The organism is Streptomyces sp. CB02959, assembly GCF_002803155.1.
In the GTDB taxonomy this organism is placed as follows: Bacteria; Actinomycetota; Actinomycetes; order Streptomycetales; family Streptomycetaceae; genus Streptomyces.
The window spans coordinates 167,731-225,401 of record NZ_NNBP01000016.1 but is presented as its reverse complement, the minus strand read 5'-3'; the positions used below and the strand labels follow the sequence as shown (position 1 = coordinate 225,401).

Here is a 57,671-nt window from a genome sequence, read left to right as displayed (position 1 = left end):
GTAGGCGCGGAGCGGGCCGGTGGTGTCGGGGAGGGTGCAGACGAGGTGGTGGGTGCCCTCCCCCAGGGCCGCGAGGAGGTGTTGGAGGGCGGTGGTGGCGCGGGTGAAGGCCGCGTGGGCGAGGTCCTGGCCGCACTCCGGGCAGCGGCCGGCGCGGGCGAGGAGGGTGGTGGCGCGGTCCCAGGAGGCGCGGCGGGCCGCTTCCTCGGTGAGGAGTGGGAGAAGCCGGTCGAGGGGGGTGCCGTCGTAGGCGAGGGTGGCGCCGGTGCAGGCGACGGCGGCGGTGTAGCGGCTGCGGCTGGCGGGGTCGTCGGGGGCCAGGCCGTGGGTGGTGCAGTAGTGCGCGTAGGCGGCCGGGTCGAAGAGGCAGAGGGTGGTGTGGACGCCCTGGGCGGCGAGGGTGCGCAGCAGGGTGTCGAGCTGCTGGAGGTAGCCGCGGTGGTCGTCGAACGGGAAGGTGCGGTAGCGGCGCATGGCGGCGAAGTCCCGGGCGTCGGCGAGGACGGCGGCGGTGCTGGGGAGGTCGCGGCGGAGCGGGTGGCCGGCGGGGTGGTGGGTGGTGGGTGTCATGGCTCCCCCTCGGTGGGTGTGCGGGTTGGTCGTCACTGGTCGGACGACCTTTGTCACCGAGAGTAATCGGGGGGTCTGACAACGGCGGCGGGGCCGGTCGGGCGTGGGACGGCCCGGCGCCGGGCAGGGTGCCGCCGGCGCCGGGGCGGGGTCACTTGGCGCGGTCGGCGGCGATCCGCTCGTAGAAGCGGAGGATTTCGAGGTTGTCGACGGAGCCGGGGTTGACGGCCTTTTCGAGGGGGGTGCCGGCCAGGAGGCGTTTGACCGGGACCTCGATGCGCTTGCCGGTGAGGGTGTGCGGGACGCCGGGGGCTTCGATGATCTCGTCGGGGACGTGGCGGGGGGAGAGTTGTGCGCGGATGGTCCGCTTGATGCGGTCGCGCAGGGCGTCGTCCAGGGTGGCGCCGGGGGCGAGGTGGACGAAGAGGGGCATCCAGTAGTCGCCGTCGGGGAGTTCGAGGCCGATGACGAGGGATTCGCGGATCTCGGGGAGGCGTTCGACGACCTCGTAGATGTCGGCGGAGCCCATCCGGACGCCCTGGCGGTTGAGGGTGGAGTCGGAGCGGCCGTGGATGACGACGCTGCCGCGGGAGGTGACGGTGATCCAGTCGCCGTGCCGCCAGACGCCGGGGTACGTGTCGAAGTAGCTGTCGTGGTAGCGGGTGCCGTCGGGGTCGTTCCAGAAGCGGGTGGGCATGGACGGCATGGGGTTGGTGACGACCAGTTCGCCGACCTCGTCGATGACGGGTTCGCCCTGGGGGTCCCATGCCTGGAGGTCGGTGCCGAGGCAGGCGGCCTGGAGTTCGCCGATGTGGACGGGGAGGGTGGGGACGGCGCCGGCGAAGCAGCTGCAGACGTCGGTGCCGCCGCTGACGGAGGCGGTCCACAGGTCGGTGCCGGTTTCGGCGAAGGTGTCGTGCAGCCAGCGGAAGCCGTCCGGGGGGAGCGGGGAGCCGGTGGTGGCGACGCAGGTGACGGTGGAGAGGTCGAGGTCGCGGGCGGGGTGCAGGTCGGCCTTGCGGCAGGCCATGACGTAGGCGGCGGAGGTGCCGAAGACGGTGGTGCGGGTGGCGGCGGCGACCTGCCACTGGGCGCTGGTGTCGGGGTGGCCGGGGCTGCCGTCGTACAGGACGAGCGTGGATCCGGCGAGGAGGCCGCCGACGAGGAAGTTCCACATCATCCAGCCGGTGGAGGTGTACCAGAAGAAGCGGTCGTCGGGGCCGAGGTCGCAGTGCAGGCCGGTCTGCTTGAGGTGTTCGAGGAGGATGCCGCCCTGGGACTGGACGATGGCCTTGGGGAGGCCGGTGGTGCCGGAGGAGTACAGGACCCACAGCGGGTGGTCGAAGGGGACCTGTTCGAAGACCGGTTCGGTGGGGTCGGAGGTCAGGTCGGACCAGTTGAGGGTGCCTTCGGGGGCGGGGGTGCCGAGCAGGGGGACGTGGACGACGGCGCGCAGGGTGGGAAGTTCGGCGCGGAGTTCGGTGACGGTGTCGCGGCGGTCGTGTTCCTTGCCGCCGTAGCGGTAGCCGTCGACGGTGAACAGGACGACGGGTTCGACCTGCTGGAAGCGGTCCAGGACGCTGCGGGCGCCGAAGTCGGGGGCGCAGGAGGTCCAGACGGCGCCGACCGCGGCGGTGGCGAGGAGGGCGACCACGGCCTGCGGGATGTTGGGGAGGTAGCCGCTGACGCGGTCGCCGGGGCGGACGCCGAGGCGGCGGAGGGCGGCGGCCAGTGATCCGACCTGGGTGCGGAGCTCGGCCCAGGTGACGGGGGTGGGTTGGTGGCGCTCGTCGACGTGGAGCAGTGCGGGGGTGTCGGCGCGGGCGGGGTCCTCGGCGGCGCGCAGGGCGTGTGCGGCGTAGTTGAGGGTGGCGCCGGGGAACCAGCGGGCGCCGGGCATGGTGCGGTCGGCCAGGACGGTGTCGTAGGGGGTGTCGAAGCGGACGTCGAACCATTCGGCGACGGCCTGCCAGAAGGTCGGGAGCTGGTCGACGGACCAGCGGTGCAGGGCGGCGTAGTCGGCCGCGGGGTCGCCGGGGGTGGGGGTGGGGGCGCCGTGGTGGGTGGCGGCCCAGGCGTGGAAGCGGGTGACCTGTGCGCCGGCGATCCGGTCCGGGCCGGGCTGCCAGAGGGGTTCCGGTGCCGGTTGGGCGGCGGAGTGCGGTGCGGTGGTCATGATGCGGCTCCTGGCAGGTACGCGTCGTGGGCGGCGGCCGCGCGTCTGGTGGGGGTCCCCCGGCGGTGCGCGTGACCGGCTTGCCTGGACGATGCCATGTGATCGACTTGTGCACCAGGGTGGATCCGCACATTCGGGGGTGGTGGCGGCCGCCATGGGTGCGGGGGTTCCGGTCGGTGGGGTGGCGGGGGCCGGGGCTCCGCAGGTGGCCGGTTGTCCCTGTGCAGGTGAACGGCAGTTGAACGGTTCCCTCCCGAGGGGCCGTCAATGGCAGGCTGACCGGCATGGACGGGCGTGATCTGGTGCGGTCGGTACGGATGGTCAAGGCGGTAGGGCCGGCGCAGGGGCTGCGGTCGGTGCGTGCGGCGTGGCGGCGGAGCAGAGCGGATGCGCGGGCGTTGCCGCGGCGCGGGGCGGAGCGGGCGCGGGTGCCGGGCGAGGCGCGCGGGGCGGAGCCGTTGCCGGGCGGCGGGGTGATCCGGTTCGCGCGGTCGTCGCTGCGGGTGCGGGTCGCGGCGGGCGGTGCGGTGTTCTGCGGTTGGGACGGGGCCGGGCCGGAGCCGTCGTACGCGTTGGCCGGGGCGTGCCCGGCGGTGGATCCGCGGGCGGTGCTGGAGCCGGACACGGAGGGTGGCTGGCGGATCGTCTCGGAGCGGGTGCTGGTGGTGGTGTCCCGATTCGGTGCGGTGGAGGTGCGGACGCCGGGTGGTGCGCTGCTGCGGCGGGAGTTGCCGCCGCGTTGGTGGCACCGGGCCGAGGACGGCGCGGTGGACGGCGCGGTCGGTGTCGCCGGGGACGGTGTGGAGGGTCTCGGGGCGGACGCCGACGGGGGCGGGCGGCCCGAGGGGGTGCCGGCGTCGCGGTGGGTTCAGCGGTCGGAGGTGGCGGCGGACGGGCGGTTCTTCGGACTGGGTGGCCGGTCGGCCGGGCCGCGGCTGCGGGACGGGGTGTACCGGCTGTGGAACACCGATCCGGGCGGCGCGTTCGGGCCCGGGGACGATCCGCTGTACGTGACGATGCCGGTGCAGTTGGTGGTGGCGGACGCGGGGACGCACCTGGTGTTCCACGACAACTCCTGGGACGGCCGGGTGACGTTGCGCGAGGGCGCGGAGGGCGCGGGTTCGGGGCACGATCGGCCGGGCACCTGTGAGCTGCGGATGGACGGCGGGCCGCTGCGCTACTGGGTGCTGGCGGGGACGCCGGCCCGGGTGCTTTCGGGGTGGGCGGCGCTGACGGGTCCGCCGGTGCTGCCGCCCCGTTGGGCGCTGGGGTACCAGCACGCCCGGTGGGGGTTCGGTGGTGCGGACGAGGTGCGGCGGGTGGTGGCGGGCTATCGGGAGCGGGGGTTGCCGCTGTCGGCGGTCCATCTGGACATCGACCACTACGAGGGGCACCGGGTGTTCACCGTGGACCGGGAGCGGTATCCGGATCTGCCGGGGTTGGCCGGGGAGTTGCGGGCCGCGGGGGTGCGGTTGGTGTCGATCGTGGATCCGGCGGTGAAGGCGGAGCCGGGGAACGCGGTGTACGACAGCGGGGTGGCGGCGGACGCGTTCGTGCGGGATGCCCGGGGGCAGGTGGTGCGGGGGGTGGTGTGGCCGGGTGAGTCGGTGTATCCGGACTTCACCGATCCGCGGGTGCGCAAGTGGTGGGGGGCGCTGTACGCGGAGCGGTTGGCGCAGGGGTTCGCGGGGGTGTGGCACGACATGAACGAGCCGGTGTCGTTCGCCGCGTTCGGGGAGTCGACGTTGCCCCGGTCGGCGCGGCACGACCTGGAGGGGTGCGGTGGTGACCACCGGGAGGCGCACAACGTCTACGGGTTGGCGATGGCGCAGGCGGCCTTCGAGGGGTTGCGTGAACTGCGGCCCGGGGAGCGGCCGTTCCTGTTCTCCCGGTCGGGTTGGGCGGGGTTGCAGCGGTACGGGGGGACGTGGTCGGGGGATGTGGCGACCGGGTGGCCGGGGTTGCGGGCGTCGTTGGCGCTGGTGCTGGGGCTGGGGTTGTGCGGGGTGCCGTACAGCGGGCCGGATGTGGGCGGGTTCTCGGGGGTGCCGTCGCCGGAGTTGTATCTGCGGTGGTTCCAGTTGGGGGCGTACCTGCCGTTGTTCCGTACGCATTCGGCGTTGTGGGCGGGGCGGCGGGAGCCGTGGGAGTACGGGGACGAGGTGCTGGAGCACGCGGGGGCGGCGCTGCGGGAGCGGGCCCGGTTGGTGCCGTATTTCGTGACGTTGGGGCAGTTGGCGCGGCTGTCGGGGGCGCCGTATGTGCGTCCGGTGTGGTGGAGTGCGCCGCGGGACCGGGCGCTGCGGGACTGTGAGGACGCGTTCCTGTTGGGGGACGCGTTGCTGGTGGCGCCGGTGCTGGAGGCGGGGGCGGTGCGGCGGGCGGTGCGGTTGCCGCGCGGCCGGTGGTACGACACCGCGACCGGCCGGGCGTACGACGGGCCGGGCCGGGTGTGGGTGGACGCGCCGCTGTCCCGTATTCCGGTGCTGGCGCGGGCCGGTGCGGTGCTGCCGGTGGTGGGTGCGGACGGCGGGACGGAGCTGGAGGCGTGGGCGCCGGCGGTCGGGCGTACGGGCGGTGGGCTGCTGGTGCCGGACTGCGGGGACGGCTGGCGCCGGCCTGAGGTGGAGCGGTTCACCACCCGGTGGGAGGGCGGTCGGGTGGTCGTGGAGCGGCGGGACGGGGGTCCGGCGGGGTATCCGGTGCGGGTGCGGGGGTTGGCCGGGGAGGAGGCGGGGCCGGTGGCCGGGTAACGGGGCGGTGGGGCACGCCTGTTGGGGGTGGGGTGCGGGGGCGCGGGGGCGCGGCGGTGTACAGGCGGCCGGTGGAGGGGTTCCCCGTGTCCGCCGCGCCTGGTAGACGAGGGGGCATGTCGAGACTTGCTGCTGTCCGGCGCGGCCTGGTCGCCGCTGCCGCCGCCCTGGTCACCGTCACCGTCGCCCCGTCGAGCGCCGTCGCGGACCCTGCCGCGGCCCCCTCGCGCCCGCGCGGCGCCGTTGGTGGTGCGCGGGCCGACGATCCCAAGGCGCCGAAGGAGTTCGTGGCGCTGCGCGACGTCGATCCCACGATCATTCAGGAGATCCGCTACGCCACTCCGCACGATTTCATGGGCGTACCGGTGACGGGCTATCGCGAGCCGATGTGCATTCTGACCCGGGACGCGGCGCGGGCGTTGCACCGGGCGCAGGTCGCTTTCCTGCGGCGCGGCTACTCCCTCAAGGTCTACGACTGCTATCGCCCGCAGCGGGCGGTGGATCATTTCGTGTCCTGGGCGAAGGATCTGTCCGATCAGCGGATGAAGGCGGAGTTCTATCCGCGGGTGGACAAGTCGGTGCTGTTCCGGGACGGGTACATCGCGGAGAAGTCGGGTCACAGCAGGGGAAGTACGGTCGATCTGACGCTGGTCCCGCTGCCGGCGGTGCCGACCCGGCCGTATGTGCCCGGGGAGCCGTTGACGTCGTGCTTCGGGCCCAGGGCGAGCCGTTTCCCGGACAATTCCCTGGACATGGGGACCGGCTTCGACTGTTTCGACACTCTCGCGCACACCCTCGATCCGCGGATCAAGGGGAAGCAGCGGGCGCATCGGCTGCTGTTGAAGGAGGGGCTGGAGCGGGCCGGGTTCGTGAATTACGCGGACGAGTGGTGGCATTACACGTTCTCGCCGGAGACGTTCCCGGACACCTATTTCGACTTCCCGATCGCGCGGAGTTCACTGACGCGGCGCTGAATGCCGGGCGGGGCCGGTGCTGATGGAGCGTCAGAGGCGCTCCTGACAGGGCGCGTTGCGAGGGCCGCGGCCGTACGCTCCGGAAGGGTGTGTGAACAGTGCGTGAACGAGGCGCCGTCGGCGCCCAGGGAGCGGCATCCTGCTGCTCGTGTCTGCCTGGACGAACCAGCTCCGCTTCGCATTCCAGCCCGTGGTGAACCTCGCGACCGGCTCGGTCGCCGCGCTGGAGCCCCTCGCCAGACCCGAGGACGGCGAGGTCGACGTGCTGACCTGCGCGCGCCGCTGCCCCGATCTGGACGCCGAGCTGGCCGCGCTCGCCGTGCGGGCCGCGGCGGAGCAGGACACCCTGCTGCCGCTGCACGTCAACGTGTTCGCGGGGACCGTCGCGCAGCTGCCGGATCTGACGTCGCTGGGCAAGGCGGTGCGGGACGCGGGCCGGCGGCCGTGGGAGATCACCCTGGACCTGGTGGGGCCGTTCACCCGGGTCCCCGAGCGGGAGTTGCTGGCGGCGGTGGCGGGGCTGCGGGACGAGGGCTACCGGATCTGCGCGGACGGCGTCGGGGACGGCGATCTTCCGCTGCGGCTGCTGGGCGAGCTGACGCCGGACCTGGTCAAGCTGGACCGTTCGCTGTGCGCGCGGCTGGAACGCGATCCGGGGCGGCAGGCGGCGGTGGCCGCGATGCGGCAGCTGTGCGAGCGGGTGGGCGGTCTGCTGGCCATCGAGGGGGTGGAGACCGAGCGGCAGTACGCGGCGGTGCGGGAGGCCGGGGTGCAGTTGGCGCAGGGGCATCTATTCGCGCCGCCGTCGCGGCGGGTGGTGACGGAGGTGTACGTGCCGGCTGCGCATCCGCCGGCGGCGAGCGGCCGGCCGGTCGCGGACCGTCCGCCGTCGGGGCCGCCGGTGGCGCAGTTCCTGCAGCCCGCGGCGCTGCTGCCGATGTCGGCGTCGGCGGGGGCGGTGCGCAGCCATCTGACCGGGTTCCCCGAGGTGTCGGGGGTGCTGCTGGTGGACGCGGACGGGGTTCCGGTGCGGGCGATCGACCGGGACCGCTTCCTGCTGTCGCTCTCCGGTCGCTACGGGCACGCGCTGTATGCGGACCGGCCGGCGCTGCGGCTGGCGGACCGGCCGCGGACGGTGGGCGCGGACGCCACCGCGTGGCAGGTGCTGGACATGATCGCCGACGGGGAGCGGGACCGTACCGGCGACGACGTGGCGGTGGTGGACGAGCGCGGCCGCTGCATCGGCGTGGTGCACCTGGCCGACATCCTGCGGGCGCTGACCGAGAGCCGGGTGGAGGAGGCGGCACGGCTCAATCCGCTGACTCGGCTGCCCGGTTCGGATGCGGTCAACGGCGAGGTGGAGCGGTGGATCGCCGAGGGCCGGGAGTTCGCCCTGAGCTGGCTGGACGTGGACGGGTTCAAGCAGGTCAACGACGGGGCCGGGTTCGCGGCGGGCGACGAGCTGATCCGGGCGGTGGGCCGGACCCTGGCGGAGGTGGCGGCGGGCGAGCCGGCCAGCCGGGTGGGGCACATCGGCGGGGACGACTTCCTGGTGCTGGCCGAGCCGGACGGGCTGGAGCCGTTCGCCAGGGCGCTGCTGGACGTGGGCTGGTCGGCGGGTGAGATGCCGGTGACGCTGTCGCTGGCGACGGTGGTCTGTCCGCCCGGCAGCGTCACCGGGCACGGTCCGGCGGCGGCCGCGCTGGCGCCGTTGAAGAAGGCCGCCAAGGAGCTGCCGGGGGCGAGCTGGGTGGTCGGGCGGCCGGGGGCGGCGCGCACGGAGGTCCGGCGGGGGGCGGCCGCGCGGGTCCCGGAACCGCCCCGGGCGGTGGCGTCGGCGGAGGGCGCGGAGGCGCCGGAAGCCGGGGGCGGCGCGCCCGCCGGGCAGGAGGGGGTGCGGGCCCGCGGCTGACCGCCGGACCCCGCCCGGAAGAACCTCCGGAACCCCAAATTCCCTTCCTGTGTACGACCTTGACGGCCTCTAAGGCACGGAGAACACTTCCGGTTGCCGGTCGCCGGATGCCCGCGGGCACCGCCGTACCCGGGCACGGCACGCACCCTGCACGGAGGACCGGGGCCCGCCCCCGGGCAAGGGCCGAGGAGCCGCCATGTATGCCAATGGGGACATCGTCGTCGGTGAGGTGATCGGTACCGCGGTGCTGATCCTGTTCGGGACCGGGGTGTGCGCCGCGGTCACCCTGCACCACTCGAAGGCCAGGGGCGCGGGCTGGGTGGTGATCGCCTTCGGCTGGGGCCTGGGCGTGCTGGCCGGCGCGTACACCGCGGCACCGCTGTCCGGCGGGCAACTGAACCCGGCGGTGACGCTGGGCTCGGCGGTGGCCGGCGGCACCCCGTGGGCGAAGGTGCCGCTGTACGTGCTGGCGCAGCTGGTCGGGGCGGTCCTCGGGGCTGTGCTGGCATGGGCGCTGTACTTCGCGCAGTTCGCCGCCAACGCCGAGCCGGGCAAGGCCCAGCCGACGCTGGGGGTCTTCGCCACCGCCCCGGAGATCCGCCGGCCGGTCGCCAACCTCGTCACCGAGGTGATCGCCACCGTCGGGCTGGTGCTGCCGCTGCTGTTCTTCGGCCGGAACCAGGGCATCGGGATCGGCCAGGTGCCGGGGGCACGGGTGGGCGTCTACGGTTCCGGGATCAACGTGCTGCTGGTGGCGCTGCTCGTGGTCGGCATCGGCCTGTCGCTCGGCGGGCCCACCGGCTACGCCATCAACCCGGCCCGCGACCTGGGCCCGCGGCTCGCGCACGCGGTGCTGCCCATCCCCAACAAGGGCTCGTCCGACTGGGGTTACGCATGGATCCCGGTGGCCGGGCCGCTGCTGGGCGCGGTGCTGTCGGGGCTGGTGTACACGGCGGTGTTCTGACGGCGGGCGGCACCCGGGCCCGGGTGCGCCGGACAGCGGGGCCGGTATCGGCCGGGACCAGCCACGACTTCGGAAGGCGGCACGGATGACCACCCAGCACACCGGAACGGCCGGGCGGAACGGGGCGGACGGGGCGTATGTCGCCGCGATCGACCAGGGCACCACGTCGAGCCGCTGCATCATCTTCGACCGCGCCGGCGCGGTGGTCGCCGTCGACCAGCGGGAGCACCGCCAGATCTTCCCCAGACCCGGCTGGGTGGAGCACGACGCCACCGAGATCTGGGCGAAGGTGCAGGACGTGGTGGCGGGGGCGCTGGCCAGGGCGGGGCTGCGGGCCGACGAGTTGAGCGCGCTGGGCATCACCAACCAGCGGGAGACCACGGTCCTGTGGGACCGGGCCACCGGCCGGCCGGTGCACCACGCGGTGGTGTGGCAGGACACCCGTACCGACCGGCTCTGCGCCGAACTGGGCGGCGCGGCCGGTCAGGACCGCTTCCGGGAGACCACCGGGCTGCCGTTGGCGAGCTACTTCTCCGGGCCGAAGGCGGCCTGGCTGCTGGACGAGGTGCCCGGGCTGCGGGCCCGCGCCGAGCGCGGCGAGATCGCGTTCGGCACCGTCGACTCCTGGCTGATCTGGAACCTGACCGGCGGCACCGACGGCGGGGTGCACGTCACGGACGTCACCAACGCCAGCCGCACCCTGCTGATGGACCTGGCCACCCTCCAGTGGGATCCGGCGATCCTGTCCGCGATGCGGGTGCCGGCGGCGATGCTGCCGGAGATCAGGTCGTCGGCCGAGGTGTACGGGACGGCGGTGGGGCAGCTGGCCGGGGTCCCGGTGGCGTCGGCGCTGGGCGATCAGCAGGCGGCGGTCTTCGGGCAGACCTGCTACGGCGTCGGCGAGGCCAAGAACACCTACGGTACCGGCTCGTTCCTGCTGCTGAACACCGGCAACCGGCCGGTGGCCTCGAAGCACGGGCTGCTGACGACCCTCGGTTACCAGCTCGGCGGGGAGGCGCCCGTCTACTGCCTGGAGGGCTCGATCGCCATCACGGGCGCGCTGGTGCAGTGGTTCCGCGACCAGCTCGGCCTGATCGGGTCGGCGGCCGAGATCGAGGAGCTGGCGGCGAGCGTCCCGGACAACGGCGGCGCGTATGTCGTACCGGCCTTCTCGGGGCTGTTCGCGCCGTACTGGCGGGCCGACGCCCGCGGGGTGATCACCGGGTTGACCGGTTACGTCACCAAGGCCCACCTGGCGCGGGCGGTGCTGGAGGCGACCAGCTGGCAGACCCGCGAGGTGGTGGACGCGATGTTCCAGGACTCGGGGGTGCGGATCACCCGGCTGAAGGCCGACGGCGGGATGACCGCCAACCATCTGCTGATGCAGCATCAGGCGGATGTGCTGGGGGTACCGGTGATCCGCCCGGTGGTCCCGGAGACGACCTGTCTGGGCGCCGCCTACGCGGCCGGGCTCGCCACCGGCGTCTGGCAGGACCTGGACGAGCTGCGGTCCCACTGGCGGGCCGACACCGAGTGGACGCCGCGGATGGACGAGGCGGCCCGGGAGCGCGAGTACGGCAACTGGCGGCGGGCGGTGCGGCGGAGCTTCGGCTGGCTGGCGGAGGACGGCGGCAGCGCGTCCTGAGCCGGCGGGCCGGCAAGGCGTACGGCCCGCACCCCGGGCGGCGGGGTACGGGCCGTACTTCCGCGCCCTGTCAGGGAAGCGCGGGTCCGGGCGGCGCAGTCGGGGGCCGCGCGGCGCCGTGCGGGCGGGTGCGGGCCGGGGCGGCGCCGGTCAGGGCAGGGCGGGCTCCCGCCGCTGGGCGCCGCGCCGCATCGCGTGCTCGACGACGGCGACCAGCACGTCCCGCGCGGAGTCCCGTTCGCGGGCGTCGCAGAGCACCACCGGGACCGCGGGGTCGAGGTCCAGGGCGTCCTTGACGCTCTCGGCGGGGTAGCGGTCGGCACCCTCGAAGCAGTTGACGGCGACGACGAAGGGCAGGCCGCGGCGCTCGAAGTAGTCGATGGCGGCGAAGCTGTCCGCCAGGCGGCGGGTGTCGGCGATCACCACCGCGCCGAGCGCACCGCGGGCCAACTCGTCCCACAGGAACCAGAAGCGGTCCTGGCCGGGGGTGCCGAAGAGGTAGAGGACCAGTTCGTCGTGGACGGTGATCCGGCCGAAGTCCATCGCGACGGTGGTGGTGGACTTGGCCTCGATCCCGTGGAGGTCGTCGACCGGGCGGCCGGCCTCGGTCAGCCGCTCCTCGGTCCGCAGCGGCCGGATCTCGCTGACCGCGCCCACCAGGGTGGTCTTGCCGACGCCGAAGCCGCCCGCGACGAGGATCTTGAGCGTCACCGGCTCGGCCGGGAGGGGCCGGCTATGGCGCTCAGAACGCCCGAAGACCATGGGTTTCCTTCTCCTGGTTGGCGAGGATGCGGGGCACACGAGGGCAGCGCGAGGTGTCCCGTGTGCGGGCGGCCACCGACGGTGGTCGCCAGTGCACCGTACAACGTGCGCCGTACGGCGCCCACTTGAGGTGCGGTCCGAGCGTGCGGGGCCCCCGGGCAGAGGCCGCCAACCGTCCCAAAAGGACCGTGCGGCGGGCCGATCAGCCCTGCCGGTGGGCGTCGAGGTGGCCGAGGATCTTCGGGGTGACCAGTGCGGGCACCTCTTCGGGCAGCCAGTGGCTGGCGCCCTCCAGGGCCTCGAAACGGTAGGGGCCGTCCACCCACTCCCCCGTCGACTCGGCCGCACCGCGCCCCAGGGCGACGTCCTCGCTGCCCCACAGGAACAGGGTGGGCACCGCGATCCGCCCGGCGGGCACGGAGACCACCGCCTCGGGGGCGCGGTACCAGTTCAGGGTCGCGGTCAGCGCGCCGGGCTCGGCGAGCCGCCGGACGTTGGCCTCGACCAGCTCGGCGGGGACCTTGCCGCCGTAGGCGGCACGCAGGCGGGCCGCGTCGTCGGCGAGCAGGGCGGACTCGGCGGCGCCGTCCGGGCGGCGGAAGAAGCGGACGTAGTCCAGCCGGTGGTGCTGTTCGGGGTCGCCGGCGGCGGCGCGGTTGAGCGCCTCGGGGTGCGGGGTGGCGAGCACGGTCAGCGACGCCAGCCGCTCGGGGTGGGCGCCGGCCAGGGCCCAGGCGACCATGCCGCCCCAGTCGTGGGCGACGACGTGGAAGCGGTCGGCGCCCTGGGCGTCGGCGAAGGCGAGGGCGTCGGCGACGAGTTCGGGGACGGCGTAGTCGGCGATCCGCGGCGGGCGGGCGTCCGGGGAGTAGCCGCGCTGGTCGACGGCGACCGCGCGGTAGCCGGCGGCGCCCAGCGCGGGCAGGACGGCGTGCCAGCAGTCGGCGAACTCGGGCCAGCCGTGCAGCAGCAGGACGACCTCACCGTCGGCCGGGCCGCCGGCCAGCGCGTCGAAGGTGTACGGGCCGGCGGCGATCCGCAGGCGTTCGAAGGGGGCGGCGGCGTCGGCCATGGTGGGGCTCCTCGGGTCGGGTGCCGGCCACGGCTCGGGGCACGGGGTGCCGGCCGGCGCCGGGTGACGGGTGATCAGCAGACACCGTAGCCGGGCGGTGCGCCCGCTCGGCGCGGTGGCAGGGGTGGGTGACGGCTGCCGCCCGCCCGGGAAGGGCGCGGGCGGCAGAGTGGCCGGCTTTGCGGCCGGCCGCGCCGTCACAGTGCGCGCAGGCCGTCGATGACCTCGCGCAGCACCTGTTCGTCCGGCAGCTCGGCCGGGGGAACCGGGCGGGTGACGTGGACCAGCCCGGCGTCCAGCAGATCGCCGATGAGGACCCGGACCACGCCCACCGGCAGGTCGAACTCGGCCGCCAGCTCGGCGACCGACTGCGGCTCCTCCCGGCACAGCTCGACGATGTCGACGTGCTCCGGGGAGAGCGTCTGGTCGGCGATCGGTTCCCCGCTCCGGCTCTCCGCGATCACCAACGCGATCAGGTCCAGCCGTCCCTCGGCGGCCGTGCGGGTGCGCCCGCGCGTCATCGCGTACGGGCGGACGACCGGGCCCGCGTCGTCGTCGAACCAACGGGCCGGATGCCGTTCCGGTGTCGGCCGGCCCTCCTCATCGGTCATGGCGTCACCGTAGTCGTACTCGGCCGGCTGGTCAGGACCGGGGCGCGGTGCCCAGGTGCGTGCCCACCCGCTTGACGAGCAGGGTCATCTCGTAGGCGACCAGCCCGACGTCGGAGTCGGCGTCGGCGAGGACCGCCAGGCAGCTGCCGTCGCCGGCCGCGCTGACGAAGAGGAACGCGTCGTCCAGCTCGACCAGGGTCTGCCGGACCTGCCCGGCGTCGAAGTGCCGGCCGACGCCCTTGGCGAGGCTGTGGAAGCCGGAGGCGACCGCGGCCAGGTGCTCGCTGTCCTCGCGGGTGAGGTCCTTGGAGGCGCCGGTGGCCAGGCCGTCGCTGGAGAGGACCAGTGCCTTGCGGATGCTGCCGACCCGCTCGACCAGCTCGTCCAGGAGCCAGTTCAGCTCCCCGGATCCGTGCGGCGAGGCTGCGGTGGAAGCGGATGCCTTCGGTGCGGTCATGGACCGTCCTCTCCCGATGTGTTTCGTGGTGCTGTTGCGCCCCCGGCGGTGCCGTCGCCGGTATCCGGGTCCGGGGGTGTGGGGGTGTGGGGGGCCTCGTCGTTCTCCCGGCGGCCGCGCTGCCAGCCGCGCTGGAGCGAGGCCATCCGGGCCCGGACCGCCTCGGCGTCCCGGTCGTCCGCGGCCGGTGCGGCCGGCCGGTCCGCCGGGGGTTCGGCGGCCTGTTCGGCCTTGAGTTGGGGGGCGATGCTGGCCTGGCGCACCCGGCGGGGCAGGCCCTTGGGGGTGGTGGCCGGGGCGGGGGTGCCGTCGGCCGGGGTGTCCTTGGGGGGCTGCGACGCGGTGGCCGGCGGCTCTGCGGGCTCGGCCGGGCGGTCCTTGCCGCGCGGGGCGTCCGGTGTGCGGGCGCCGTCCACGGTCCGGCCGTGGTCGGAGACCAGGACCGGTGTGCGGGGGCGGCGCGGCAGCGGGGCGAGCGTGCCGGTCGGCGCCTGGTCGCCGGCCTGCTGGTGCTGTTCGCCGGACGGGTCGTCGGCGCGCTGGGGGACGGCCTGGGGGCCGACGGGCGCGGCGGCCGGTGTCCGGCTCCCGCGGCCGCGGGCCCGGTCGCGGAACACGTTCTCCTCGTCGTCGGCGGGGTCCGCCGCGTCCCGTTCGGCCGGCGACAGCGGCGCCTCCAGCTCGACCGGGCCGTCGAGGACGCCCCGCCGGGTGCGCTGGGGCAGCGGCACCGGCACCTGGGCGAGCGGGTCGAGGGCCTTGGCGTCGGGGTCCGCGGGCCCGGCCGCGGTGTCGGCGGCGGCCCGGCCGGCGTCACGGGCGCCCTCGCCGGTGTCGGTGAGGAGTGCGCCGGGGACGAGGACCACGGCGGTGGTGCCGCCGTACGGGGAGGGCTGCAGGGAGACCCGGACGCCCTGCCGCTGGGCGAGCCGGCTGACGACGAAGAGGCCGAGCCGGTCGGTGTCGGACAGTTCGAACTCGGGGGTCTCGGCGAGCCGGAGGTTGGCGTCCAGCAGTTGGTCGGGGGCCATGCCCAGGCCGCGGTCGTGGATCACCAGGGTGTAGCCGTTGGAGACCCGTTCGCCCAGTACCTGCACGGCGGTGTGCGGCGGGGAGAAGACGGTGGCGTTCTCCAGGAGTTCGGCGATCAGGTGGGTCAGGTCGGAGACCGCGGGGCCGTCCACCGCGAGCCGGGGCAGCCGGCGGACCTCGATGCGCTCGTAGTCCTCGACCTCGGCGACCGCCGCGCGCACCACGTCCATCAGCTGGACCGGTTTGCGCCACTGCCGGGAGGGGGCCGCGCCGGAGAGGATGACCAGGCCCTCGGCGTGCCGGCGCATACGGGTCGTCATGTGGTCGAGTCGGAACAGGTCGGCGAGTTCGTCGGTGTCCTCGGTACGGCGCTCCATGGCGTCCAGCAGCGTCAGCTGACGGTGCAGCAGGACCTGGTTGCGGCGGGCGAGGTTGACGAACACCTCGGAGACGCCGCGGCGCATGTCGGCCTGTTTGACGGCGGCTTCGACGGCGGCCCGCTGGAGGGTGTTGAGCGCCTGCCCGACCTGGCCGGTCTCTTCCGGGCCGAACTCCAGCCGGGGCGCCTCGGTTTCCACGTCGACGTGCTCGCCGGCGGCCAGCCGGCGCATCACGCTCGGCAGCCGGACGCCGGCGACCTCGTGGGCGGTCTTGCGGAGCCGGGTCAGGTCCCGGACGTGCCGGCGGCCGATCCGCAGCGAGACGACGACCGAGACGAGCAGTGCGACGAAGCCGAGGACGCCGACGGCGACGGCCTTGAGGACGATCCGGCCGGCGATCGGCGTGACCCGCTCCTGGTAGCGGTCGCCGGCCTCCCGGCCCAGCCGGCCGAGGTCGCCGAGGACCTTCTCCGCGGCGGAGTTCCAGCGGTCGGCGTTGACCGCGTGCGCGGCGGTCGCGGGATCGGCGGCGATCACCCGGTCCTCGTAGGAGGTGAGTGCGCGGGCGCCGGCGGAGTCCCAGTAGTCCTCGAAGGCGCCACGGTCGGCGGCCGGGAGCAGCGGGAGGTTGGTGCTGTAGAGGAGGCGGCGCTCGGCGACCCGGTCGGAGAGGGCGCGCTGGTCGCTCTTGCCGATGCTGCCGGAGGTGAGGATCGCGGACATCAGGGCGTCCTCGCGGGAGAACTCCTCGCGGGCCCGGGTGAGGTTGACCAGCGCCCGGGCCTGCTTGTCCATCTCGACGTTCTCCAGGGCGTGGAGCGCGGCGAGCAGGTCGTAGCCGGGGTCGATCAGGGCGTCGTAGGACTCCATGGCCTCATCGCGGCCGAGCCGGTTGTCCTCGACCCGGGTGCGCAGGGCCTCCAGGCCGTCCAGGCCCTTGACGAGCTCGTCGAGCCGGCCGACGGCCGAACCGGCCAGGTCCGTGCGGACGTCCGGGGTGTCCACGTCGTCGTGCAGCCGGGCCACGGCGTCGTCGGTGGCCCGGGTCTGGTTGTGGAGTTCGCTGAGCGCGTTGGCGCCGCGGCGGTCGGCGAGGTAGAGCAGGCTCTGGCGGCGTTCGCGCTGGACGGCCTGCATGGTCACCTCGACCGGGTAGCCGAGGTTCCGGACGACGGTGCCGACGTCGAGGAGCTGGTTGGCCTGGCGTCCGGTGACGTACATCGCGATGCTCCACATCACCGTCAGGGACACCAGCGGCACGAGCAGCAGCGCCACGATCTTCCGGCGGACCGACCTCCCGCGAAAGCGCATGGCCTCCCCTACGTCGACCCCGCGCGTACGGGGGTGGTGTTCCGTCAACAGCGGCGTGAGCCTACTACTGTCGGGGGACCGATCCGTAGGCCCGGCGGGGCGGCGGGGGACGCGGGCGGGGCGGGATCGTCATGACTTGTCCGGCGATGCCCGGACGGTCGGCGGCCGAGTGTGGCTATGACCACCCGGGCGTGCGGCCGGTACCGGCCCCTCCCGTATACCTCTGTGTGCCCCGGTGTGTGGTGCCGGAGGGGGACGTGGAGTGGACAGCGGCCCGGTCCGTGTGGCATGTATCCGGTGAAACCCGGGCAGCCGCCGAGGAGTCGGGCAGGCCGGGACGGGGTCCGGGGAGAGTGCGGGGAGTGTGACGCGATGAACCGCGGCAGGCGTGCTTTGTGGCAGGAGGTGCCGGTGGCCCGGCGCCGGATGGCCGACCCGGTGCGCACGGCGGCGGTGCGCGCCGTGATCATCGTGGCGGTCACCCTGATCCAGGCCATGGTGGCCTTCCTGTGCACGCTCGCGAGGTCCTGGTTCGGGTTCCCCGCGGTGCTGTGCACGGTCGCCAGCACGATCGTCGCGACCTGGGCGGTGCTGGACGTATGGGTGACCCGCCAGGTCTGGGTGCAGCGGCACGGGGTCCGGTCCGAGCCGAGCAGCACCGCCCGGGAACTGCGCCGGGAGCGCCGGAAGGCCCGGCGGCAGGGGCGCCGGCGGCCGTCGGAGGAGCCGTCGCGGACGGACCGCGCGGCGGCCTGACGGGCCGGGGCCCCGGCCGGGTCCGCGGTCAGGCCACCGCCTCCTCGCGTACGGCGGGCCGGACGTGGACCATCCCGTCCAGGACGCCGACCTCGTGGGTGCGCACGGCGCGGCGGGCGGGCAGGCAGGTCGGCGCCCCGGTGCGCAGGTCGAACTGGGCAGCGTGCAGCGGGCATTCGACGAGGCAGCCCTCGACCCAGCCCTCGGAGAGGGAGGCGTCCTGGTGGCTGCAGGTGTCGTCGACGGCGTAGAGCCCGTCCTCGGTGTGGAAGACGGCGATGGCGGGTGTGGTGTCGTCGATCTCGATCCGGACGGACTCGCCGACCGGCAGGTCCTCGATGCGGCAGACGGGAAACATCTGGCCCCCCTCGCGCTGATCGGTATCATGGCGTTGTGAATCGCGCATTGCATCTCGCGATGCGCAACAGAATCCAAGCCGGGGAGCGCCCCGTCAAGGGCAACCCGGAGAGCGGCCCCAGGACGTGCCCGTCGGGGGGCAACGGGTGGTGAGGCGAAAGCCATGGCGAAGACGACAGGCGCGGCGGACGAGCGCGCCGAGGACCGACGCGGGACGAGCTCCGTCCAGTCCGTGGACCGCGCGGTGAGCGTACTGGAGAGCCTGGCCCGGCTGGGCGAGGCCGGGGTCACCGAACTCGCCGACGAGCTGGGCGTCCACAAGTCGACCGCCTTCCGGATCCTGGGCGTCCTGGAGAACCGCGGCCTGGTCGAGCAGGAGAAGGAGCGCGGGAAGTACTTCCTGGGCGCCGGGGTGCTGCGGCTGGCCGGCGCCGCGGCGATCCGGCTGGACATCTCGCAGGAGGGCCAGCCGGTGTGCCGCGCGCTGGCCGACGAGACCGGGGAGACCGCCAACATCGCGGTGCTGGACGGTGATGCCGCGGTCAACATCATGCAGGCCCGGGGCTCCGCCGCGGTGACCGCCCACAACTGGCTCGGCCGGCGCACCCCGTTGCACGCCACCGCCAGCGGCAAGGTCCTGCTGGCCCACCTGCCCCGGGAGCGCAGCGAGGCACTGCTGGGCCGCAAGCTGCCGCGGTTCACCGACGGCACCCTGACCGCCCCGGCCGCCGTGCGGGAGCAGCTGGCAGCCGCCCGTGAGGACGGATTCGCCTGCACCGCCGAGGAGTTCGAGACCGGACTGAACGCCGTCGCGGCGCCGGTCCACTCCTACGACGGGAGCGTCATCGGGGCGATCGGGGTCTCCGGACCGGCCTACCGCATGGCCCGCGCACAGCTGCCGGAGCTGGCGAAGGCGGCGGTGAAGGCCGCGGCCGAGCTCTCCCGCCGCATGGGGTACGGCGGCTGAGCCCGGCGCGGTGGCCGCCCCGGCCGGGCGGCCCGCTCAGCCGGCGGCCGGCGCGGCCCCCGCCGCCTCCTCCGGGCGGCGGTACATCCGTGTCGCCGTGATCTGCCCGTGCACCGCCTCGCCGGACGGGTCCGCCTGCGGCAGGCCCGGACGCAGGTGCTCCTCGACGCTGATGTACTTCAGGCCCGCCCGCAGGTCCGCGTCGTTCCGCAGGCGGATCACCAGCGGGAACTCCGCGAGCGCGGTGGTGTCGAACAGGCCGGTGGTGTAGAGGAGTTGGACGCCCAGGGCGTCGGCGACGGCGCGCTGGAGCTCCAGCAGATAGGTGGCGTTGGCACGGCCGATGGGGTTGTCGAGGAACAGCGTGCCGGCGTGCCGCTGCTTGTCGCGGCCCCGGTCGTTGCTGCGCAGCGCCGCCATGGTGCAGTACAGCGCGATGGCGGCGGTCAGCAGCTGGCCGCCGGAGAAGACGTCGCCCATCTGCCCCACCGGGACCCGCTCGGCGCGCAGCACCGCGTCCGGCTTGAGGATCTCCACCGCCACGCCCCGCGGCTGGAGCGCGGCCTGCACCCCGCGCAGCAGCAGGGACATCCCGTCCCGGCGCAGGTCGCTGTTCTTCTTGACCGCCGCGCGGGTCGCCTCGTCGATGACCTCGCCCAGCCGCTCGGTGAGCGTGGCCTGGTCGGGGTCCTCGAAGCGGATCCGCAGGAACTCCTGGCCGGACCACTCCCCCAGCCCCTCGGGCAGCCGGGACAGCCGCTGGGCGGAGCGCAGCGTGGTCAACGACGACTCCACCAGACCGCGGAGCCGGTCGACGATGGAGCCGCGGTTGCGCTCCAGCTGGGCGAGTTCGTCGGTGAGCACCCGCAGGCGAGGCGCGAACGCCTCCGCCCACTTGGCGGCGTGGTCCGGCAGCGCCGCGGCGGGCAGCTCCCGGATCTGCTGCCGGGCGGGGGTGCGCACCTGCTCGTAGCGGGTGGAGTTGGCGTGCCGGACGAGGACGTCGGCGGCCTCGCGGACCGCGGCCTCGGCGGCGGACAGGTCGGCGGCGCAGCCGCGCAGCGAGCGGCGGGACTCCGCGGCGGCCTGCCGGGCCTCGGTGAGACCGCCGGCGTACGGATCGATCGACGCGTCCTCGCCCCCCTCGGCGTCCTGGTGGTCCCGCAGCAGATCCCGCAGCAGCGCGGCGGTCTCGTCGAAGCCGCCGGCCGCGTCCTCGGCGCCGCGGTGGGCGCGCAGCAGCTCCTCGTGCTCGGCGCGGGCGGCCTCCAGGGCCTCGGTGGCGGTGGCCAGTTCGGCGTTGGCGGTACGCAGCAGTTCCTTGGCGCGGTCGGCGTCGGCCGGGACCAGTTCCTCCGGCAGCTCGGTGTGCTCCGCACCGTCGGTGGGCGCCAGCCGCTCCGCCTCGCCGCGCAGCCGGCCGAGCTGCTCACTGGCGGTCGAGGCGCGGGTGTCCAGCATCTGCACCAGCGATTCGGCGCGTCCGGCGGCGGCCTGGCGGGACGGGCCGTCGGCGGCGTCCGGGCTCTGCAGCAGTTGCTCGGCGCGGGTGCGGACCTTGTTGGTGAGGCGGTTCAGCTCGGCCAGGGCGGCGGATTCGTCGCCCTCGGCGCGGGCCTGTTCGGCGCGGAGGTCGGCGCCGACGCCGACCTTCTCGTAGAGCTGGGAGGCGGAGCGGTACGCCTCGCGGAGCGCGGGCAGCGAAGTGGTCGACTGCTGCGGGGCCTCCCCCAGGTCGTCGGGGACACCGGCGATCTCGGCGCGCTCGGCGCGCAGCGCTCGGGCGGTGCGGCGGGCGTCGTCGGCGGCCCGCTGGGCGGCCCGGCGGTCCTCGTCGGCGGCCCGGGCGCGGTCCACGCACTCCTCGGCGCGGCCCTCGAACTCCGCTGCCTCGTCGGCGAGTTCCCGCATCCGGGACTGCCAGCCGGCGCGCTCGCGGAGCCGGTGGGCGAGGCCCGCGAGGAGGTCGGCGGCGCGCCGGGCGCGCTGGGCGGCCTCCTGCCGCTCGTCGCGCACCCGGGTGGCCTCGGTGGCGACCTCGTCGGCCTCGGCGCGGGCCGTCCGGGCCTCGGCCAGCTCCGCGGCGGCCTCCTCGGCGGCGGTCCGGGCGGTCTCCGCGGCCGCGGCGAGCTCGGCGAGGCGGCCGGCCGGGCAGCCGGCGCGCCAGGAGCCGAGGCGGGCGGCGAGCGCCCGGTCCCCGGCGAGCCGCGCGGCCAGCGTGCGGATGTCCTCGTCGCGCTCGGTGGCGCGGGCGCGCAGTGCGCGGCGCTCCTCGTCGGCGGCGGACTCGTCGTGCATGGCCGGGTTCGGCGGTACGAGGAAGACGCCGGAGACGCCGGGGTCGTCCTCGTCGGCGGCCGGGCTGGGGGCCAGCAGCGCGGCGGCGGTGCCCACCGCGACGGCGGAGCGGGGCAGCAGCGCGGCCTGGGCGAGCACCTCGCGGGCCCGGGCGTGGGTGTCCGGGTCGGTGATGACCACACCGTCGACCAGCTCGGGGCGGGCGGCCAGCACCCGGGCGTGGTCGGCGGGGTCGACGGACTGGGCGAGGTAGCGCCAGCCGGGCAGGGCGGGCACGCCGTGCTCGCCCAGATACTCCACCGCAGCCAGCACGTCGGGGCCCGGCGGCAGCAGCCCGCCGTCGCCCAGCGCGCCCAGGATCCGGGCGTCGTCGGCGGCGGCCGTCCGCAGGTCGAACAGCTGGCGCTCGGCGGCGGCGACGCCCTCCTCCAGCAGCCCGTGCAGCGCGTCGGCGCTGCGGTCCAGCTCCTCGGCGGTGAGCGGGGCGGCGGCGCGGCGCGGGGCGGCCGATCCGGCACCGTCGCCCGTACGGGGGCCGGGCAGGGCGGGCGGCGGCGCCTCGGGGAGGCCGAGGAGTTCGGTGAGCCGCTGTTCGGCGCCGATCGATTCGGCGGCCCGCCGCTCGGCGTCGTGGGCGCGCTCGGCGGCCTGTGCGGCGTCCTGCGCGCGGGCCGCGGCGAGTTCGGCGGCGGAGTGCCGGGCCGCGGTCTCGCGGGCCCCGTCGGTGGCCTGCCGGGCGGCCTCGCGGGCGGCGTCCCACGCCTCGACGGCGGTCTTCTCGGCATCGGAGGCGGCGAGCGCGGCGCGGGCCGGGTCGGCGTCCGGCTCCGCGTCGTCGAGCCAGCCGGCCCGGACCGCCTCCGCGGTCTCCTCGGCGACCTCGGCGAGCCGCTGCCGCAGGTGGTCGGACTCACTGCGGGCGCGCTGGGCGTGGGTGGCGGCCGTGGTGGCGTCGCGGTGCGCGGACTCGCCGGTCTCCTGGAGGGCGGCGGACCGCTCCTCCTCCTCGTTGGCGACCCCTTCGCCGGCCTCGGCGGCGCCGTGCAGCGCGCGCACCAGGTCGGCGGCGGCGGCGGCGCGGGCGGCGAGCGCCGGGGCGGCGTCCCGCTCGGCCTCCCGGATGGCGGCGGCGACCCGCGCGGAGCGGTCGGCGGCGGCGCGGTGCCGCAGGGCGATCTCGGCGGCCTGCCAGGCGCTGTGCAGCGTGCGGGCGTCGTTGAGTTCGCGGCGCTGGGCGGCGGCGCCCTTCTCGGCGGCGGCCAGCGCCAGCGAGGCGTGCCGGTAGGCGAGTTCGGCGGAGACCAGGGCGCGGCGCTCGCGGCCGCGGTCGGCGTCGGTGACCCGGTGCGCGGCGGCGGCGACCGCCTCGGCGAGCTCGGCGGCCCGGCCGCGCTCCTCGGTGCCGCGGGCGTACAGCCGCTGGGCCAGGCCGCGGGTGCGGCGCTCGGCTCCGGCGTGCACCTCGCGGGCCCGGTCGCGGGTCTCGGCGGACTCGGCGATGCGGGAGAGCAGGTCCAGCGAGCCGGCGGTGAAGTCGCGTTCGGCGGTGAGCTCGGCGCGCCGGCCGAGCTTGTGGGCGAAGCCGTGGACGAGGTCGGCGAGGCCGTCGGTGTCCCGGGTGTCGGTGACGGCGCGCAGCAGCAGGTCGGTGAAGTCGGAGTCGTTCTTGACCGCGAAGAGGCCGGCCGCCTCGCCCTCGTCGGCGTTCATCTCCCGCTGGTAGCGGAAGAGTTCGGGGTCCAGGCCGAGGTCGCCGAGGTGTTCGTTCCAGCGCTCGTGGACCTCTTCCCAGATCACGTCGAGGTTGGGGTAGTTCTTGCCGGCGTCGGTGAGGGCGTCGCGGAAGCCCTTCATGGTGCGGCGGCGGCCGTGCGCACTGGAGGCCCCCTCGCCGTTCTCCGTCCGGGGGCGGACGAGGGTCGCCTCGGCGACGGGGAGGGAGTCCAGGCTCATGCCGGGGCCGGGCCGGAAGCTGTACCAGGCCTCGGCGAACTTGCGGGGGTCGTTGGAGACCTGGCGGCCGCGCCATTCGCTGACCTTGCCGACCACGACGGTCTCGCCCGTGACGACGTGCTGCCATTCCAGGGCGACGTGGCCGCAGTCGTCGGCGAGCAGGAACTTGCGGAGCACACCGGAGCTGGCGCCGCCGAGGGTGTTGCGGTGGCCGGGCAGCATGACCGAGAAGATCAGCTTGAGCAGGACGGACTTGCCGCCGCCGTTCTCCAGGAAGAGCACGCCGGCGGGGGCCGGGCGGCGCGGCGGGCCGACCGGTTCGTCCTCGAAGAAGTCCGCCTGGGCCGGCGCCGGCTGGGGCACCGGCGCGCCGACCCCGCGCAGGTCCAGGACGGTGTCGGCGTAGCGCGCACCGGCCGGCCCGGTGGAGTAGAGGCGGACCCGGGACAGCTCGTACATGGCGGACTCTCGTTGGTGTGTGGGTGGGTCGGTGGTCGGGGGTGGGCGGAGCGTGCGGGCGGTCAGCCGGAGTGGAAGGGCAGCCCGGCCTCGGCGACCAGGTCGAGGTCGTCGGACTCCTCGCCGGGCAGCAGCGAGGCGCTGCCGTCGGAGACCGGGACGATGCCGAGCTCCAGCAGTTCGGCCATGGCGGCGGTGCCGGCCATGTCGCGGACCTGGAGTTGGTAGCGGGCGGTGGTGCGGTAGGCGCCGCCGGCGTCGTCGCCGGTGCGCTGGAGGAAGCCGGAGTCGACGAGGAAGGTGACGGCCTTGGCGATGATGCCGGTGGTGGAGCCGGCCAGCCGCCGGGCGTCCTTGGTGGCTCCCGTGGCGCTGCGCCGGGCGTAGACCCGCCAGGCGGACTCCAGGCCGGGGGCTTCGGTGGCCGGGTCGGTGTTCTCGCCGTCCTGTTCGGCGCGCTCCGTGAGGCGGCGGCAGGCCTGCCGGACGAAGGCGTCGACGCCGTTGACGGTGATCCGGCCGATGTAGCCGTCGTCGGCGAGGTCCTCGGGGCGCGGGAAGGACATGGCGGCGATGGCCAGGTGGGCCAGGCCGTGCAGGAAGCGGTCGGCGGAGTCGGCGGAGGCGCGGCGGGCGTAGTCGCCCATCCGGACGGCGAAGACGGAGTCCTCGGCGGCGGTGACGGCCATCCCGGCGCGGGTGGAGACCTCCAGGACGATCAGCCCGAGGCCGCCGGCGACGGCGTCGGCGAGCCGGGCGAAGGGGGGCTCGTCCCGATAGCGGCGGAGCAGCTCGGCGTATTCGGCGTCCCGGGCCGGCAGCAGCTTGGGCTGGAGGCCGAAGGAGACCAGCCGGGCGGCGTCGGCGGCGTCGGCGGGGGATTGGGGCCTCCCCTGGTCATGGGGGTCCCCCCGGTCGAGCGAAGGCGAGAGTGGGGGAGGAGCCGAGATCTCGGGGAACGGCGAGGCGCCGGCCGGGGCCGGTTCGGGGGCGTCGGCGGGTGCGCCCCAGGCCGCTTCGCCGGTGCCGGGCGCCGGGTCGGGCTGCGGCACCTCGTCGGCGTCGTACTGGGTCACGGGCGGAGCTCCTTGCGGGGGACGGTCGGGGGTATCTCGTAGCGGGGCGGGGGCGGTCCGGCCGCTATCCGGCGGCGGTGCCGCGCGGCGGGCATCAGGCCACCTCCGAGCGGTCGGCGGCCATCCCGGCCGCGTCCAGCAGGGCGGTGCCGACGATGAGGTCCGCGCCGCCGAACTCGGGGTCGGTCAGCTCGGTGCCGTCGTCGACGGCGAAGAGCAGCTGCTGCTCGCCCTGGCGGTAGGCGGTGCCGACCGGGGGGCTGGCGGCGTGCACCGCCAACAGGGCCACCAGGTACGGGAGTTCGGGGTCGCTGCGGCGGGCCTCGGCGAGCAGGCCGGAGAGCCGGCGGGGGGCGTCGGCGGGCAGGGTGAGCAGGGCCATCGCGGCGTCGAGCTGGGCCTCGCTGAAGCGGCTGTCGTCGGGCGTGGCCACCAGGTCGGGCTCGGGCATCTCGGCGCCCAGGTGCTCGCGCTCCATGGGCGGGGTGAGCAGCACCTCGACGAGGTCGGCGACCCGGACGGCGGCGGGGGTGCGCAGCCCCGTGCCGCGGGCGAAGAAGGCGTCGGTGACCCGGGTGGCCTGCTCGACGGGGAGCGGGAGGACGGGGGCGACGAGCTGGCCGTAGAGGTCGAGGCCGGTGCGGGCGGCGGGGGCGGCGAACGCCTGGCGGTCCTGTTCGGCGCGGAAGAGCGGGCCGGCCTCCAGGAGCCGGGACTGGAGCTGGGTGTGCCGGCGGATGCAGTCCTTGACGATGTCGACGAGTTCGGCGGCGCGCCGCTTGTGCTCGCCGGTCTTCGCGTCGACGGCCTCGGCCTCGTCGCGGGCCTTGCGGATGTTGGTGAGGATGGCGTTCTCGTGGCGGTAGCGGTCCGCGACGTGGTCCAGCGCCTCGTTGATCATGTCGGGGACGGTGCGCAGCCAGTCGACCGAGCGGACGTTGCGCCGGGTGGCCTCCAGGGTCTTGCGGAGGGTCTCGGCGTACTGGACGGTGCGGTAGCGGGCCTGCTCGGCGGCGAGCTGGGCATCGGCCAGCCGGCCGCGGCTGATCAGCACCTCCAGCTTGACCTCGGCGGCGATCTGGGCGCTGGTGACGTCCGTGTCGAGGGCGCCGACGAGGACGTTGACCGCCTCGTCGGTGGCGCGGAGGTAGACGGTGCCGCCGGGGCCGGGGACCTCTTCGATCAGCTTGAAGTCGTAGTCGCGGCGGACGTACTCGCCGTCGGTGGTGAAGGTGCCGTAGACGGCGCGGAAGCCGCGGTCGACGCTGCCGACGTTGATGAGGTTCTCCAGCACCCAGCGGGCCACCCGCTCGTGCTCCGCGGCGGGGCGGTCCGGGGCCTGGGCGGCGACCCGCGGCAGGACCTTGGCCACTATCTCCTCGTGGTCGGCGCCGGTGTCGAAGTCCATGTTCAGGGTGACCAGGTCGATGACGGCGAGCGCCACCTCCGCCATCGCGTAGACCCCGTACTCGCCCGCGAGGTTGGCCTTGCGCGCGTCGAGGTCGTGCAGCGGCGCGGTGCACGCGAGGGCGCGCAGCCGGCGGGCCAGTCCTTCGTCGGCGGCCGGGCCCGGCGCGGGCCGGCTGTGGCCGTTGAGCTGGGGCGCAGCGGCCCCCGGGGCGGAAAAAGTCACGTCGCACAGAGTAGGCGCTGGCACCGACAACGGACGAAACGGCGCGGATCCCCTCAGGGGCGGGCCGGGCCCGGGTCCCTTGGCGGTCCCGTGGGCCGGCCGGCTGATCATTTTACCGGCGGCGCCGGCGGGTCAGTGCGTGGCCCCCTCCGCGACCCGGAGGTCGGTGCGCGTCCGGGCGGCGGTGGCGGCGATCTCGCGCAGTGCGGTGGCGACCGCGTCGACCGGCAGCGACGGCTGGGCGCGGTCGGTGACCTGCTCGGGCGCGTACGGGACGTGCACGAATCCGCCGCGTATGTGCGGGAGTTCGGCGGCGATGAGGTGGGCGAGTCCGTAGAAGACGTGGTTGCAGACGAAGGTCCCGGCGGTGTTGGAGACCGAGGCCGGCAGGCCGGCGGCGCGGACGGCCGCCACGCACGCCTTGATCGGGAGGGTGGAGAAGTACGCGGCGGGCCCGTCCGGCACGATCGGTTCGTCGATCGGCTCGGCCCCCGCGTTGTCGGGTATGCGGGCGTCGTCGACGTTGAGGGCGACCCGCTCGACGGTGATGTCCGGGCGCCCGCCCGCCTGCCCGACGGCCACCACGAGGTCGGGGCGCGTCTCGTCGATCGCGGTGCGCAGGGCGGTCAGGGCGGCGCCGTAGACGCAGGGCAGTTCGGCGGTGTGCAGCGCCAGCCCGGCGAGCGGGGTGGCCGCCGCGGTGCGCACCGCCTGCCAGGAGGGGTTGGTGGCCGCGCCGTCGAACGGTGCGAATCCGGTGAACAGGACGCGGGTCGGCGGGGTGGTGGACGTCATGGGGTCCCTCTCGGGGCGGCTCGGGCGGTCGGCAGGTGGGGGCGGGGCCCGGCGGCCGGTGGCGGCCGCCGGGCAGGTCAGAACGCGAACAGCGCCATGATCACGATGTTGCAGCCCAGCAGGATGCCGGCGGTCGGCAACTGCGCCTTGATGGGCCCGTACTGGTCCTTCAGTTCCAGCAGCGCCGCCGGGACGATGTTGAAGTTGGCGGCCATCGGGGTGACCAGCGTCCCGCAGAAGCCGGCGAGCATGCCGAGGGCCAGGACGGCGGCCGGATTTCCGTGGAAGTGCCCGATGAGGACGGGCCAGCCGACCGCGGCGGTCATCACGGGGAAGGCGGCGAAGGCGTTGCCCATGATGAGCGTGAAGGCGAACATGCCCACGCAGTAGACGACGACGGCGACGTAGAGGGAGTCCTTCGGCAGCACGGCGCTGGCGAGCTTGCCGACCTGGCCGCCGACGCCGGAGACCTGGAAGATGGCGCCGAGCGTGGCCAGCATCTGCGGCAGCAGCATCGCCCAGCCCATCGCCTCCAGCATGCCGCGGCCGGCCTGGACGGGCACCGAGGGCCGCTTCTCGCGCAGCATCACCATGCCGACGACGAGCGCGGCGACCGCGCCGATGCCGAGGCCCAGGATGGTCTCGCTGCCCTCCTGGAGGACCGGTCGGCCCCCGATGGAGAGGTGTTTGACGCCGATGGCGCAGGCCATCGCGACGACCGGGATGGTCAGCGCCGGGACGAAGAGCTTGTTGCCCAGGCGGGCGGCGCTCGCGGTGCGCTCCTCCGGGGTGGTGGTGCGCGGGTTGCCGCGCCCGGTGAAGCCGAAGCCTGCCAGGGCGGCCATCACCAGCACGGCGGCGCCCAGTGGCTCGGCCGGCGCCTGCTTGGTGACCACCCAGCTGCTGTAGATGAACCCGGCGCCGATCAGGCCCCAGAAGGCGCCGGTGCCGAAGCGCTTGGGGTTGCCGCGGTCGGCGACCATCTGGGCGGCCATCACCAGGAAGCTGAGGCCGACGAGCCAGTAGAACCACTCTGCCTTGATCATCGGGTGGTCTCCGCTGCGGTGGTGGGGTGGGCGTTGGCGGCGAGCAGTTCGCGCTCCAGTCGGCGGTCCAGGCTCAGCAGCCGCCAGCCGTGGACGACGAAGGCGCACAGCGCGGTGGGGATGGCCCACAGCGCCAGTTGCAGCGGTTCGAGGTGGGTCCCGTAGGTGGTGTTGACGAAGCCGGTGATCAGCAGGATCGAGCCGACGGCGAGGAAGACGTCCTCCCCGAAGAAGAGGCCGACGTTGTCCGCGCCGGCCGCGAACGAGCGGATCTTCTCCCGGGTGCGGGCGGGGAGCGGGCCGTAGCGGCGCTCGGCGGCGCCCTCCGCCATCGGGACGGCGAGCGGGCGGACGGTCTGGGCGTGCCCGAAGACGTTGGTCAGTCCGACGGCGGCGCCGATCTGCCGCAGGCCCAGGTAGAGCGCGAGGAAGCGCCCGGTGGTGAGGCGCCCGAACCGGGCGATGAGAGTGCGGGCCTGTTCCTGGAGGCCGTAGCGCTCCAGCAGGCCGATGACCGGGAGGGTGATCGCGAAGATGGTCACCGCCCGGCTGCCGGCGAAGCCCTCGCCGAAGGCGGCCAGCACCTTCGTGGGCGAGAGTCCGCCGAGGAGGCCGGTGGTGATGCCGGCCACCGCGACGACCAGCAGGGCATTGCGTTTCGTGGCGAATCCGATCACGACCACGAGCACGCCGAGGAGCACGATCATGGCTCCGCCTTCCGCGTACGGGTTCCCCGACGGGTGCGTGCCACGGTTCGAACGGGCCGCAGGCGTCCGGGGAGCGTTGAGGGGTTGCTCCGGAGAGAGGGGTTGCTCTGGAGATTGCTGCGGAGGCTATTCGATTGTTCAACGATCCGACAAGGGGTCGGCGGCGAGGAAACGAGAGCGCGGTTACCCCTCGGCGATGCGCTGGGCGTACGCCGCCGACAACTGGCCGCGCGAGTCCTCCAGATAGGCGCGCAGCAGCGGCTCGGCGGCGGCCGCGTCGCCGGCCACCAGCGACTCCGCGATCTGCCGGTTGCGGACCAGGTAGGGCGCGTAGAAGCGCTGCGGATCGGCCATCACGTGGAAGACCAGTCGGAGTTCGGCCAGCACGCCGCGCATCAGCTCGTCGGTCCGCGGGCTGCCGGCCAGCGCCACGACGGCCTGGTGGAAGCGGATGTTGGCGGTCGAGAGCTCCTCCCAGACCCGGGCCGCGGCGGCGTCCTCGCCGGCCCGCACCGCCGCCTCGATCGCGGCCACCGACGCGGTGGTGGCGGCGTCGTACGGGCCCTGACCCAGTCCGCGCACCGCGGCGCACTCCACCAGCAGCCGCACCCGGAAGATGTCGTCGAGGTCCTCGACGGTCACCATCCGCACGAAGACCCCGCGGTTGAGCCGGTGCTCCAGCAGCCGCTCGTGGGTGAGCAGCCGGAACGACTCGCGGAGGGTGTTGCGGGAGACGCCCAGCGCACCGCCGATGCTCTCCTCGGACAGCCTCGCGCCGGGCGAGAAGTAGCCCTCGGTGATCCGGTCCCGCAGGATGTCGGCGACCCGTTCGGCCGTGCTGGCGCGGCCCAGCAGGGCGCGGTCCCGTTCCAGTCCCGCGACCTCGGCGAGCCGCCGTTGATCGTTCTTCGCCATTCCGCCGGCCATCCCGCTGTCCGCTCCGTCCCGTCCGGAACGGACCGACGAGGCCCGCCCCACTGCGATGTCAGCCGCAGTCAATCCCAGATGACGGGATGGGACAACACGCCTCTTGTCGGATCGTTGAACGATCTGTACGTTGGCTTGCGCCTCGGCATCGCCGCGGCCACCTCCCGCATCCGCACTGCACCCCGCACCCGGAACGGACATCCATGAGCAACCCGGCGGCCCCTCCCCCCATCGACCTCAACGCCGACCTCGGGGAAGGGTTCGGCCGCTGGCACCTCACCGACGACGAGGCCCTGCTGTCCGTCGTCACCAGCGCCAACGTGGCCTGCGGCTTCCACGCCGGCGACCCGTCCACCATGCGCCGGGTCTGCGCGCTGGCCGCCGAGCGCGGCGTGGTGATCGGCGCCCAGGTCTCCTACCGCGATCTGGCCGGCTTCGGACGCCGCGCCATGGACGTGCCGCCCGAGGAACTCGCCGACGAGATCACGTACCAGATTGGCGCGTTGGAGGTCTTCGCCCGCGCCGCCGGAGCCCGCGTCGGCTACGCCAAACCGCACGGCGCGCTCTACAACCGCTGCGTGCACGACGCCGAACAGGCCGCCGCGGTGGCCGCCGGGATCCGCGCCGCGGGCGGCCGACTGCCCGTCCTCGGCCTGCCCGGCTCCCGGCTGCACCAGGCCGCCGCGGAGGCCGACCTCCCCGTCGTCGGCGAGGCGTTCGCCGACCGCGCCTACACCGATCAGGGCACCCTGGTGCCGCGCCGGGAACCGGGCGCGGTCGTCCACGACCCCGACGCGGTGGTCAAGCGCGCGGTGGGCCTGGCCCGCGACGGTGCGGTCACCTCCCGCGACGGCACCCGGATCACGGTCGCCGCGCGCTCCCTCTGCCTGCACGGCGACACCCCGGGCGCGGCCGAACTGGCGCGGCGGGTACGGGCCGAGCTGACCGCGGCCGGCGTCCGCGTCCGGAGCTTCGCGTGACGCCGGACGGCGGCGCGCCGCGCACCGCCGGGCCGCTGCCGCTGCGCGCACTGCCGGTCGGCGACCACGGACTGCTGATCGAGCTGAACGGCGACGAGGACGTCGAGGCGCTCCACGCCGAGCTGCTGCGGCGCGCCGCCGCCGGCACGCTCCCGGCGGTCCGCGAGATCGTGCCGGCCGCCCGGACGGTCTTCCTCGACGGCCTGGCCGACCCCCCGGCGCTGGGCGCGGAGCTGGCCGGCTGGCGGATCCCCCCGCTGTCCGCCGGCGACCGCCCGGCCGTGGAGATCCCGGTCCGCTACGACGGGCCCGACCTCGCCGAGGTCGCCGCCCTGTGGGGCGTCACCCCCGACGAGGTGGTCCGGTCGCACTCCGGCACCGCCTTCCGGGTCGCGTTCTGCGGATTCGCGCCCGGCTTCGGCTATCTGACGGGGCTTCCGGAGCGGCTGCACGTCCCGCGCCGGGCGACCCCCCGCACCCGGGTCCCGGTCGGCTCGGTCGGCCTGGCCGGCCCGTACACCGGCGTCTATCCGCGCCCCTCCCCCGGCGGCTGGCAGTTGATCGGCCGCACCGACGCCGTCCTGTGGGACCCGCGGCGCGAACCGGCGGCCCTGCTGGCCCCCGGCACCCCCGTCCGCTTCGTCCCCGTGGACGCCCCCGTACCGGCCCCGCGCACCGCCCCGTCCCGCCCCGAACGCCTCCCCGAGGAGCCCGCCCGATGACCGACCGCGCCCTCTCGGTGGTCCGGGCCGGTGCGCTCACCACCGTCCAGGACCTCGGCCGGCCCGGCCACGCCCACCTCGGGGTGCCGCGCTCCGGAGCCCTGGACGAGCCCGCGCACCGGCTCGCCAACCGCCTGGTGGGCAACCCCGCGTCGGCGGCCACCCTGGAGACCACCCTCACCGGCTGCGCCGTCCGACTGCGCACCGCCACCACGGTCGCGGTCACCGGCGCCGCCTGCCCGGTGACGGTGGACGGCCGCCCCGCCCCCTGGGGCGCCCCGCTGCACGTGCCGGCCGGTGCCGTGCTGGAGGCCGGTCCGGCCACCCACGGAGTCCGCTGCCACCTCGCCTTCGCCGGCGGCATCGCCACCGAGCCGGTGCTCGGCAGCCGCGCCGCCGACCTGCTCTCCGGCCTGGGCCCGGACCTGCTCGCGGACGGCGCGGTGCTCCCGCTGGGCTCGCCTTACGGGCCGTCGGCAGCCGCCGACGCGGTGCCGCACACCGGGCCGGCGGCCGAGTTGGTGCTGCCGTTCCTGCCCGGTCCGCGCGACGCCTGGTTCACCGCCGACGGGCTGCGCACCCTGGCCACCGGCCGGTTCCGGGTCTCCGCGGCGTCCAACCGGATCGGGCTGCGCACCGAGGGCCCGCCCCTGGAGCGCGCCAGGGACGGTGAACTCCCCAGTGAGGGGATGCCGTTGGGCGCCCTTCAGGTCCCGCCGAACGGCCTGCCGGTGCTGTTCCTGCACGACCACCCCACCACCGGCGGCTATCCGGTCGTCGGCGTGGTCCCGGAGCGCTTCCTGGCCCCGGCGGCCCAGGCGGCACCGGGGACTCCGGTCCGGTTCGTGCGCATCGGCCGACGGCCGGGCCGGCCGGCGCCCGCCCGGTGACGGCGCCGCGCACCACCGCCTCAAGTGCGCCCCGAGCGCCGGGCATTCACGCCCGGTGCCCCGCCCGCCCCGGCGTCGCCGACAGCACGGACGGGCACAGTCCGTAGCGGATCAACTGCCCCGAGTGACCTACTCGGGCTCCCGCACGGAAGGAACCGTGTCCACCATGCGTCTCGCCCCGCGCCTCACCGCCGCGCTCAGCGGTCTCGCCCTCGCCCTCGGCGGCGTCGTCGCCCTCGCCCCGGCCGCCCACGCGACCCCGCAGGCGTGCTTCTACACCGTCCTGGAACAGCACCCCCAAGCCAATCCCGAAGTGGTCGAACGGGCCTGTCTCATCGGCGCCGAGGGCGGCCCCGAGGCCGTCCGGGCCTGCTACACCGAGCTGCGGCGGGACTACGTCCCCGCGGTGATCGCCTTCGAGGCGTGCCGCCGCGCGGCAGAAGGGGAGTGACGGGCGGCCATGCCCGACGCGCCCGGCCGCGGACCCGACGGTGCCCGCGGCCGGGCGCCGGCTACGCCACCCCGTACCCCCCGCCCCCCGGCGTCCGGATCACCAGCACGTCGTCCACCCCGACCTCCGCCGCGTCACAGCCCCGCAGCCGCTCGACCGAACCATCGGCCCGCTCCAGGAAGTTGGCGCCGAGCGCGCCCGGCCCGCCGCCGGCCATGCCGTACGGCGCGACCCGCCGGTGGTTGGAGAGCAGGGCGATCGTCATCGGCTCCAGGAACCGCAGTCGGCGCTCCACCCCGCGGCCCCCGTGCCAGCGGCCGGTGCCGCCGCTGCCGTCGCGCAGGGCGAAGCCGTCGACCCGGACGGGGCAGCGCCATTCCAGGACCTCGGGGTCGGTCAGCCGGGAGTTGGTCATGTGGGTCTGCACGGCGTCCGCCCCGTCGAAGCCGTCGCCGGCACCCGAGCCGCTGGCGACCGTCTCGTAGTACTGCACCCGTTCGTTGCCGAAGGTGAGGTTGTTCATCGTGCCGGAGCCCTCGGCCTGGATGCCCAGCGCCGCGTAGAGCGCCCCGGTGACCGCCTGGGAGGTCTCGACGTTGCCCGCGACGGTGGCCGCCGGGAAGACGGGCGCCAGCATCGAGCCCTCCGGGATGCGGACCTCGACGGGCTTGAGGCAGCCGCTGTTGAGCGGGATGTCCTCGGCGACCAGGGTCCGCAGCACGTACAGCACCGCCGCCATCACCACCGAACTCGGCGCGTTGGCGTTGCCGGGCTGCTGCGGTGACGTGCCGGCGAAGTCCAGCACCGCGCCGCGGGCCGCCCGGTCGACGGTCAGCGCGACCCGGATCTCCGCCCCGCTGTCCGTCTCGTAGCGGCAGCTGCCGTCCGAGAGCCGGCCGAGGATCCGCCGCACCGACTCCTCGGCGTTGTCCTGGACGTGCCCCATGTACGCCCGGACGACGTCCAGCCCGAACTCCTCGGTCATCCGCCGCAGTTCGTGGATGCCCTTCTCGTTCGCGGCGATCTGGGCGCGCAGGTCGGCGAGGTTGACGTCCGGGGCGCGGGACGGGTACGGCCCGGCGGTGAGCAGGTCGCGGGTCTCCCGCTCGCGCAGCCGGCCGTCGCGGACCAGCAGCCAGTTGTCGAAGAGCACGCCCTCCTCCTGGATGGTGCTGCTGAAGGCGGGCATCGAGCCCGGGGTGATGCCGCCGATCTCGGCGTGGTGCCCGCGGGAGGCGACGAGGAACAGCAACTCGCGCCCGTCGGTGCCGAACACCGGGGTGACGACGGTGATGTCCGGCAGATGCGTCCCTCCGTGGTACGGGTCGTTGATCGCGTAGACGTCGCCCGGCCGCAGATCGTCGCCGCGCCGCCGCAGCACCTCCTTGATGGACTCCCCCATCGAGCCCAGGTGCACGGGAATGTGCGGCGCGTTGGCGATCAGGTTGCCCTCGGCGTCGAACAGCGCACAGGAGAAGTCCAGCCGCTCCTTGATGTTGACGGAGTGCGCGGTGTTCTCCAGCCGGACGCCCATCTGCTCGGCGATGGCCATGAAGAGGCTGTTGAAGACCTCCAGCATCACCGGGTCCGCCGCGGTGCCGACGGCGGTCCGTCCGGGGCGCGGCCGGTCCCGGGTGAGCCGCAGGTGGCCGCGCTCGCCGACGGTGGCCCGCCAGTCGGGGTCGAGGACGGTCGTGGCGTCGTCCTCGGCGATGATCGCCGGGCCGGTGAGGGAGTCGCCGGGCCGCAGGTCGGTACGGCGGTACAGCGCGGTGTCCCGCCAGCACCCGCCGGCGTACGTCCGAACGGTCGCCACCGCCTTCAACTCCCCTTCCCGCTCGGCGAGTCGAACGGCGTAGTCGGCCGCGCCGCCGGCCGCGCCGCGCGCCTCCACCGACACCGCCTCGGCGACCAGCGGCTTGTCCATGGTGAAGGCGTACCGTTCGCGGTGCGCCCGGACGAACTCCGCGGCCATGGTCGCGGCGTCGGCGAGCGGGACGCCGAGAGCGGCGTCGGTCCCGGCGTAGCGGACCAGGACCCGGGCGCGGGTGGTGAGCGAGGCCGCCGGCACGCCGTCGTCCAGGAGTTCCCGCCGGGTCTGGCCGGCGAGGCCGTCGCACACCGCGCGGACCCGGTCCATCGCCCCCGGTGCGTCGAACCGCTCCTCGACGGCCTGTTCCCGCATCGCGGTGGCGTCGGCGACCCCGATCCCGTACGCGGAGAGCACCCCGGCCAGCGGCGGGACCAGGACAGTGGCGACGCCCAGCGCGTCGGCGACCGCGCAGGCGTGCTGGCCGCCCGCGCCGCCGAAGGCGACCAGGGCGTAGCGGGTGATGTCCCGGCCGCGCTGGACGGAGATCTTCTTGACCGCGTTGGCCATGTTGAGCACCGCGATGTCCAGGAAGCCGGCGGCGACGTCCTCGGGGCCGCGGTCGTCCCCGGTCGCGGCGGCGGCCCGGGCGGCCAGCTCCGCGAACCGGGTGCGGACCGTCGCGGCGTCCAGCCGCTGGTCGCCGGCCGGCCCGAACACCGCCGGGAAGTGGTCGGGTTGGATGCGGCCGAGCATCACGTTGGCGTCGGTGACGGTGAGCGGGCCGCCGCGGCGGTAGCAGGCCGGTCCGGGGTCCGCGCCGGCCGAGTCGGGGCCGACCCGGTACCGGCGGCCGTCGAAGTGCAGCACGGAGCCGCCGCCGGCCGCGACGGTGTGGATGTTCATCATCGGGGCGCGCATCCGCACCCCGGCGACCTCGCTGCCGTAGATCCGCTCGAACTCGCCCGCGTAGTGCGACACGTCGGTGGAGGTGCCGCCCATGTCGAAGCCGATCACCCGGACCGCGCCGCCCGGACCCCGCCCGCCCGCCTCCGCGGCGGTCCGCACCATGCCGACCACCCCGCCCGCCGGACCGGACAGCACCGCGTCCTTGCCCCGGAAGTGGGTGGCCTCCCGCAGCCCGCCGTTGGACTGCATGAACAGCAGCCGGATACCGGGGAGTTGGGCCGCGACCTCGTCGACGTACCGCCGCAGGATCGGCGAGAGGTACGCGTCGACGACCGTGGTGTCCCCGCGCGGCACCAGCTTCATCAGCGGACTGACCTCGTGCGAGCAGCTGACCTGGGTGAAGCCCGCCTTCTCGGCCAGCTCGGCGACCGCCCGCTCGTGCGCGGTGTGCCGGTAGCCGTGCAGCAGCACCACGGCGGCGCTGCGCAGGCCGTCCGCGCGGGCCCGCCGCAGCTCCCGGCGGACGGGCTCCCGGTCGAGCGGCCGGACCGGCTCGCCGTGGGCGCCGACCCGTTCCGGCACCTCGATCACCCGGTCGTAGAGCGCCTCGGGCAGCACGATCCGCCGGTCGAAGATCCGCGGCCGGTTCTGGTACGCGATCCGCAGCGCGTCCCGGAACCCTTCGGTGGTCAGCAGCACCGTCGGCTCGCCCGTGCGCTCCAGGAGGGCGTTGGTGGCGACGGTGGTGCCCATCCGGACGACCGAGACCCGCTCGGCGGGCACCGGTTCGTCCGGGCCGAGCCCCAGCATCATCCGGATCCCGGCGACCGCGGCGTCCCGGTAGCGCTCGGGGTGGTGGGAGAGCAGCTTGCCGGTGACCAGGCGCCCGTCCGGCCGTCTGCCCACCACGTCGGTGAAGGTGCCGCCGCGGTCGATCCAGAACTCCCAGCGCCCGGTCATCCCGCCATTGTCGCAGCGCCGCCCGGTTCCGACAGGGCCGCGAGGGCGCTGCGGGTGGCCCGTTCGGCGGCGGCGTCCAGCAACCGCCCGGATCCGGCCAGGCCGTACCGGCACTCCCGTACGGCCAGCGCCAGCAGGCCGGGCAACAGGTCGGTGCACCGGTCGGCCACCCACCGGGTGCCTCGGGTCGCCATCCACACCAGCGAGCCGGCCCGAGTCGGCGGCGGGCCGTCGAGGGTGAGCGGGGGCGGCGGCCCACCGGCCAGTCCGCGGGCGGCCAGCGCGGTGTGGAAGCCGCGGGCCAGCAGCCGGTGGCCGCGCTCGCTGGGGTGCAGCCGGTCCACGCTCCAGGTGGCCCGGTCGGCCACCCAGGGGTGGTCGGCGAGATGGACGTGGACGCCGCCGTAGCGCGCGCCGACCGCGTGCACGACGGTGTTGACGGCGCGCATCCGGCGGGCCAACGGGCGGGCCAGCGGCGCGGGCAGCCCCAGCATCCGGCCGGGGTCGGGCAGACACGCCGTCAGCACCACCGTCCCGTCGCCGCTCAGGGCGGCGTGCGCCCGGTCCAGTGCCGCGGCCACCCGCTCGATGGCGAACGCGGCGCGCAGCGTGTCGTTGGCCCCGACCACGACGGACGCGAAGCGCGGGGCGAGCGCCCGAGCCTGCGGCAGCTGCTCCTGCGCCACCTCGGCCGCCAGCGCCCCGCTGCGCGCCAGGTTCACCAGGGGGACGTCGCCCGGCCGTTCCCCCAGCGCGTCGGCCAGCAGTGCCGCCCAGCCCCGCCAGCCGCCGCCCGCCACCGGGTCGCCGAGCCCTTCGGTGAGCGAGTCCCCGAGGGCCACGAACGGGGGCGTCACCGCCGCCCCCAGGGACCCGTCGCACGCGGCCCGGCCGGTGTGGCCGGCCGCCGCCCGCCGGCCGGCCTGGGGGCGTCGTGGGCCGCCAGGAACGCGGCCACCGCCGGCTGCCAGCCGTACCCTTCGGCGCACCGCCGGGCGGCGGCCCGGCGGACCGGCTCGGGCCGGGCCAGCACCCGCTGCACCGCGTCCGCGAAGGACGGGCCGTCGTCGAGTGCGGTGTCCCCGCCGTCGTCCACCAGCCCGGCCAGCGCCGAGGCGGCGCTGGCCACCACCGGGGTGCCGCAGGCCAGCGCCTCCAGCGCGGCGAGCCCGAACGTCTCGGCCGGGCCGGGCGCCAGGACCAGGTCGGCGGCAGCCTGGAGCGCCGCCAGCCCGGTCCGGTCGGCGAGGTGCCCGAGGAACGTCACCGGCAGCCGCGCGGCCCGCGCCCGGCTCTCCAGCCGGGCCCGCAGCGGCCCGTCGCCGGCCACCACCAACGCCGCGTCGACGCCCCGACCGCGCAGCTCGACGAGCGCGTCCAGGGCCCGGCCGGGCCGCTTCTCGGTCGACAGCCGGGAGCACATCAGCAGCAGCACGGCGGCCCGTCCGGCGTACCGGCCGCGCAGGCCGGCGCTGCGCAGGCCCGGGTGCCGGGCGGCGAGATCGACCCCGAGGGGCGCCCGCACCACGTTCCGCGCCCCGGCCCGGAGGAACTCCGCCGCCGCCCACTCGGTGGTGCACACCACCCGGCTGTAGGCGTACGCGGTACGGGCGTTGGCCCGGTCGGCGACCGTGCGGGCCAGCGGGCGCGGCACGCCCCAGGTGCGCAGCACCCCGTCCACGCTCTCGTGCGACACCATCACCGCGGGGACCCTGGCCCGGCGCGCCCACTCGCCCGTCCAGCGCAGCGTCGTCCGGTCCGAGACCTCCAGCCGGTCCGGGGCCAGCTCGGCCAGCAGATGTTGCAGTCGGCGGCGGTCGGTCAGCACCCGGTAGCCGCCGGTGCCGGGCACCGGCGGCCCGGGGAGGGTGAGCACCCGGCCCTGTGCGGTCTCCTCGTCCCGGAAGCCGCGCGGGCCCACCGCGTCCGGCGGGCCCGGCACGATGAGCACCGGCTCGTGGCCGGCCGCCCGGTACCCGGCGCCGAGCTCGTGCAGGGCGGTGCGCAACCCGCCGGAGGACGGGGTGACGAAATTGGCGATCCGGACGATCCGCAGCCCCCTCCGGGCGTCCCGGGTCCGGCCGGCGGTCACACCGCCACCGCCGTCCGGTCGGACAGCACGTCCTGGTAGTGGCCCAGCAGTTGGTCGCCGACCGCCTCCCAGGTGCGGGTCGCGACGGCCTGCCGCCCGGCGGCGCCGTACCGCACCCGCAGCTCCGCGTTGCCGCCCAGCGTCCGGACCGCGTCCCGGAGCGCGCTGCCGTCCCCGGGCGGGACCAGCAGCCCGGTCCGCCCGTGATCGACGAGGTCCAGCGGCCCACCGGCGGCCGGCGCGACCACCGGGACGCCGGACGCCATCGCCTCCTGCACGGTCTGGCAGAAGGTCTCGTACGGCCCGGTGTGCACGAACACGTCCAACGAGGCGTACAGGCGGGCCAGTTCATCGCCGGTCCGCCGTCCCAGGAACCGCACCTCCGGCAGCTGCGCCCGCAGGGCGGCGGCGCTGGGCCCCTCCCCGATGACCACGGTGCGGACCCCGGGGAGCCGGGAGGTCGCACCCAGCAGCCGCACGTCCTTCTCCGGCGCCAACCGCCCCACGTATCCCACCAGCAACTCCCGCCCCGCCAGCAATGAGCTGCGGAGCACCGTGTCCCGCCGCCCGGGGTGGAACCGCGCCGAGTCCACCCCGCGCGGCCACAGCCGCACCCGCGGCACTCCGTGCTCGGTCAAGTCCAGCAGCGCCGCGCTCGACGGGGCCAAGGTGAGGTCGGCGGCGGCGTGCACCGCCCGGATCCGCCGCCAGGCCGCCGCGCCGCCGCGCCCCAGGTAGGTGCGCGCGTACCGCGCCATGTCGGTCTGGTAGACCGCGACCGCCGGCACCCCGCGCCGGGCCGCGGCCGCCATGCCCCGCGCCCCCAGGACGAACGGGCTGGCCAGGTGCACGAGGTCGGGCCGGTGCCCGTCCAGCGCCGCGGACAGCCGCCGCCCGGGCAGCGCGATCCGCACCTGCGGGTATCCGGGCAGCGGCATCGAGGGCACCCGCACCACCGGGCACGGGCTCTCCTGCACGTGCGGGGCGACGGCCGGTACGGAGTTCGCCAGCGGCGCGATGACCAGTGGTTCGTGCCCGCGCCGGACGAGGTGGCGGGCGGTTTCCAGGGTGCAGTGCGCGACGCCGTTGACGTCGGGCGGGAAGGATTCGGTGACGAGGACGACACGCATAACGCTGTTGTCGGCGCACCGTGCGTGGACCGGGCCAAGGGGATCTTTCCAACCGGCGAACGTCCCATGAGCGTTCGCCCACCCGCCCGGTCAGGCGGGCCCGGGCGGCCTCACACCGCCGAGGCGTCCGGTCCGAAACGGGCGCGGACCGCGGTCTGCACCTCGGCCTCCTCGGCCGGGTCGGCGGCGAGGCGGCGGAGCTGTTCGACGACCCGGTCGTCGCCGGTGGCCGCGTGCCGGGCGGCCAGTTCCCGGGTGGTCTCCTCGCAGTCCCACAGGCACTCGACGGCGAAGCCGGCCGCGAACCCGGGGTCGGTGGCGGCGAGCGCGGCGGCGGCCCGGCCGCGCAGGTGCGAGGAGGAGGTCTCGCGGTAGAGGTGGCGCAGCACGGGGGCGGCGCAGACGATCCCGAGGCGGCCGGCGCCGTCCGCCAGTTCCCACAGCGCGCAGGCGTCCGGCCCCTCTTCCCGCACCGTGCGGCGCAGCGCGGCCAGCACCAGGTCGGCGTCGCGGCGGGCACCGCGGCGGGCCAGCATCGCGGCGGCGGACGCCCCCAGCCGGTCGGCGCGCACGGCCCAGATCCGGGCCCGCTCGACGGCCGCCACGCTGCGCATCCGCTCGTAGGCGGAGAGCGCGGCGGCGACCAGCGGCTCGCCGGAGAGCGGGTCGGTGGCGGCGGCCTCGATGAGGTCGAGAACCTCCGGGTCGCCGCGCTCGGCAAGGTGGTGCAGGACCGCGGCACGCGGCGTGTCGGGTCCGCCGCGGCCGGCCCGCAGCAGCTCGGCGCGGTCCTCGGGACCGGCGACGGCGCTCAGGCAGCGGGCGGCGGCGATGTAGCGGTGCTCACCGGGACGCGGTTCGAGCTCCTGCTGGGCCCAGTCCAGCACCTCGGCCACGCTCCAGCCGGGGCGCGGGCCGCGCGGCCGGAGCTGCCGCTGCCAGCGGTCGAAGGAACCCTGCTCGTCGGCGGCGGCCAGCCGCGTGCCGTAGCGGGCGTCCTCGGCCCACAGCCGCCAGGGCCGGGGCTCGAAGGCGTCGCGCACGGTGACGGCCAGCGCGGCGTCGCCCTCCGGGGTCTCGGGGAAGCGGGCCAGGACGGCGGGCGCCAGGCCGGTCAACCCGGCGTCGTCGTCACGCAGCGCGAGCTCGTCGAGGGCCCAGCGCCAGTTGCTGCCGACCGCGGCGTAGCTGCGCAGCAGCAGCCGGGCGGCGTCCCTGCCGTACGCGGCGAGGTGGCCGAGGACGGAGAGGGCGAGGCCGGTGCGCTCCTCGCTGGTGTCGGTGAGGTCGTCGGGGTGGAAGAGGTGCCGTTCGATCTCCTCCAGGCCGCCGTCGAGCTGCATGTAGAGGCGCGCGTAGTAGAGCGAACGGTTCTCCACCTGCCAGTCCCGGCGCGCATCGCGCAGCACACTGTCGTTGAGTGCCGCGAGCGCCTCGGCCCGCGGCGCCGCGAGGGCATGCAGGGTCCCGTCGCCGCGGCCTCGCTGAAGGAGGCCGAGCAGGGTGCCACTGGGCGCTATGTCTGGATCGAACATGAGGTCAGCATCCGGTGCGGGGGACAGGCTGGCAACGGGATTTCCGCTGACCGGCATTCTTGCCGGTGACCGCGGGCCCTATGCGTCGTTCCCACCATGGATCGGTGGGGTAGACAGCTGTACGGCGGCCGCAGCCTAGCGTGGAACCTTTGATTCCGCCGATTCGGGCCCGGTTGCCGCAAGGAAGCCGATGGCATATGCCAGATGCACCACCGTATCGGGTAGTGCCAAATCCCTTACGCACCGTCGCAGCCTGTGCAAGAGTCGTAACCGGCCCATACGTTCCGGCGCCGCCTGATCACGGAGTACGTCATGCCGCCCCCTCTCTTCGCGGATCACCCAGCCGATCGGACCCCCGAGCGTGACGCGGTCGAGGCACTCATCTCGCAGGCCCGCACCCTGCGCGGTGGCCTCGACGCCGTACGCAGAGAGTCCTCGGTGGCCGGTGACCTCGCCGCCGACCCGCAGCTGCGCTGGCAGCGGGCGCTGTGCGACCTCGCCGTCCACCATCTGGACGACCTCGGCGGTCACCTCGACCAACTCAGAGAGGGCCTGCCCGGCACGCTCGCCGAGGGTCCGGAGCCGCACGTCGAGGCGCCGGCGGCCCCGCCCGAGCCCGAGGCGCCCGAGCCCGGTGCGCTGCTGCGCCGGGTGGGCAGCGCCGAGTGGAACCTCCTCACCGACGACGCGACCTGGTCCGACGAGCTCTTCACGATGTTCGGCCGGGAGCCGGCCGACGGCCCGCTCACCCTGGACGAGCTGCCGTCCCTGGTACACGCCGACGACCAGGAGAAGCTGGCCGTGATGGTCACCGACTGCCTGGTGGACGGCCGGCCGATCGACGGCGAGTTCCGCATCGTGCGCGCCGACTCCGTCCACCGCACAGTCCACATGGTCGGCGAACCGGTGCTCGACGCCGACGGCAGCACGGCCTGCATGTGGGCCGTGCTCCGCGACGTCAGCGAGCTGCGCCGCAGCCAGTCGGCGGTGCGCGAGACCGGTGACTCGCTCCGGCGCCAGCGGCACGTCGCGCAGACCGAGCACCGGCTCGCGGTCGAGCTGCAAGAGGCCGTGCTGCCGCCCTGGCGCGGTTCGCTGCGCTTCCCCGAGGGCGGCCCCGTCACCCTGGACCTCGCCGGGCGCTATCTGCCGGCCGGCACCTCCGCCCTGATCGGCGGCGACTGGTACGACGCACTCCAACTCCCCGACGGGCGCACGCTGTTGAGCGTCGGCGACCTCACCGGGCACGGCGTCGCGGCGACGTCCGGCATGGCGATGGCGCTCGGCGCGCTGCGCGGCATGGCCGTCGCGGGACACCGGCCCGGCCAGCTGATGGGTTTCCTCAACCAACTGCTGGACAGCGCCACCCAGCCGGCACTGGGCAGCGCGGTGTGCTGCCAGTTCGATCCCGCGACGCGGGCGCTGGAGTGGGCCCAGGCCGGGCACCCCGCACCGCTGCTGTTCCGCGGCGGCACGGGGCGCGCCCTGGACGCGCCGGAGGGCGTGCTGCTCGGCGCCACGACGGGCGCGAGCTACGGCCAGCACGCCGAGCGACTGGAGCCGGGCGACCTGCTGGTACTCCACACCGATGGGCTGGTGCCGCGCCGCACCCACGGCCCGGACAGCACCCATGAGGGCACCGAGCGCCTGCTGGCCCTGGCGCCGCGGTTCGGCGCGGCCCGCAGCGCCCAGGAGAGCGTCCGTATCGTGGTCGAGGAGTTCGGCACCGCCGAGCGGGAGGACGACGCCTGTGTGCTGATCGCCAAGGTCGGCGACTGACGCACGGCGCGACCGTCGAGGGCTGACCGGCTGCGGGGGCGCCGGCCACCTCGTCAAGTGACTCGGGTTCTATTGACGGAACGTCATATATCGCTGATACAGCGCAGTTGGCAGGTCTTTCGGCAGGGTGCTCCCCTGGGTACGTGGGTGTGGGTAGCGGATGTCGGCATTGAGGGGCAGGGCCGGTTCGACTCTCGGTCGGTCGAAGGTGGGGGCGCGCCGTCGTCGGCGTGCTCGCGGGCGCGGGCATGGGCCCGCCCCGGCGGTGCGCGGTGGACGCAGGGGCGCCGAGCGCTCCTCAGACCGCGAAGGTCGGCCCCGTTTCCGGCCCGAGGCCGGGCCCGAGGGCCGCTCCCTTCCCCTTGGGCCTCGGCTTCGGCAGGACCTGCTGGAGCTCCTCGCGGAGGTCCTGGATCTTGCCGCACCCGGCGTACTGGCCGGTGAGCCGGAACATCTCCCGTAGCCGGTCCCAGGTGCGGTGCGAGGAGTTCTCCCCGATGGAAACCAGCGCCAGCCGGGCGTAGCGGTCGGCCTGTTCGGGATCGTCTCCCAGGAAGCAGGCCGAGGCCATCGAGATGTAGTCGAAGATCTGGGACCGCTGCTGACCGCTCTTGCGGAGTTCCAGCGCCTGCTTGGCGTGGCCCTGGGCGATCTTGGCGGCGGACGGGTCGTGCTCGGCGAGGGTGCGGAACGCCAGCGCCTCCATGCCGTGCAGATCCGCCTCGTCGAACATCTGCATCCAGGCCGGCGGCGGCACGTCGCCCTTGTCGGAGACGAACAGGTCCTCGGCCTCGCCGAGGGTGCGGCGCATCGCCTGGCCGTGCCCCTTGGACGCGTGGGCCCACGCCTCGATGGTGTGCAGCATGGCGCGGGTGCGCGGCAGGGTCTCCTGGCCGGAACCGGACTGGGCCAGCTTCATCAGGTCGAGGGCGTCGTCCGGGCGGCCCAGGTGGACCATCTGGCGGGCGGCGCGGGAGAGCGCCTCGCCGGCGCGCGGGCGGTCGCCGCCCTCCCGGGCCGCGTGGGCGGCGATGATGAAGTACTTCTGCGCGGTGGGCTCCAGGCCCACGTCGTGGGACATCCAGCCGGCGAGCACCGCGAGGTTGGCGGCCACGCCCCAGAGCCGGCGCTGGAGGTGGTCGGGGTGGCGGTAGGCGAGCATCCCGCCGACCTCGTTGAGCTGGCCGACCACGGCCTTGCGCTGGAGGCCGCCGCCGCGGGCCGCGTCCCATCGGCGGAACACCTCGACGGAGTGCTCCAGGGCGTCGATCTCCTGTGACCCCACGGGGGCCGCCTCGTAGCGGTCGAGGCCGATCTGGTCGAGTTCGTGCAGGGATTCGTTGGCGAGCGGATCGTCGTGGCGGAGGGCCATCGGGGCGGGGTCGGTGTGCAGCCAGTCGTGCATGGCGCCGGTGAGTGCGGAGCCCGCGGCGAGCGCCGCGCCCGCCCCCACCAAGCCGCGTCGATTGAGCATGAGGTCCATTCCCGTGAATTCCGTGAGGACCGCTGCGGTCCGCTCGGGCGCCCACGGCAGACCGTCCATGGCCTGCCGCTTCCCCGCGCGACCGGTCCGGGCGAACCCGAGGTCCTCGATGGTTACGACACGGCCGAGGCGCTCGGTGAAGAGGGAGGCGAGGACCTTGGGCACCGGGTCCCGGGGCGTCTCGCCCATGTCGATCCAGCGCCGGACCCGCGAGGTGTCGGTCGCCAGCTGCGGATGGCCCATGGCCGCCGCCTGCCGGTTGACCAGTCTCGCCAGTTCTCCCTTGGACCAGCCGGCCAGGCCGAAAAGGTCCGCGAGACGGGTGTTCGGCTCCCTGCTCACGTCAAGCCCCCAGGTTCCTCGACTGAGTTGACAGTAACGGCCGGTGACATGGGCTGCGAGCATTCGCCAGGGTTCGCCAGGGTCCGCCAGATGGTCTGCCACCCGCAGCCGCGTGTTCGGTAGGTATGCAGCCCCCGGCCCGGTGGCGGGACCGCATTCCCCAGGGTGCGTGCCCTGCACGGGGACCTGAGGATCGGCCGCCTGTACGGGGCCCGTTCACGGGTTCCCGCCACCGGGCCGGGAGCGCACGCAACTCGTCGGCGCACGAAGGGATCTGTCTCACCCATGTATGCAGCATCGTCCGCCGTGACCGCCCCCACCCGGACGTACCGCCCGCACCCTGCCGGAAGCGGGCCCTATCTCGATCCCTCCCCTTCCGCGGGGGCGGCGACCGGTCTCGCCGGCGGCCGGAACCGGCGGGCACCGGGAATGGGCGCCCAACCGCTCAGCGGGAGACTCGACTTGTCCGGCCCCCAGGGCGCCCAGCTGCGCGCCGCCGTGGCCTCGGTGCACCGCATCTGCCCGGAGTTCAACCCGGTCCAGGTGCTGCGCCGCGGTGGGAAGTCCGTGCTGCTCCTGGGGACGACCGGTCGGATGAGCGCGGTCGCGAAGTGTTTACTGGACCACTCCCCCGCGTGGGCCGAGAGCTTCCGGCAGGAAATAAGCGCATACCGCGCATTCGTCCGGCACCGTCCGCCGGTTCGGGTGCCGCGGCTGGTGGCGGCCGACCCCGACAACTGCACGCTGGTCGTGGAGCGCATGCCGGGCCGGGTGGCGGCCCTGACGCGGCACCCCTCCGAGGCGCCGCCGCGGGCCGACGTGCGGGCCGCGCTCGGGGCGATCTGCCGGGTCAACGCCTGGCGTCCCCCCGCCGGGCTGTTCGACGCCCCGCTGGACTACGCGGGCCGGATCGGGCGGTACCACGGTCTGGGGCTGCTCACCGACCGCGATCTGGGTGACCTCCAGAAGCTGCTGCACGGCCTCGCCCACACCCAGGGCCAGTTCTGCCACGGCGACGCGCTGCTGAACAACGTCCTGCTTTCACCGGCCGGCCCGGTGCTGCTGGACTGGGACAACGCGGGCTGGTACCTGCCGGGCTACGACCTGGCCACGCTGTGGACGGTGCTCGGCGAGGCGCCGGCGGCCCGCCGGCACATCAGCCAGCTCGCCCAGGCGGCGGGCACCACGGCTCGGGACGCCTTCCTGGTGAACCTGATGCTGGTGCTGACCCGCGAGATCCGGCGGTACGAGACCGCGGTCCAGCGGACCATGCGCGAGCCCGCGCCGGCCGCCGTTCCGGGTACCGGAGCGCCCGCGGCACCCGCGGCGGGCGAGGAGCAGCGGCTGCTGCTGCGCAGGCTGCACGACGACGCGCAGATGGCGCGGCGGGCGGTGCGGGCGGCGGTCGGCACCCGCTGACCGCCAGGGGTGCCGGTCGGCACCCCCGAGGGGGAATCTGTGAGCGGCGCGCCCGTACCCGGGCCGCGCCGCTCACCCATGCATTGGTCCATTCCACTGATGCCCCGCAGGTCCCGGGCCCGCTCCGGGAAGGCTCCTGGCGGTGATGCCCTGACATGCGAAATCCCGAGCGGGTGTGGTGATTGACGGCGCGTCGGCACAGCTATGGTTCTCGGCCGACCTGAGCCTTAGTCTCGGGTTCTCCCGCGCGGCCGCGGCCCGGCCGGTGCTCGCTCCACCGGGCAGGCCCTGGCACACCACCGTCACACCGCCCCGGCTCGGGCCGGCTTGAGGAGGCTGTTTTGCGAGGATCCGCACCGGAAGACGCGTCGAGAACCCGCCATCCCGCCCTGCGCAGATCGGCCACCGCCGTCGCCGCGGCGGCGCTGCTGGTGCCGCTGGTCGCGGCGGCCCCGTCCGCGGGGGCCGGGGAGCCCCCGTCCGACACCCTTCAGCGGGCCTTCGGCGAGGCCGCCGCGCGCTACCACGTCCCGCGCAGCGTGCTGCTGGGCGTCTCGTTCCTGGAGTCTCGCTGGGACAGCCACGGTGGCGCGCCGAGTGTCTCCGGGGGCTACGGGCCGATGCACCTGACCGACGCCCGGGCGGCGGTGGCGCGGGCGCCGGAGTTCAGCGCGGACGGCGGGGACGCCCGCGGCGACACCCGGCGGCCCCTGCGGACGGCCTCGCAGGTGCGGCGGGCGGTGCTGCCCGCCGAACTCCCGGCGCGGTTGCGGACGTTGCCGACCGCGGCGAAGCTGACCGGGCTGTCGGCCGCGAAGCTGCGGTCCGACCCGGCCGCGAACGTATCGGGCGGCGCCGCGCTGCTCGCCGCCGCCCAGCGCGCGCTGGGGCTGCCGACCAGCGGCGATCCGGCCAAGTGGTACGCGGCGGTGGCGCGCTACGGCAGTGCGGGCGATCCGCGCGGCGGCGCGGCCTTCGCCAGGGACGTCTTCGAGGTGATGCGGCAGGGGCAGCGCCGCACCACCGACGCCGGACAGCGGGTGGCGCTGGCCGCCGCGCCGCGGCTGACCGCCGACGCCACCCAGGAGAAACGTCTCGGCAGGGCCGCCACCGCCCAGCGGGCCTCGGCGCCCGGTGCCGGCGGGGCGCTGGAGTGCCCCTGGTCGGTGGCGTGCGAGTCCTGGCCGGCACCGTACGAGCAGTACGACAACGGGACCAACTACGGCAACCACGACCTGGCCGACCGGCCCAAGGACCAGCGGATCGACAGCATCGTCATCCACGACACCGAGGGGTCGTGGGAGACCACGCTGCGGCTGATCAAGGACCCCAAGTACGTGTCCTGGCACTACACCATCCGCTCCGCCGACGGGCTGATCGCACAGCACGTGCCGACCAAGGACGTCGCCTGGCACGCGGGCAACTGGTATGTCAACTCGCACTCGATCGGCATCGAGCACGAGGGGTTCCTCGCCGCGCCGGACGCCTGGTACACCGAGGCGATGTACCGCACCTCGGCCCGGCTGGTGAAGTACCTGGCGAAGGAGTACGACATCCCGCTGGACCGGCAGCACATCCTGGGCCACGACAACGTTCCCGGGACGATCCCGTCGACGATCCCCGGGATGCACACCGACCCCGGCCCGTACTGGGACTGGGCGCACTACTTCACCCTGCTGGGCAAGCCGTTCACCCGGACCGCGGGCGCGCACGGCGGTCTGGTCACCATCCGTCCGTCCTACGGCCGCAACCGGCCGGTCTACACCGGGTGCGAGAAGGCCGGGCAGCCCTGCGTGCCGCACGGTTCCACCGCCGTCCGGCTGCACACCGCGCCCAGCGAGGCCGCGCCGCTGATCCAGGACATCGGGCTGCACCCGGACGGCTCCGCCACCACGACCGGGGTGAACGACACCGCGGCACGGGCCACGACCGGGCAGCGGTTCGCGGTGGCCGGGCGGTCCGGTGACTGGACGGCGATCTGGTACCTCGGGCAGCAGGCGTGGTTCCACAACCCGCGCTCGAACCCGACGGCGGTGAACGCCAAGGGTCTGGTGGCCACGCCGAAGGCGGGCCGGGCGGAGATCCCGGTCTACGGGCGGGCGTACCCGGAGAAGGAGGCGTACCCGGCGCAGGTGCCGGTGCAGGCGGTCACCCCGCTGCCGTACACCCTGCTCGCCGGGCAGGAGTACGCGGTCGGCGGGCGGGTGCGGTCGGAGTACTTCTACTCGCCGACCTTCGACATCACCAAGCACGTGGTGGTCCGGGGCAAGGACGTGTACTACGAGATCCAGCTCGGGCACCGGGTCGGCTATGTGCGGGCGGCCGACGTGGACGTGCGGTCCTCGGGGTCGTAGCCCTCGGGGGTGCGGAACGCGACGCGCCCGGTGGCGGCCCGAGGCCGTCCACCGGGCGCGTGCCGCGACCGGTCCGCCGGGTCAGCCCTGCTGGAAGAGCTCCGCGGGCAGCGGCTTGAGGAGGGCGTAGAGGTCGTCGGTGATCGGGCGGTCCCAGCTGGCGATGGTCACCAGCACGCCGTCGCTGCGGTCGAACTGCACGCAGGAGATGCGGCCCTCGGAACACTTGATGCGCTTGACGATCAGGAGGTTGTCCTGGTGCATCACGGGGGTGTCCTCGGTCTCGACGACCGTCACCGGCTCGTCGTTGTCGAGCGCCGCGAGCAGTTGGGCCACCTCGAAGGGCACCTGTCCCTCCTCGACCTCGCGGGCCGGGGAGCCTTCCGGCAGATTGCCGATGATCATCGCCGGGCCGCGGCCGCCGAACAGGTCGTAGCGGAGGAAGACGCCCTGGCAGCTCCCGTCGGGCGCGGGCAGCAGCCCGGCCCCGAGATTGCCGGGCCAGTCCCCCGGGTCCATGGCGAGTACGTCGAAGTCTGGACCGGCGGGCGTGGCTGCGCTGCGGCGGCGGAGGAAGGACATGCCGCCATCGTACGTGGCCCGGCCCGGCGCACCGGCCCGATGCCCGCCTCCGGTGCAGGTCGGCGGCGTCCTCAGTCCCCTTCCGCCCGGTGGTGCCGCGCGTGGTGGCGGGCGACCCGGGCGCGGTTGCCGCAGGACGGTTTGCACCACTCCTGGCGGGCGTGGTCCTTGACGAAGTAGCGCACACAGCGCGGGGCCGGGCAGGCCCGCAGCCGCTCGCGGTCCGGGCCGGCGAGGAAGGCGAGGGCGGCCCGGGCCAGCGCGGCGGTGAGCCGGTCGGCGGCGGGCGGGGAGCCGAGCGGGAGGTCGCGCAGCACGGGGGGTGCGTCCGGCTCCCAGAGGAGCCGGGGGGCGGTCGGGACCCGGGCCGCGGCGGCGTTGAGGCGGGCCAGTGCCTGGTCCTCGGGGAGCAGGCGGTGGGCGTCGGCGGGGCTGGGCGGGCCCGGGCGGACGGCGCGGGCGAACAGTGAGCGGACCGCGGCGCGCAGCTCCCGTACGGCGGTGAGCAGTGCCTGGTCCGCGGCGGGCGGGCCGTCCTCGGCGCAGCCCAGTGCGGTGGCGTGGTCGCGCACCCAGGTCGCGAGCCCGGCGGTGTCGGCCAGGTCGTCGGCGACGCCGCCGTGTCCGTCGTGGCGGATGGTGACGGCGAGATCCAGGGCGAGCCGTGTTGCCTCCATACGGCTAATGGTACGGTCACGCTCAACCATTAGCCAGCTGAGGGGGAGGCATGGCCGATCTCCGTCGACTGCTCCGCGATCTGCCGGTGTTCGGGGGTGAGTTGCCGCTCTTCGACCCGGCGGCGACGCCCGACGATCCGGTGGAGTTGTTCACCGCATGGCTGCTCGGCGCCATCCGGGCACAGGTCCCCGAGCCGCACGCGATGACGCTCGCCACCGCCGACGCGGACGGCACTCCGTCCGCGCGCACCCTGATCCTCAAGGACGTCGACGCGGCGGGCTGGCGCTTCGCCGCGCACGACGGCAGCGTCAAGGGCCGCGAGCTGGCCGCCCGCCCGTATGCCGCGCTGGCCTTCTACTGGCAGCCGCTCGCCCGCCAGGTGCGGGTGCGAGGCCCGGTGGTGCGGGAGAGCGCGGAGCGGTCCGCCGCCGACTTCCTGGCCCGGAGTGCCGGGGCGCGCGCCGAGGCGCTGCTCGGCCGGCAGAGCCGGCCGCTGGCGTCCCTGGCCGAACGGGACACCGCGCTGGCCGGCGCCGCCGAACGACTGGCCGGCGATCCGGGGCTGGTGCCGCCCGAGTGGACGCTGCACACCGTCTTGGCGGAGTCGGTGGAGTTCTGGCAGGGCGCCAAGGACCGCAACCACACCCGGCTGGTGTACCGCCGCACCGGCACCACCTGGAGGAAGGAACTGCTGTGGCCGTGACGCCCGAGACCCCCGATGCCCCCGTGACACCGGAGGCAGAGCCGACCGCCGAGGCCGTACGGGAGGCGGTCGAGGCAGGGCAGGCGCTGCTGCGGGCGCTGCTGCCCGGCCTGACCGACGCCGTGGTGCGCGAGCCCAGCGCCCTGCCGGGCTGGTCCCGCGCCCATGTCCTCGCGCATATCGAGGGCATCGGCCTGGCGATGGCCCGCCAGGCCCGCTACGCCCTGCGCGGTGAGCTGGTCGAGCCGTACGACGGCGGTCCCCCGGCTCGCGCCGCCGCCATCGAGGAGGGCTCCCGGCGCTCCGTCGCGGCTCTGCGGACGGCGGTCGAGGACGCGCTGGCGGAGGCGTCCGCGGCCTGGGCGGCGGTCGGCCCGGACGACTGGTCCCGGCCGGTGGGCTACCGCGACGGCCCGTTGCGCGGCGCGCTGCTGGCCTGGTGGCGGGAGCTGGCGATCCACACGACGGACGCCGGGCTCGGCCCCGGCACCGACGGGTGGCCGCGGGAACTGTGCCACCACCTCATGGACCATCTGGCGCCGCGTGCGCCCGAGGGCGTCCGCCTCGTCCTGGTGCCGGCGGAGGGGCCCGCGGCGGTGCGCCGGTACGGGCCCGCCGACGGTCCGGTGGTGACCGTGCGCGGTCCGCTCACCGCACTCGCGGCCTGGTTGGCCGGCCGCGCCCCGCACACCCCGCTGGTGTGCGAGCGCGCGGGGACCGCCGGTCCGCTGCCCGAACTGCGTCCGTGGCCGTGACCGTGCGGCCGCCGTCGGACCGCCTCGACTACTGGCGGGCCGGACTGGGTTCGGTGCCGGACGAGGTGTGGCGGCACCCGGACTGCGCGGTGCTGATCCTGGCCGACAACCGCCTCACCGAGGTTCCCGCCGCGCTCGGTCGGCTGGACCGTCTGCACACCCTCGATCTCGGCCACAACGCGCTGACGGCGCTCCCCGAGGAGCTCGGCGCGCTGGCCGGGTGCCTGAGCCGGTATCTCTACGTCCACGACAACCGCCTCACCGCGCTGCCGGACGCGCTCTGCCGACTGGACCGGCTGGGCTACCTCAACGCCGGGGACAATCCGCTCGGGCGGCTGCCGGAGGGGATCGGGGCGATGACGGGACTGGTCGAACTCCGGGTACAGCGAGCCCAGTTGAAGGTTCTGCCGGAGTCCGTTGGGCAGCTGCACAGGCTCCGTGAACTGTGGCTGGGCGGCAATGCGCTGACCTCGCTGCCGGACGGGGTCGCGGGGCTCGGCGCGCTGCGCGTGCTGGAGCTGCGCGACAACGCGCTGCCGCAGGTCCCCGGGTCGCTGCGGGCGCTGCCGCTGCTGCGGTGGCTGGATCTGCGCGGCAACCGGATCGGTGACCTGCCGGGGTGGGTCGCCGACCTGCCGGCGCTGGAGAAGCTGGACCTGCGCTGGAACACGGTGGACGACGCGGCGGCGCCGGTCCGGGCCCTGCGGGCGCGGGGGTGCGTGGTGCTCACCTGACGGGTCCGCCCCCGCCGCGGGGCGGGGGCGGACCATCCGTGACGGTACGTCGCCATCCGTCAGGTCAGGTCGAATTCACCCTCGCGGGCACCGAGGACGAAGCCGCGCCACTCGGCGGGGCTGAAGATCAGTGCCGGTATTTCCGGGCTGCGGCCGTTGCGCATCGCGACATAGCCCTCGATGAAGGCGACCTGGACGTCCCCGCCGACGCCCCGTGTGCTCGTACGCCAGTCGGCGTGGGTCAGGTCGAGTTCGGGCCTGGGCCCGCCCGCGAGCCGCTGGTCGGTGATGCTCTCGGCCACGTGATCGCTCCTCCCGGTCGTCGTCCGTGGCCAGGGTAACGACTGCGCCCGGGGACGGACAGGGGACGTCGGGCGGGCTCCGGAGGGTCAGCCCACCGGGGCTTGCGCGCCGACCAACCACATCGAGAAGAACTGTGCGCCACCACCGTAGGCGTGCCCCAACGCCCGTCGTGCGCCGTCCACTTGGTGGTCGCCCGCCTGGCCGCGCACCTGGAGGGCGGCCTCGGCGAAGCGGATCATTCCGGAGGCGCCGATCGGGTTGGTGGAGAGCACCCCGCCGGACGGATTGACGGGCAGGTCGCCGTCGAGTTCGGTGACGCCGGACTCGGTGAGCTTCCAGCCCTCGCCCTCGTCGGCGAAGCCTAGGTTCTCCAGCCACATCGGCTCGTACCAGGAGAACGGGACGTACATCTCGACGGCGTCGATCTGGCGGCGCGGGTCGGTGATCCCGGCCTGCCGGTAGACGTCCGCGGCGCAGTCCTTGCCGGCCTGCGGGGAGACGAAGTCCTTGCCGGCGAAGAGGGTGGGTTCGCTGCGCATCGCCCCGCCGTGCACCCAGGCCGGTGGGCGCGGGGAGCGGGCGGCGCCGGCCCGGTCGGTGAGCACCATGGCGCAGGCGCCGTCGGAGGACGGGCAGGTCTCGGAGTAGCGGATCGGGTCCCAGAGCATCGGCGAGGACTGGACCTTCTCCAGGGTGAGGTCGTGCTCGTGGAGGTGGGCGTAGGGGTTCTTCAGGGCGTTGCGGCGGTCCTTGTAGGCGACCAGGGAGCCGACGGTGTCGGGGGCGCCGGTGCGCCGCATGTAGGCCCGGACGTGCGGGGCGAAGAATCCGCCGGCGCCGGCCAGCAGCGGCTGCTGGAAGGGGACCGGCAGGGACAGGCCCCACATGGCGTTGGACTCGGACTGCTTCTCGAAAGCGAGGGTGAGGACCGTGCGGTGCACCCGGGCGGCGACGAGGTTGGTCGCGACCAGGGCGGTGGAGCCGCCGACCGAGCCGGCGGTGTGCACCCGGAGCATGGGTTTGCCGACGGCACCGAGCGCGTCGGCGAGGTAGAGCTCCGGCATCATCACCCCCTCGAAGAAGTCGGGGGCCTTGCCGATCACCACCGCGTCGATCTCCGCCCAGGTCAACTCGGCGTCTTCCAGGGCGCGTTGGGCGGCCTCGCGGACGAGTCCGGCGATCGAGACGTCGCGTCGGGCGGCGACGTGCTTGGTCTGGCCGATGCCGACGACGGCCACCGGTTCCTTCGCGGTCGCTGCGTGGCTCATCGCTCCCCCTCCAGGACGCCGACCAGGTTCTGTTGCAGGCACGGGCCCGAGGTGGCGTGTGCCAGGGCGCGGTCCGCCTCGCCGCGCTGGATGGCGGCGGCGGCCTCGCCGAGGCGGATCAGTCCGGCGGCCATCACGGGGTTGGCGGCCAGCGCGCCGCCGGACGGGTTGACGCGGACCGTGCTGCCGGGCGCGTCGAGCCGCAGGGCGCGGCGCAGGACGACCTCCTGGGAGGTGAACGGGGCATGCAGTTCGGCGAGGTCGACGGGGGCGTCGAAGGCTCCCGCGCGTTCGGCGGCGAGCCGGGTGGAGGGCGAGTCGGTGAGGTCGCGGACGCCCAGGCTGTGCGCCTCGATGCGGTGGTCCAGGCCGCGGATCCAGGCGGGGCGGTCGGTGAGGCGGCGGGCGGTGTCCCCGGCGGCGAGGATCACCGCGGCGGCGCCGTCCACCACCGGCGGGCAGTCGCCGGTACGCAGCGGGCCGACGACCTGCCGGCCGGGTCCGGTGTCCGTACCGCCGCGGCTGCGTGCGCCGATCGCGGCCAGTTCGCGGGCCTCGGTGTGTCCGGCGTCGAGGAGTGCCTGGGCCTGGAGGGCGGCGAGCGCCACGGAGTCGGGCCAGAGCGGGGCGACGTAGTACGGGTCGAGTTGGCGGGTGAGGACCTCGCGGAGGTCGCCGGGGGAGGACTTGCCGTACGCGTAGACCAGGGCGGTGTCGGCCTCGCCGGTGAGGATCTTGACCCAGGCTTCGTACAGCGCCCAGGCGCCGTCCATCTCGACGTGGGATTCGGAGATCGGCGGCCAGGCTCCGACGCCGTCCAGGGCCATGGTGAAGGAGAAGGCGCGGCCCGCGAGGTAGTCGGAGGAGCCGGAGCAGGTGAAGCCGATGTCCCGGGCCTTCAGGCCGGTCTGCGCGAGTACGTCGTGCAGGACCGGCATCACCATCTCGACCTCGGAGGTCTCCGCGCTGTCCGGGACGTGCTCGCTCTGTCCGAAGGCGACGACGGCGACCTCGCGCACCGGGCCGCGCACTGGCTCGGGCATCAGATCAGCTCCTTGTAGCTGTCGTAGTCGGCGTCGGGCTCGCCGGTGGGGCGGTAGTAGTCGGGGATGGGGGCACCTCCCATGCCTTCAGGGCTATGGGGGAGGGCGCCGTCGGTCCAGACGGGTTCCACCCGCAGCCCCATCCGCACCTGGTCGTAGGGGATGCCGCCGATCCGGGCGTGCAGCGCCAGGTCGGCGCCGTCCAGGGCGATGTGGGCGTAGACGTAGGGCACCTCGATGTCGAGGTTGCGGGCCTTGATGTTGACGATGCAGAAGGTGGTGACGGTGCCGCGGGGGCCGACCTCGACCGGCTCGCCGGTCGCGACCCCGCAGGTGGGGCAGGCGCCGCGGGGCGGGACGTAGACCTTGCGGCAGGCCGGGCAGCGTTCGCCGACGGTCTTCCGTTCGGCGAGTGCCCGGATGTAGCGGGACTGAGTGCGGCCGGGCGCGTAGCTGTAGTCGAGCCGGGCCGGGGCGGTGATCCCGCTGACCGGATCGACGAACTGACCACCGTGCGGCCGGACTTGATGCTCCGTCACTTCACCGTCGGCGAGTTCGAAGCAGGCGATGTCGGTGATCGCGCCGGTGCGTTCGGCGGCCCAGCGGACGCGGACCCGCAGACCGGTGCGCACGGCGTCCGGTCCGGGCGCGTCGAGCGCGTGCAGGAGGGCGGTGTCGGCGCCGTCGAGCCGGACCAGGACCCAGGCGAACGGGGTGCGCAGCGGCTGGCCGCGGCGCGGGGACGGGTTCCAGGCCCAGGTGGTGACGGTGCCGGTCGGGGCGACCTCGACCAGGTCGCGGAGCTCGTCGGCGGTGACCGGGTCGTACTCGACGGGCGGCACCACCACCCGGCCGTCGCGGGCCCGGACCCCGAGGACGGTGCGTTCGCGCAGCCCGGTGAGGAAGGCGCTCTGGACCGGGCCGAGCGAGCGGGTGAAGGGGAATTCGACGACGAGCGGCGCGGTGAGGACCTCTGACATGGCGGACTCCTCGGTCGGGTGGGGTCAGGCGCGCCGGAAGACCGGTGGGCGCTTCTCGGCGAAGGCGTGGGAGCCCTCCTTGGCGTCGGCGGTGTCGAAGATCGGCCAGCCGCGGGCGAGTTCGGCGGCGAGCCCGTCGGCCTCGGTCAGCTCGGCGGCCTCGTAGACGGACGCCTTGACCGCTTCGACGGCGAGCGGGCCGCAGGCGTTGATCCGCTCGGCGATCTCCAGGGCCTTCGTCAGCGCGGTGCCGTCGGGGACGACCTGGCCGATCAGGCCGATCCGGGCCGCCTCGGGTGCCGGGTAGGGGCGGCCGGTGAGCAGCATCTCCAGGGCGTGGGTGCGGGGGATCTGCCGGGGCAGGCGCACGGTGGAGCCGCCGATCGGGAACAGGCCGCGCCTGACCTCGTAGAGCCCGAAGGTGGCGCTCTCGCCGGCGACCCGGATGTCGGTGCCCTGGAGGATCTCGGTGCCGCCGGCGACGCAGTGGCCCTCGACGGCGGCGATCACCGGTTTGCGCGGGCGGTGGTGGCGCAGCATCGCCTTCCAGTGCAGATCGGGGTCGGCGCGCAGCCGTTCCCGGTACTCCTCGCCGGTCATTCCGCCGCCGGCCAGCGCCTTGAGGTCCATGCCGGCGCAGAACGAGCCGCCGGCGCCGGTCAGCACGATCGACCGGATGCCGTCGTCGGCATCGGCGGCCAGCCAGCCGTCGTGGAGACCGACCAGCATCGGCAGGGACAGCGCGTTCTTGGCCTCCGGCCGGTTGAGGGTGAGCACCAGTGTCGCGCCGGTGCGCGTCACGGTGAGGTGTTCGGTGCCCGCGTCCTCCGGCCGAGCCGGTGCGGTCGCGGCGTGTTCGGTCCCGCCCATTCCGTCCTCCCGTCTCACGACGTAGAACAGGTTGCAGTAGCCGCACGGCGAGTTCAAGGCTTTTCTGACGACCAGTCAGTCTTCTTGGCTGCGGCCCTTCCCTGCGCTCGACGACGGCGCTCTAATGACGCCGAGCCGACGCCCGCCCGGACTGGAGGAGCCATGGAGTACAACCTCGCCGACCTCTTCGAGTCGATCGTCGACACCGTTCCCGACCGCGAGGCGCTGGTGCACCTCGACCATCCGGGCACCGGCGCCGAGCGGCGGCTCACCTACGCGGAACTGGACCGCGCCGCCAACCGGCTGGCCCACCACCTCGCCGACCAGGGCATCGGCCCCGGCGACCACGTCGGACTGCACCTCTACAACGGCGTCGAGTACCTCCAGTCCGTCTACGCCTGCCTGAAGATCCGCGCCGTGCCCGTCAACGTCAACTACCGTTATGTGGAAGAGGAGTTGGTCTACCTCTACCGGGACGCCGACCTGGTGGCACTGGTCTTCGACGCGGAGTTCACCGAGCGGGTGGCCGGAGCCCTGCCGCAGGCGCCGAAGCTGCGGCACCTGGTGCGGGTCGGCACCCCGCCCGCCGGGGCCGCCGAGCCGCGGATCGCGCCGGTACCGCTGGCCCAGGCCGCGGCGGCCGGCTCCCCCGCCCGCGGGTTCGGGCCGCGCTCCGCCGACGACCGGATCGTCATCTACACCGGCGGGACCACCGGTATGCCCAAGGGCGTGATGTGGCGCCACGAGGACATCTTCTTCTCCGGGATGGGCGGCGGCGCACCGACCGGTGAGCCGGTCGGCCGCCCGCGGGAACTGGCCGAGCGGGTGGCGGCCGGCGGCGAGGGCCTGGTCTTCTTCCCGACGCCCCCGCTGATGCACGGCACCTCGACGCTCACCGCGTTCATCGCCTTCCACTTCGGCCAGAAGGTCGTCCTGCACAGCAAGTTCGTGCCGGAGGAGGTGCTGCGCACCATCGAGCGGGAGCGGGTCACCAGCGTCTCCCTGGTGGGCGACGCGATGTTGCGGCCGCTGGTGGACGCGCTCGGCGGACCGCTCAAGGGGACCGACTGCTCGTCCCTGTTCAGCGTCAGCAGCTCCGGGGCGATCCTCTCCGACACGGTCCGGGACCAGTTCGGCGCGCTGGTCCCGAACGCGCTGCTGCTGAACAACTTCGGCTCCTCGGAGTCCGGTTTCAACGGCACCGCCACCGACGACTCCGGCCCGGACAAGGGCTTCCGGTTGAACGTCAACCCCCGCATGGCGGTGGTGGACCCGGCCACGCTCCGGCCGGCGGAGGTCGGCGAGG

The 57,671-nt window shown here is 74.8% G+C and carries 46 protein-coding genes (2 of these 46 only partly in view); 18 read left to right on the top strand and 28 right to left on the bottom strand.

Going from position 1 to position 57,671, the window contains the following annotated elements; translation table 11 throughout:
• Both CG747_RS25550 and CG747_RS25545 read right to left on the bottom strand, forming a co-directional pair.
• A protein-coding gene (locus CG747_RS25550; RefSeq protein ID WP_100604157.1) for a hypothetical protein crosses the window boundary here: on the bottom strand, positions 1–570 show its 5' portion. Its footprint begins 330 nt before the window's first position; only the first 570 of its 900 coding nucleotides appear in the window; it begins with the start codon at positions 568–570; its stop codon lies beyond the left edge, outside the window.
• Between the two features lie 151 nt (positions 571–721).
• Positions 722–2,746, bottom strand: a complete 2,025-nt coding sequence (locus CG747_RS25545) for an acetoacetate--CoA ligase (RefSeq protein WP_100604156.1) — start codon at positions 2,744–2,746, stop codon at positions 722–724.
• Between the two features lie 284 nt (positions 2,747–3,030).
• On the opposite strand from CG747_RS25545, the gene CG747_RS25540 reads away from it, so the two are divergent.
• From CG747_RS25540 to glpK, 5 genes are all read left to right on the top strand, one after another.
• A complete protein-coding gene (locus tag CG747_RS25540; protein ID WP_100604155.1) occupies positions 3,031–5,499 on the top strand; it encodes a glycoside hydrolase family 31 protein in 2,469 nt (822 codons plus the stop codon).
• 116 nt (positions 5,500–5,615) lie between these two features.
• Positions 5,616–6,473, top strand: a complete 858-nt coding sequence (locus CG747_RS25535; protein ID WP_100604154.1) for a M15 family metallopeptidase — start codon at positions 5,616–5,618, stop codon at positions 6,471–6,473.
• Positions 6,474–6,621: 148 nt separating this feature from the next.
• The gene (locus tag CG747_RS25530; RefSeq protein WP_100604153.1) at positions 6,622–8,385 is read left to right on the top strand and encodes a GGDEF domain-containing protein; all 1,764 of its coding nucleotides are present in this window, start codon (positions 6,622–6,624) and stop codon (positions 8,383–8,385) included.
• A 196-nt stretch (positions 8,386–8,581) separates the two neighbouring features.
• Positions 8,582–9,349 (top strand): MIP/aquaporin family protein, encoded by a 768-nt coding sequence (locus CG747_RS25525; RefSeq protein WP_100604152.1) that lies wholly within the window; start codon positions 8,582–8,584, stop codon positions 9,347–9,349.
• An 85-nt stretch (positions 9,350–9,434) separates the two neighbouring features.
• Entirely contained in the window at positions 9,435–10,994 is a 1,560-nt protein-coding gene (gene glpK, locus CG747_RS25520) for a glycerol kinase GlpK (RefSeq protein ID WP_100604151.1), read from the top strand.
• Between the two features lie 150 nt (positions 10,995–11,144).
• On the opposite strand, the gene CG747_RS25515 is transcribed toward glpK, so the two are convergent.
• The 5 genes from CG747_RS25515 to CG747_RS25495 all read right to left on the bottom strand — a co-directional run bounded on the left by CG747_RS25515 (position 11,145) and on the right by CG747_RS25495 (position 16,619).
• Complete coding sequence (locus tag CG747_RS25515) at positions 11,145–11,756, bottom strand: ATP/GTP-binding protein (RefSeq protein WP_100604150.1); 612 nt, start codon at positions 11,754–11,756, stop codon at positions 11,145–11,147.
• Between the two features lie 202 nt (positions 11,757–11,958).
• Positions 11,959–12,828, bottom strand: coding sequence for an alpha/beta fold hydrolase (locus CG747_RS25510; RefSeq protein WP_100604149.1), 870 nt, complete (start codon positions 12,826–12,828; stop codon positions 11,959–11,961).
• A 197-nt stretch (positions 12,829–13,025) separates the two neighbouring features.
• Positions 13,026–13,439, bottom strand: a complete 414-nt coding sequence (locus CG747_RS25505) for a DUF742 domain-containing protein (RefSeq protein WP_100604148.1) — start codon at positions 13,437–13,439, stop codon at positions 13,026–13,028.
• 31 nt (positions 13,440–13,470) lie between these two features.
• Positions 13,471–13,896, bottom strand: coding sequence for a roadblock/LC7 domain-containing protein (locus CG747_RS25500; protein WP_100604147.1), 426 nt, complete (start codon positions 13,894–13,896; stop codon positions 13,471–13,473).
• The gene (locus CG747_RS25495; protein WP_100604146.1) at positions 13,893–16,619 is read right to left on the bottom strand and encodes a nitrate- and nitrite sensing domain-containing protein; all 2,727 of its coding nucleotides are present in this window, start codon (positions 16,617–16,619) and stop codon (positions 13,893–13,895) included. Before CG747_RS25495 ends, CG747_RS25500 begins: the two co-directional genes overlap by 4 nt.
• Before the next feature lie 288 nt (positions 16,620–16,907).
• Here CG747_RS25495 and CG747_RS25490 point away from each other — a divergent pair, with 288 nt between their 5' ends.
• Positions 16,908–17,375: a hypothetical protein gene (locus tag CG747_RS25490; protein ID WP_374701817.1), complete on the top strand. Its 468-nt coding sequence runs from the start codon at positions 16,908–16,910 to the stop codon at positions 17,373–17,375.
• A 28-nt stretch (positions 17,376–17,403) separates the two neighbouring features.
• Here the strand turns inward: CG747_RS25490 and CG747_RS25485 are convergent, their stop codons facing one another.
• Positions 17,404–17,733, bottom strand: a complete 330-nt coding sequence (locus tag CG747_RS25485; protein WP_100604144.1) for a bifunctional 3-phenylpropionate/cinnamic acid dioxygenase ferredoxin subunit — start codon at positions 17,731–17,733, stop codon at positions 17,404–17,406.
• 162 nt (positions 17,734–17,895) lie between these two features.
• On the opposite strand from CG747_RS25485, the gene CG747_RS25480 reads away from it, so the two are divergent.
• Entirely contained in the window at positions 17,896–18,699 is an 804-nt protein-coding gene (locus CG747_RS25480) for an IclR family transcriptional regulator (protein ID WP_100604143.1), read from the top strand.
• Between the two features lie 36 nt (positions 18,700–18,735).
• Here CG747_RS25480 and CG747_RS25470 read toward each other — a convergent pair whose 3' ends face one another.
• The 7 genes from CG747_RS25470 to CG747_RS25440 all read right to left on the bottom strand — a co-directional run bounded on the left by CG747_RS25470 (position 18,736) and on the right by CG747_RS25440 (position 29,593).
• Positions 18,736–23,409, bottom strand: coding sequence for a hypothetical protein (locus CG747_RS25470; protein ID WP_100604142.1), 4,674 nt, complete (start codon positions 23,407–23,409; stop codon positions 18,736–18,738).
• Positions 23,410–23,471: 62 nt separating this feature from the next.
• Positions 23,472–24,485 carry a hypothetical protein gene (locus tag CG747_RS25465; protein WP_100604141.1) on the bottom strand — a complete coding sequence of 338 codons (1,014 nt, stop codon included), beginning with the start codon at positions 24,483–24,485 and terminating at the stop codon, positions 23,472–23,474.
• Between the two features lie 94 nt (positions 24,486–24,579).
• Complete coding sequence (locus tag CG747_RS25460) at positions 24,580–26,118, bottom strand: hypothetical protein (RefSeq protein WP_100604140.1); 1,539 nt, start codon at positions 26,116–26,118, stop codon at positions 24,580–24,582.
• Between the two features lie 132 nt (positions 26,119–26,250).
• Positions 26,251–26,913, bottom strand: a complete 663-nt coding sequence (pcp, locus tag CG747_RS25455; protein WP_100604139.1) for a pyroglutamyl-peptidase I — start codon at positions 26,911–26,913, stop codon at positions 26,251–26,253.
• Between the two features lie 77 nt (positions 26,914–26,990).
• A complete protein-coding gene (locus CG747_RS25450) occupies positions 26,991–27,959 on the bottom strand; it encodes a DUF979 domain-containing protein (RefSeq protein WP_100604138.1) in 969 nt (322 codons plus the stop codon).
• Positions 27,956–28,666: a DUF969 domain-containing protein gene (locus CG747_RS25445; protein WP_100604137.1), complete on the bottom strand. Its 711-nt coding sequence runs from the start codon at positions 28,664–28,666 to the stop codon at positions 27,956–27,958. The genes CG747_RS25450 and CG747_RS25445 overlap by 4 nt, the downstream gene beginning before the upstream one ends.
• A 183-nt stretch (positions 28,667–28,849) precedes the next feature.
• Positions 28,850–29,593: a GntR family transcriptional regulator gene (locus CG747_RS25440; protein ID WP_100604136.1), complete on the bottom strand. Its 744-nt coding sequence runs from the start codon at positions 29,591–29,593 to the stop codon at positions 28,850–28,852.
• Between the two features lie 203 nt (positions 29,594–29,796).
• Between CG747_RS25440 and CG747_RS25435 the strand changes: the two genes are divergently transcribed.
• From CG747_RS25435 to CG747_RS25420, 4 genes are all read left to right on the top strand, one after another.
• Positions 29,797–30,573 carry a LamB/YcsF family protein gene (locus CG747_RS25435; protein WP_100604135.1) on the top strand — a complete coding sequence of 259 codons (777 nt, stop codon included), beginning with the start codon at positions 29,797–29,799 and terminating at the stop codon, positions 30,571–30,573.
• Positions 30,570–31,295 (top strand): 5-oxoprolinase subunit PxpB, encoded by a 726-nt coding sequence (gene pxpB, locus CG747_RS25430; RefSeq protein ID WP_374701816.1) that lies wholly within the window; start codon positions 30,570–30,572, stop codon positions 31,293–31,295. Before CG747_RS25435 ends, pxpB begins: the two co-directional genes overlap by 4 nt.
• Positions 31,292–32,185, top strand: coding sequence for a biotin-dependent carboxyltransferase family protein (locus CG747_RS25425; protein ID WP_100604134.1), 894 nt, complete (start codon positions 31,292–31,294; stop codon positions 32,183–32,185). The genes pxpB and CG747_RS25425 overlap by 4 nt, the downstream gene beginning before the upstream one ends.
• A gap of 166 nt (positions 32,186–32,351) precedes the next feature.
• Entirely contained in the window at positions 32,352–32,636 is a 285-nt protein-coding gene (locus CG747_RS25420; RefSeq protein WP_100604133.1) for a hypothetical protein, read from the top strand.
• 61 nt (positions 32,637–32,697) lie between these two features.
• Here the strand turns inward: CG747_RS25420 and CG747_RS25415 are convergent, their stop codons facing one another.
• The 5 genes from CG747_RS25415 to CG747_RS25395 form a co-directional block, all read right to left on the bottom strand.
• Positions 32,698–36,315: a hydantoinase B/oxoprolinase family protein gene (locus CG747_RS25415; RefSeq protein ID WP_100604132.1), complete on the bottom strand. Its 3,618-nt coding sequence runs from the start codon at positions 36,313–36,315 to the stop codon at positions 32,698–32,700.
• A complete protein-coding gene (locus tag CG747_RS25410) occupies positions 36,312–37,172 on the bottom strand; it encodes an SGNH/GDSL hydrolase family protein (RefSeq protein ID WP_100604131.1) in 861 nt (286 codons plus the stop codon). Before CG747_RS25410 ends, CG747_RS25415 begins: the two co-directional genes overlap by 4 nt.
• Positions 37,169–38,407, bottom strand: coding sequence for a glycosyltransferase (locus CG747_RS25405; RefSeq protein WP_100604130.1), 1,239 nt, complete (start codon positions 38,405–38,407; stop codon positions 37,169–37,171). Before CG747_RS25405 ends, CG747_RS25410 begins: the two co-directional genes overlap by 4 nt.
• Positions 38,404–39,537 (bottom strand): glycosyltransferase family 1 protein, encoded by a 1,134-nt coding sequence (locus tag CG747_RS25400; protein ID WP_100604129.1) that lies wholly within the window; start codon positions 39,535–39,537, stop codon positions 38,404–38,406. The genes CG747_RS25405 and CG747_RS25400 overlap by 4 nt, the downstream gene beginning before the upstream one ends.
• A gap of 110 nt (positions 39,538–39,647) precedes the next feature.
• Positions 39,648–41,072, bottom strand: coding sequence for a hypothetical protein (locus CG747_RS25395; protein ID WP_100604128.1), 1,425 nt, complete (start codon positions 41,070–41,072; stop codon positions 39,648–39,650).
• 312 nt (positions 41,073–41,384) lie between these two features.
• Here CG747_RS25395 and CG747_RS25390 point away from each other — a divergent pair, with 312 nt between their 5' ends.
• On the top strand, positions 41,385–42,851 hold the full coding sequence (locus CG747_RS25390; RefSeq protein ID WP_100604127.1) for a PP2C family protein-serine/threonine phosphatase: 1,467 nt from the start codon (positions 41,385–41,387) through the stop codon (positions 42,849–42,851).
• Between the two features lie 298 nt (positions 42,852–43,149).
• Here CG747_RS25390 and CG747_RS25385 read toward each other — a convergent pair whose 3' ends face one another.
• Entirely contained in the window at positions 43,150–44,676 is a 1,527-nt protein-coding gene (locus tag CG747_RS25385; protein WP_100604126.1) for a hypothetical protein, read from the bottom strand.
• Positions 44,677–44,961: 285 nt separating this feature from the next.
• On the opposite strand from CG747_RS25385, the gene CG747_RS25380 reads away from it, so the two are divergent.
• On the top strand, positions 44,962–46,095 hold the full coding sequence (locus CG747_RS25380; protein ID WP_100604125.1) for an aminoglycoside phosphotransferase family protein: 1,134 nt from the start codon (positions 44,962–44,964) through the stop codon (positions 46,093–46,095).
• Between the two features lie 341 nt (positions 46,096–46,436).
• Positions 46,437–48,449, top strand: coding sequence for an N-acetylmuramoyl-L-alanine amidase (locus CG747_RS25375; protein WP_100604124.1), 2,013 nt, complete (start codon positions 46,437–46,439; stop codon positions 48,447–48,449).
• A gap of 81 nt (positions 48,450–48,530) precedes the next feature.
• Here the strand turns inward: CG747_RS25375 and CG747_RS25370 are convergent, their stop codons facing one another.
• The gene (locus CG747_RS25370) at positions 48,531–49,031 is read right to left on the bottom strand and encodes a hypothetical protein (RefSeq protein WP_100604123.1); all 501 of its coding nucleotides are present in this window, start codon (positions 49,029–49,031) and stop codon (positions 48,531–48,533) included.
• 71 nt (positions 49,032–49,102) lie between these two features.
• Positions 49,103–49,708 (bottom strand): ABATE domain-containing protein, encoded by a 606-nt coding sequence (locus CG747_RS25365; RefSeq protein ID WP_100604122.1) that lies wholly within the window; start codon positions 49,706–49,708, stop codon positions 49,103–49,105.
• 50 nt (positions 49,709–49,758) lie between these two features.
• On the opposite strand from CG747_RS25365, the gene CG747_RS25360 reads away from it, so the two are divergent.
• From CG747_RS25360 to CG747_RS25350, 3 genes are read left to right on the top strand one after another with little or no spacing between them, the layout of a single operon-like run.
• A complete protein-coding gene (locus CG747_RS25360) occupies positions 49,759–50,412 on the top strand; it encodes a pyridoxal 5'-phosphate synthase (protein ID WP_100604121.1) in 654 nt (217 codons plus the stop codon).
• Positions 50,409–51,167 (top strand): maleylpyruvate isomerase family mycothiol-dependent enzyme, encoded by a 759-nt coding sequence (locus CG747_RS25355; protein ID WP_257980709.1) that lies wholly within the window; start codon positions 50,409–50,411, stop codon positions 51,165–51,167. Before CG747_RS25360 ends, CG747_RS25355 begins: the two co-directional genes overlap by 4 nt.
• A complete protein-coding gene (locus CG747_RS25350) occupies positions 51,158–51,901 on the top strand; it encodes a leucine-rich repeat domain-containing protein (protein ID WP_257980708.1) in 744 nt (247 codons plus the stop codon). Before CG747_RS25355 ends, CG747_RS25350 begins: the two co-directional genes overlap by 10 nt.
• Before the next feature lie 59 nt (positions 51,902–51,960).
• Here the strand turns inward: CG747_RS25350 and CG747_RS25345 are convergent, their stop codons facing one another.
• From CG747_RS25345 to CG747_RS25325, 5 genes are all read right to left on the bottom strand, one after another.
• Positions 51,961–52,203, bottom strand: coding sequence for a DUF397 domain-containing protein (locus CG747_RS25345; RefSeq protein ID WP_100604119.1), 243 nt, complete (start codon positions 52,201–52,203; stop codon positions 51,961–51,963).
• An 87-nt stretch (positions 52,204–52,290) separates the two neighbouring features.
• Positions 52,291–53,472: a thiolase domain-containing protein gene (locus tag CG747_RS25340; protein WP_100604118.1), complete on the bottom strand. Its 1,182-nt coding sequence runs from the start codon at positions 53,470–53,472 to the stop codon at positions 52,291–52,293.
• Entirely contained in the window at positions 53,469–54,515 is a 1,047-nt protein-coding gene (locus tag CG747_RS25335; protein WP_100604117.1) for a thiolase domain-containing protein, read from the bottom strand. The genes CG747_RS25340 and CG747_RS25335 overlap by 4 nt, the downstream gene beginning before the upstream one ends.
• Entirely contained in the window at positions 54,515–55,495 is a 981-nt protein-coding gene (locus tag CG747_RS25330; RefSeq protein WP_100604116.1) for a Zn-ribbon domain-containing OB-fold protein, read from the bottom strand. Before CG747_RS25330 ends, CG747_RS25335 begins: the two co-directional genes overlap by 1 nt.
• Positions 55,496–55,519: 24 nt before the next feature.
• Entirely contained in the window at positions 55,520–56,365 is an 846-nt protein-coding gene (locus CG747_RS25325; RefSeq protein ID WP_100604115.1) for a crotonase/enoyl-CoA hydratase family protein, read from the bottom strand.
• Between the two features lie 162 nt (positions 56,366–56,527).
• On the opposite strand from CG747_RS25325, the gene CG747_RS25320 reads away from it, so the two are divergent.
• On the top strand, positions 56,528–57,671 hold the 5' portion of the coding sequence (locus tag CG747_RS25320) for an acyl-CoA synthetase (RefSeq protein ID WP_100604114.1). Its footprint extends 485 nt past the window's final position; 1,144 of the gene's 1,629 nt are visible here — the first part of the coding sequence; the start codon lies at positions 56,528–56,530; its stop codon lies beyond the right edge, outside the window.

Coding starts and splice junctions, on each gene's coding strand:
- CG747_RS25545 (WP_100604156.1), bottom strand. CDS start 2,746: ATGACCACCGCACCGCACTCCGCCGCCCAACCGGCACCGGAACCCCTC.
- CG747_RS25540 (WP_100604155.1), top strand. CDS start 3,031: ATGGACGGGCGTGATCTGGTGCGGTCGGTACGGATGGTCAAGGCGGTA.
- CG747_RS25535 (WP_100604154.1), top strand. CDS start 5,616: ATGTCGAGACTTGCTGCTGTCCGGCGCGGCCTGGTCGCCGCTGCCGCC.
- CG747_RS25525 (WP_100604152.1), top strand. CDS start 8,582: ATGTATGCCAATGGGGACATCGTCGTCGGTGAGGTGATCGGTACCGCG.
- glpK (WP_100604151.1), top strand. CDS start 9,435: ATGACCACCCAGCACACCGGAACGGCCGGGCGGAACGGGGCGGACGGG.
- CG747_RS25515 (WP_100604150.1), bottom strand. CDS start 11,756: ATGGTCTTCGGGCGTTCTGAGCGCCATAGCCGGCCCCTCCCGGCCGAG.
- CG747_RS25510 (WP_100604149.1), bottom strand. CDS start 12,828: ATGGCCGACGCCGCCGCCCCCTTCGAACGCCTGCGGATCGCCGCCGGC.
- CG747_RS25505 (WP_100604148.1), bottom strand. CDS start 13,439: ATGACCGATGAGGAGGGCCGGCCGACACCGGAACGGCATCCGGCCCGT.
- CG747_RS25500 (WP_100604147.1), bottom strand. CDS start 13,896: ATGACCGCACCGAAGGCATCCGCTTCCACCGCAGCCTCGCCGCACGGA.
- CG747_RS25495 (WP_100604146.1), bottom strand. CDS start 16,619: ATGCGCTTTCGCGGGAGGTCGGTCCGCCGGAAGATCGTGGCGCTGCTG.
- CG747_RS25490 (WP_374701817.1), top strand. CDS start 16,908: ATGTATCCGGTGAAACCCGGGCAGCCGCCGAGGAGTCGGGCAGGCCGG.
- CG747_RS25485 (WP_100604144.1), bottom strand. CDS start 17,733: ATGTTTCCCGTCTGCCGCATCGAGGACCTGCCGGTCGGCGAGTCCGTC.
- CG747_RS25480 (WP_100604143.1), top strand. CDS start 17,896: ATGGCGAAGACGACAGGCGCGGCGGACGAGCGCGCCGAGGACCGACGC.
- CG747_RS25470 (WP_100604142.1), bottom strand. CDS start 23,409: ATGTACGAGCTGTCCCGGGTCCGCCTCTACTCCACCGGGCCGGCCGGT.
- pcp (WP_100604139.1), bottom strand. CDS start 26,913: ATGACGTCCACCACCCCGCCGACCCGCGTCCTGTTCACCGGATTCGCA.
- CG747_RS25450 (WP_100604138.1), bottom strand. CDS start 27,959: ATGATCAAGGCAGAGTGGTTCTACTGGCTCGTCGGCCTCAGCTTCCTG.
- CG747_RS25445 (WP_100604137.1), bottom strand. CDS start 28,666: ATGATCGTGCTCCTCGGCGTGCTCGTGGTCGTGATCGGATTCGCCACG.
- CG747_RS25440 (WP_100604136.1), bottom strand. CDS start 29,593: ATGGCCGGCGGAATGGCGAAGAACGATCAACGGCGGCTCGCCGAGGTC.
- CG747_RS25435 (WP_100604135.1), top strand. CDS start 29,797: ATGAGCAACCCGGCGGCCCCTCCCCCCATCGACCTCAACGCCGACCTC.
- CG747_RS25425 (WP_100604134.1), top strand. CDS start 31,292: ATGACCGACCGCGCCCTCTCGGTGGTCCGGGCCGGTGCGCTCACCACC.
- CG747_RS25420 (WP_100604133.1), top strand. CDS start 32,352: ATGCGTCTCGCCCCGCGCCTCACCGCCGCGCTCAGCGGTCTCGCCCTC.
- CG747_RS25415 (WP_100604132.1), bottom strand. CDS start 36,315: ATGACCGGGCGCTGGGAGTTCTGGATCGACCGCGGCGGCACCTTCACC.
- CG747_RS25400 (WP_100604129.1), bottom strand. CDS start 39,537: ATGCGTGTCGTCCTCGTCACCGAATCCTTCCCGCCCGACGTCAACGGC.
- CG747_RS25395 (WP_100604128.1), bottom strand. CDS start 41,072: ATGTTCGATCCAGACATAGCGCCCAGTGGCACCCTGCTCGGCCTCCTT.
- CG747_RS25390 (WP_100604127.1), top strand. CDS start 41,385: ATGCCGCCCCCTCTCTTCGCGGATCACCCAGCCGATCGGACCCCCGAG.
- CG747_RS25380 (WP_100604125.1), top strand. CDS start 44,962: ATGTATGCAGCATCGTCCGCCGTGACCGCCCCCACCCGGACGTACCGC.
- CG747_RS25370 (WP_100604123.1), bottom strand. CDS start 49,031: ATGTCCTTCCTCCGCCGCCGCAGCGCAGCCACGCCCGCCGGTCCAGAC.
- CG747_RS25365 (WP_100604122.1), bottom strand. CDS start 49,708: ATGGAGGCAACACGGCTCGCCCTGGATCTCGCCGTCACCATCCGCCAC.
- CG747_RS25360 (WP_100604121.1), top strand. CDS start 49,759: ATGGCCGATCTCCGTCGACTGCTCCGCGATCTGCCGGTGTTCGGGGGT.
- CG747_RS25340 (WP_100604118.1), bottom strand. CDS start 53,472: ATGAGCCACGCAGCGACCGCGAAGGAACCGGTGGCCGTCGTCGGCATC.
- CG747_RS25335 (WP_100604117.1), bottom strand. CDS start 54,515: ATGCCCGAGCCAGTGCGCGGCCCGGTGCGCGAGGTCGCCGTCGTCGCC.
- CG747_RS25330 (WP_100604116.1), bottom strand. CDS start 55,495: ATGTCAGAGGTCCTCACCGCGCCGCTCGTCGTCGAATTCCCCTTCACC.
- CG747_RS25325 (WP_100604115.1), bottom strand. CDS start 56,365: ATGGGCGGGACCGAACACGCCGCGACCGCACCGGCTCGGCCGGAGGAC.